We start from the raw sequence: 56,269 nt of genomic DNA, 5'->3' as shown, positions 1-56,269 counted from the left end.
GAACTGGCCGGCCTCGGTGGCGTAGGCCACGGCGCTGGCGGGGCGCTCGTCGAGCAGCTCGCGGCAGAGCGCCAGTACCTCGGCGTTGTTGTCGTCGGCGAGCGCCGGCACCGTGGTGTTGAGCGCCTCAGTGACGATGCCGGCCTCAGGCGCGCGCTGCTTCATCTCGGCCTCGAGTTCGGCGGCGGTGGCATTGACGCGCCCCAGCAGCTCCTCGAAGCGGTCGCTCGGCAGGTGGCGGATCTCCCACTCGAACGAGCACTCCCGGGCCATGATGTTGATCGCCGTGCCGCCCTGGATCTTGCCCACGTGCAGGCTCGAGTGCACCACGTTGAAGGCCTCGTCGATGCGCCCCTCGGCCCTGAGCTCGGCCATCACGTCCTCGATGCGGGTGACCAGGCGCGCGGCGACGTGGATCGCCGAGACGCCCTGGTTGACCTGGCTGGAGTGGGAGGCGCGGCCGGTGACGGTAGTGCGCAGGTTGGTGGCGCCCTTGTGGGCCACCACCGGGTGCATCATGGTCGGCTCGCCGACGATCACCGCCGCCGGGCGTGGGTGATCGGCGAGCAGCGTCTCGATCATGCGCGGAGCGCCGATGCAGCCCACCTCCTCGTCGTAGGAGAGGGCCAGCCAGATCGGCGTGTCGAGCGGAAGGTCCGCCCAGCGAGGCACCTCGGCCAGCGCGCAGGCGATGAAGCCCTTCATGTCGCAGGTGCCGCGGCCGTAGAGGCGTCCGTCGCCCTTGTCGGTGAGCGTGAAGGGATCGCTGGACCAGGGCTGGCCGTCCACCGGCACCACGTCGGTGTGGCCGGAGAGCACCACGCCGCCCGCCACGTTGGGCCCGATGCGCGCCAGCAGGTTGGCCTTCTTGCCATCGTCGCTCTCGACGCGCCAGTGATCGACGCCGTGCTCGTCCAGGTAGCCCTCCACGAAGGTGATCAGGTCCAGGTTCGAGTCCCTAGAAACGGTGGCAAAGCCCACCAGGCGGTCCAGCAGCTCGGCGGCATTCATGGCGCGCTCCTCACAGTGTTCGTGGCCCCGAGCCTAACACGGCCGGTCGGGGCGGTTCGGCCTCTCGTCCTCAGGCGGAGGCCAGCCGGTAGCCCTCGGCGGTCAGGCGCTCGGCGAGGGCGGCGATGTGCGCCGGGCTCACCTCGCAGCAGCCGCCGACGATGGTCGCGCCCCGGGCGATCCAGCGGCAGGCGTGCTCGGCATATCCCGCGGGATCCAGATCCTCGCGGGTCTCCAATCCCTCCACCGTGCCGCCGGGGGCGAGGTCGGCCGCCGCCGTGAAGCCGTTGGCGTAGCCGCCGAGGGGCACGCCGAGGTCGGCCAGCGCGTCCATGGCGGTGGTGACCGCCTCGGGCACCGAGCAGTTGACCAGCACCGCCGCGGCGCCGGCCGCCACCACCGCCCGGGCGGCCTCGGCGAGTGGCTCGCCGGAGCGCAGGCGCGTGCCGTCGCCGTCGTCCACCGTGAAGGCGACCCACACCGGGGTGCCGTGCTCCACCGCCGCGCGGGTCGCGGCCAGCGCCTCGCGGGTCAGCGTCATGGTCTCGCAGATGAAGAGCTCGACCCCATCGGCCTGGGCCTCTACCAGCCGGCGATAGTCGCGCCGGCAGGTGGCGTCGTCCGGCACCACCTCGGGGTGGTAGCTCGCCACCAGCGGCGGCAGGCAGCCGGCGATGCGCACCGCCCGGCCGCTCTGTTCGCGGGCCTGGCGGGCGGCGTCCAGCGCGGCGGCATGGAGCGGCGCGAACAGCGCGGGGTCGCCGTCCCGGGCCAAGCGCTGCGGGGTCGCGCTGTAGTTGTTGGTGGTGATGATGCGGGCGCCGGCGTCGATGAAGTCGCGGTGCACCGCGGCGACGAGTTCCGGTTCGTCGAGCATCACCTGCGCGGACCACAGCGGGGTGGCGGGGTGGTCGCTGCGCCGCCTGAGCTCCTGTCCCATGCCCCCGTCCAGCAGCACTATGCGGTGTTCTTCGGCGCTCATCGGGTCACTGTCCTCTTTGGAATGGCCATGGCCTTTGAATTCCTGCTGTACTTTGACGTGCCACTGACCGTGAATGGTCAGCGTGTCGCTCTGATTAAGGATACGCGCCGAGACCGTTGGGCTCGATCCCGTCGAGCGACAGGCCGACGGTGTAGAAGCGGGTAACGGAAAACTCATGGATCTCGCTCGCCGCTCCGTCACGGCCCCAGCAGGCGCATCATGGAGGAGGGGAAGCACCGTCGGGCCAGTGCAAGCCGACAGGTTGGCCTTGGTGCGACCGTTACTGTCGACTCGCCAGACCTCGATGAAGGCGATCATGTTCAAGCTGGAGTCGCGGGCCACGGTGGGAGAGCTCACTGGCATCTTGAACAGGGAGGTGGTCATGAACTGGCGCCTGAGCAGGGAACACCCGTCGATCATGGGGCGGCCGCCTGTCAGAATGGTCTCGTGCTTGCTCTCTGTTGCATTCAACGACAATTCATCAGTAGGGATTTGTCACCTACCACGCTTGTGGCCTATTCTTGCCTACTGAATCGATTCAATGTGCCCCTAGAGGAATAATAAAATGGTGAATACATTCAGTAACTTTAAGAAAAACCTGTCCACCTCAGCGCTCGGGATAGGACTGGCGGTGAGTCTAGTGGCCACCGATGTGGCGGCTGCCGAATACAACTGGCGTTTCAGCAACCTTTACAGTCGCGGCACCGCCTTTGGGGAGCTGTACGAAAATCTGGGCGAAAACATCGAGGAACTCTCTGATGGTCGAATCGAGGTCCAGGTCCTCTACTCCGGTGAAGGGGTTGGTACCACCGGTCTGCTGGGGGCGGTCAAGTCTGGCTTGATCACCATGGGCGCCCCGTTCCAGTCGATGCACGCGGGTGAGCTGCCGGCTGGTGTGGTCGAGATTGGCCTGCCCGGCGGCACCGCTGACACCGACAAACTCCAGAGCCTCTTTAACGAAAAGGGTTGGGATGAAGTCCTGGAAGAGGCCTACGCCTCTCAGGGACTGGTATGGCTTGAGCCCTATATCCAGCCGCCGGTGTACATTTTGACCAAGGAGCCGATCGAATCAGTGGAAGATTTCGAGGGGCTCAAGATTCGCGCTCCCGGTGCCTATGGCAAGTTCCTGCGTAACCTTGGGGCTTCTCCGGTTTCCATGGCCTGGAGCGAGATTTACACCAGCCTGGCCACCGGTGTCATTGACGGCTCCATCGGCAGCAACATGATCGACCACCGTGACGGTAACCATGTTGAGGTCGCCAAGTACATGTATCCCTTGCCGCTGGCCGGCGCTCAGGTTCTGCCGATCGTCGTTAACCGCAATGAGTGGAACAAGCTGCCAGATGAGCTGAAGGATGCTGTCCGTGAGGCCACTGAGATCCACGCCGAAGAACAGCTGACCAAGTCCAAGCAGTGGGAAAGCGAGGCGCTGGAAGAAATGAAAGCCAATGGCCTGGAGTGGAGCCCGGAGCCGAGTGAAGCTGACAAGGAGGCTTGGGCCGAAGCTGGTTCAAAGCTTCGGGAAGAGTACGCTCAGCAGGGTGAATACAGCAAGCGCTTGATCGAGATCCTGAATGAGACCGGCTACTGATTAACGATGGGATGACAGGCACACAGCCTGTCATGTTATCGCTATTGAAAACAGACGGACTTTTACCAAGTTCTCCTGTCTTCAATTGTCGGTACTGGACTTGAGCCGATGGTGGCGTGCCGCTGCATGCCACCATTGGATTGGTGAGCATATCTTGGCTTGATCAGTCTCAGAAACGAGTCAGTCAAGATGAGGCGGAAAGTAGATCATGCTTTCCGCCTTTTAAATGATTTCAGGAGATCCCTTATGTTCCATGCTTTGCTGAGGGGGCTCTGCCACGGTATTGATTTTATTGTCATGCTGACCGGCAAAGCAGCTTCCTACATGATGCCGCTATTAGCCGGTATCGTTGCCTTTGAAGTATTCTCTCGCTATGTGCTCGGTAGCCCCACCATCTGGGCCTATGATCTGTCACTGTTTCTCTTTGGCTATATCACGGCGCTGGGTGGCGCTTATGCCCAGCAGAAACGGGCACACATCAACGTCGACATTCTCTACCTGAAGGTCTCACCCAAGGCCAAGAGTGTCTTCAATCTTCTCGGCTATGCCCTGGCCATCTTCTTCCTGATCATTATCGTGAAGGTCAGCACGGGCAAGCTGATGGAAGCCCTGGAGTTTGATTATCGCCGCCAAAGCGAGTGGGCGCCGCCCATGCATCATTTCTGGGTCATGATGATCATCGCCTGTGCGCTCTTTATTGCGCAGTTTTTCCGGGACGCATTGAACGATATTTATTACCTGGCGACGGGTACCCCGCTGCTGAAACAAAAAGAGGGGGTTCATCATGGACATTGAACTGCTGACCGGGGTGCTGTTGCTGTGCATTCTGATCTTCTTCGCTCTGGGTGCTGCTGTGGGCCTGGCGCTAGGTGGGATCGCCATGGCCATCGGTTACATGACTTGGGGCGATGGTATATTCAACGTCATTCCGACGACCCTGGAATCGACCTTTTTTAGTTTTATCCTGTTAGCGATTCCCTTGTATATCTACATGGGGCAATTGCTGACCAAGTCTGGAATTGGCGACGCCATGTTCAATGCTAGCCAATTGTTGATCGGCAAAGTACGCGGATCCCTGGCCATCAGCGTCATCGGAGTTTGTTCGATGATTGGTGCCATGGTCGGCATCATCGGTGCCGGCATAATGACCTCGGGCAGCATTGCACTGCGTCCCATGTTGGACCGTGGATATAATCGGCGACTGGCGCTGGGTGTCATCATGGCGGGCGGGGGTCTGGGTATTCTGATTCCTCCCAGCATACCCATGATCATGTTTGCCGCCGCGACTCAGAACTCGGTCGGACGCATGTTTCTGGGTGCCATGATGCCGGCCTTGTTGACGATCGTGTTGTTGATTACCTATGTGGTCGTCAGCTGCTGGCTCAATCCCTCGCGCGCCCCTAAGGATCAGGAGCATTCCGACGAGCCAGCACGCACTCCCCGGCAGAAGTTCGTCATCCTTCGCGATGGTCTATCCGCGCTACTGCTGATCTTTGTCGTGTTGGGGAGCATCATTTCCGGCATCGCCACGCCGACGGAGTCGGGCGCTATCGGCGTCGTGGGTGCTATTTTGTTAGCGATACTCTATAAGCGCTTCCGGCCAGCCATGTTCCAGTCCGCCGGACTCCAGACCGCCACTCTGGTCAGCGTGGCCATGTGGATCATCTTCGGTGCCTCGGTGTTCAGCAATTTCCATCTGCTGATGGGGGTGCAAAGTATGGTGGCCGATCTTGCCACCAGCTTGAACCTTCCGCCTATCATGATCATTATCCTTTTCCAGGTGATCATGTTGCTGCTGGGTTTCATCATCGACGAATTTATCATCGTTCTGATGTGCGCGCCGCTGTTTACGCCGATCGCCGTCTCCATGGGGTATGACCCTATCTGGTTTGGTGTACTGATGATTCTCAACATATTGATCGCTGTACAGACGCCGCCCTATGGTTTTGCATTGTTTTACCTGAAAGGGATCGCTCCACCCGATGTTGGAATGGGAGAAATCTACCGGTCAGTCACGCCATTTGTAGCAGTGAACCTGGTGGTGCTGATCCTGTGCATGATCTTCCCTGAAATCGTGCTCTGGCTGCCCAATACAGTAATGGGGTGAGGTGATGCCATGTTTAATCAGATCCTGATACCAGTCGATCTCACTCATCAAGAGCAGATCGCCCAGCTACGGGAAGCCGCCCGTTTGTTGATCGATGGCGCCGGCACCATCACCCTGCTCTATGTGGACCCGATTACGGTCCACAAGGAAGCTCTAATGATACAGTTGGGGGAAAGCCAGTACGTCGAGCATCAGCGGGAAACCCAGGCCCTGCTGCAGAGCCTCTCCGAGTCGTTGCAGCTCGAGAACGTGACCATGAATGTGGTCACACGCGAAGGCACCGCTCATGATCAGATACTCGAGTATGCGGTTGAGATCAGTGCCGATGCCATCCTGATGATGGCCAGCCGGCCAGGATTCAGCGACTACTTTATCGGTTCGACCGCCGAGCGCGTGGTACGTCATGCCGATTGCTCAGTATTCGTTATCCGCTAGGATGAAGCGATGACCATTGCTTGAGGTGTCACGAGGCGACCTGGTTCGTCTTCGCCGCGATGATCTCCTCTCGGGCCCGCTTCCCTCTCAGGGCAGGCGGGCTTTCTTTCTGAGGTCTTGGAGGGCTCCCTCTCGGCGCTCCATGGCCACCAGCAACGGCGCGATACCGATGCCGTCACGCCCCGACCTCCGGTATGACGAACGGACTCCACGGCGGTTAGCGCCGAAATTGCAATCTTGCTGCCACCAGGCATCATGAGGACATCACGCCCACACGCTTCTCCCGACAGCTCTTTATCTCAGGTCAGGATCCGATGACATCAGCGCTTAAGCCTCGCCATGGGCGACTCATCGAGCCGGATAGCCACGTGCAGGGCTTTCGCAAGGCGCGCGACGCGCGGCGTACCGAGCTGGCGGAGGACTACGTCGAGCTGATCTCGGACCTGATCGCCGATAGCGGCGAGGCCCGCCAGATCGATATCGCCCGCCGCCTCGGCGTCGCCCAGCCCACCGTGGCCAAGATGCTCAAGCGCCTGGCGGAGGAGGGGCTGATCGTCAAGCGGCCCTACCGGGGCATCTCCATGACCGAGGCCGGGGAGCGCCTCGCCGCCGAGAGCCGGCGGCGTCACCATCTCGTCGAGGCCTGCCTGCTCAAGCTGGGGGTCAGCGCCGAGACCGCGCGCCTCGATGCCGAGGGCATCGAGCACCACGTCAGCGGCGAGACCCTGGCCGCCCTCGAGCGCTTTCTCGACGAGAACTGAACGACCATGACCCGCGCCGGGCGGGCCCCGGACCACCCCGCGAGACGCCTGCCGGACGGCATGATAACGAGCCTGCCGACGGCACGCTGGGCGGGGGAGGCACTCCCGCGTTACCCTGTCGTATAGCAAAGGCTATACTTGTTCGATTACCGCACTCTGGCCACGTTGATGGGGAAGGGCATATGACACGCTGGAAGAGCACACTTGGCCTGCTGGCGCCGCTGGCGCTGAGCGGCCAGACGATGGCGGCCGAGCCGCCGGTGACCACCGTGACCACCATCGGCATGATCGCCGACGTGGCAAGCGAGGTGGGCGGCGAGTGCGCCGACGTCTCGGCGATCATGGGCCCCGGGGTCGATCCCCACCTCTACCAGGCCAGCGCCCGGGACGTGGCGACCCTGCAGCAGGCCGAGCAGATCTTCTATTCCGGCTACTCCCTGGAGGGTCAGCTCGGCAACGTGCTGGCACGCTTCTCCGAGATCACGCCCACCGTGGCGGTGGCGCCGTCCTCCATCGACACGGCGAGCCTGATCACCGTGCAGGACGTCTACGGCATCGACCCGCACCTGTGGATGGACGTCTCGCTGTGGGCGCAGATCATTCCCACCCTGGCCGACGCCTTCGTCGAGGCGCGCCCCGACTGCGAGGCCGACATCCGCGCCAACGCCGATGCCTATGCCACCCAGCTCGAGGCCCTGCACGGCTGGATCGAGGCGAGCGTCGCGACGATTCCCGAGGCGCAGCGCATCCTGGTTACCGCCCACGACGCCTTCAACTACTACGGCCGCGCCTACGGCATCGAGGTCGCCGGCATCCAGGGCATCAGTACCGAGACCGAGACCGGCGTCGCGGACATCCGCCGCATGACCCAGGTGGTGATCGAGCGCGAGGTGCCCGCCGTGTTCATCGAGAGCACCATCAACCCGCGCACCGTGCAGGCGGTGATCGATGCCGCCCGCGAGAAGGGCCACGAGGTCGAGATCGGCGGCCAGCTCTTCTCCGATGCCATGGGCGAGGCGGGCACCGCCGGCGGCACCTACATCGGCATGCTCCACGCCAACACCCGGCACATCGTCGAGGCGCTCGGCGGCGAGCTGGCCCCGCTGCCCGCGCCCCTCGAGGGCTGGGTCGAGCGCTGGAAGATCTCCGCTAACTGACCGCCCGAGGCCACCGTGCCGACGCCTCGCTACCGCTACTGACCGCCACCCTGGAACCGCCATCCCGCGGGAGAGCCCATGTCGACGACGCTTCACGAACCGGATCTGGCCCTGCACGTCGAGGACCTGACCGTCAGCTACCACAGCAAGCCGGTGCTGTGGGACATCGACTTCGACGTGCCGCCCGGGGTGATGGCGGCCATCGTCGGCCCCAACGGCGCCGGCAAGAGCACCCTGATCAAGAGCGTGCTGGGGCTGGTTCCCACGGTGGCCGGGCACGTCACCCTGCACGGCCGCCCCTACAAGGCGCAGCGCCGCCGGGTCGGCTACGTGCCGCAGCGCTCGAGCGTCGACTGGGACTTCCCCACCACCGCGCTGGACGTGGTCACCATGGGGCTCTACGGACGGCTGGGCTGGCTGCGCCGCCCCGGGCGTCGCGAGCGCGACGAGGCGATGGCGGCGTTGGAGCTCGTGGGCATGGCCGACTTCGCCAAGCGTCAGATCAGCCAGCTCTCCGGCGGCCAGCAGCAGCGGGTGTTCCTGGCCCGGGCACTGGTGCAGAAGGCCGACGTCTACTTCCTCGACGAGCCCATGGCCGGGGTCGACGCCACCACCGAGCGCGCCATCGTCGACATCCTTCGCCGCCTGCGCGACGAGGGCAAGACGGTGATCGTGGTGCACCATGACCTGCAGACGGTGCGCAGCTACTTCGACTGGCTGCTGATCCTCAACGTGCGGGTCATCGCCCAGGGGCCGGTCGCGAAGGTCTACACCGCCGAGCACCTGCGCCAGGCCTACGGCGGCCAGATCGCGCTGCTCGACCAGGGTACCTTCCTCTCCGAGGAGGCGGCCGCCGAGCCCGTGGAGCGGGCCGAATGAGCGTCGTCGAGCTGCTCTCCGACTACACCATCCAGAACGTCGTCGCCGGGGCGGCCCTGCTGGGGCTCGTCAGCGGGGTGCTCGGCACCTTCGCGGTGCTGCGCCGCCAGAGCCTGCTCGGCGACACCATGTCCCACGCCGCGCTGCCCGGGGTCTGCCTGGGCTTCATCATCGCCGGCACCCGGGAGATCGGCAGCATCCTGCTCGGGGCGCTGGCCACCGGCGCGCTGGCCGCCCTGGTGATGCTGATGCTGACCCGCATGACCCGGCTCAAGACCGACGCCGGCCTCGGCATCACCCTGAGCGTCTTCTTCGCCATGGGCGTGGTGCTGCTGACCCATATCCAGGGCATGAACAACGCCTCCCAGGGCGGACTCGACGCCTTCCTGTTCGGCCAGGCGGCGGCGACCCTGCGCTCCGACCTGTGGATCATGGGCGGCATCACCGCCGTGGCCCTGCTGCTGGTCGCGGCGCTGTGGAAGGAGTTCAAGCTGGTCTCCTTCGACCCCGAGTTCGCCACCTCCCTGGGCATGCCGGTGGCCTGGCTCGAGGTGCTGCTCACGGTGATGGTGGCGCTGGCCGTGGTGGTCGGGCTGCAGATGGTCGGGGTGGTGCTGATGGCGGCGATGATCATCGCCCCGGCGGTGGCCGCCCGCCAGTGGAGCCGTCGCCTCGAGGACATGGTGCTGCTCGCCGCGCTGATCGGCGTGGCCGGCGGCATCTTCGGCGCGCTGTTGAGCGCGCTCTCCCGCGGGCTCGCCACCGGGCCGCTGATCATCCTGAGCGTCTCCAGCGTGGTGCTGGTGTCGCTGACCCTGGCGCCGGAGCGCGGCTTCCTGTGGGAGGCGCTGCGCCGGGTGCGCGCGCGGCGCCGGCTGCGCTACCAGCAGGTGCTGACCACCCTCTACCGGCTCGCCGTGCACCACGACGATCCGGTCTACCGTTCGGAGCAGGGCATGCTCGACACCTACCACGGCCTGCGCACCCGCGCCGTGCTGAGCCAGCTCGAGCGCCGCGGCCTCGCCGAATGGCAGGCCTCGCCGACCGATGAGCCGGGCCCGGCCAGGCGCTGGGTGCTGACCCCGGCGGGCATCGCCGAGGCCGAGCGGGTGCTGGATGCCCTCGGCCGGGAGGACGCCTGATGCTCGCCGCCCTGCTCGACAACGTGGCCCTGCAGATCATGCTGGTGGGCGCCCTGGTGGGCATCGCCTCCACCCTGGTGGGCACCTTCCTGGTGCTGCGCGGCACCAGCATGCTGTCCGACGCCATCGGCCACTCCATCGTCTTCGGCATCGTCATCGTCTGGCTGATCACCCACCAGCAGAGCGGCCCGGTACAGATCCTCGGCGCAGCCCTGGCCGGCGTGCTCACGGTGTTTCTCACCGAGCTGCTGGTCAGCACCCGGCGGGTCAAGAAGGATGCTGCCATCGGCCTGGTCTTCCCGGTGCTGTTCTCGATCGGCGTGCTGCTGCTCAACCTCTACGCCCGGGACGTGCACATCGACACCCACACCGTGCTGCTCGGCGAGATCGGCTTCGTGTGGCTCGATACCGTGACCCTCGGCGACTACCGGGTGCCGCGCTCGCTGCTCTCCATGGGCGCCATGACGCTGCTCAATGCCGCCTTCGTTGTGCTGTTCTTCAAGGAGCTCAAGCTCGCCACCTTCGACGAGGCGCTGGCCAAGGCCCTCGGCCTGGCGCCGGGGCTGCTGTTCTACGCGCTGCTGCTGCTGACCAGCGGCACCGCCGTGGCGGCCTTCGACGCGGTGGGGGCGGTGCTCTTCGTCGCCTTCGTGATCGTGCCGCCCTCGACGGCCTACCTGCTCACCGACCGGCTGTGGCTGATGTTCCTCTACGGCATCGCCGTCTCCATCGCCTCCAGCGTCAGCGGCTACGCCCTGGCGGTGGCCTGGGACGTCTCGATCGGCGGCATGATGGCGGTGATGACCGGTTTCTTCCTGATGCTGGCCTTCCTCGCCGGGCCGCGCTACGGCGTGGTCGCCCAGCTGCTGCGCCGCCGCGGGCAGCGCCGCCACAACGAGATCCGCACCCTCGCCGTGCATCTCTACAACCACGAAGGGGAGCCGGAGCAGGGCGAGGAGAACGTCATCCGCGCCCTGCGTGACCACCTGCGCTGGGACGCCGCCAAGGCCGCCCGGGTGGTGCAGCGCAGCAGCGACCAGCGGCTGATCGTGCGCGAAGGCGAGGCCCTGCGCCTCACCTCCCAGGGCCGCGAGATGGCCCGGGAGATCCTCGACCCCAGCGGCCGCAGCTCCGCCTGAGGCCTTTCCTCGCGGGCTGACCTCACAGGGAAGCCCGCCCCCGTCTTACTCCTGCGATCTTGGCGTGCCTGGCCCTCAGGCCGCTCTGGCGTAAGCCCATTTGCGCGGAACCTTTCATACTGAGACGAGATAGCCGGCGGCGTACGCTGCAACGGGGCCTTCGAGCGTGACGTCCAACGCCGGCGATGTGGTTCCCCTTGTTAACCACCTGAGGAGTTGGCGATGGAAACCTTCGAAGGAAAAGGGTCCTGTCTCTGCGGCGCCGTGACATTCACCGCAAATAACGCCCGCAAGGGCATCGAGGCCTGCCATTGCGGGATGTGCAGGACCTGGGGAGGCGGGCCACTGATGGTCAGTCGCTGCGGGAGTGACGTCACGTTTGAAGGCGAGGAACACATCTCGGTTTACCCATCTTCAGAATGGGCAGAGCGTGGATTCTGTAACGTATGTGGTAGTCATCTGTTTTTCCGCCTGAAGGATACCCATATCCATTTCATTCCCGTGGGACTCTTCGAGCATCAGGCGGCCTTCACCTTCAGGCAGCAATGCTGTGTCGACAGGAAACCATCGTTCTATGCCTTCGCGAACAGGACAACCAACCTGACCGAGGCTCAGCTGCTGGGCAAGTGATGCCCATCAGGAAAAAATCACAATCGCATGTCGTCGTGCAGGTCGGGAGGGCGAACGCGCCCTGACGCTCCTGAAGGAGCGTCGAGTCCAGGCGTCTCGCCCCCTCGCGACTTTCGCATTGCTGGCCCTCAGGCCGCTTTGGTGTCAGGCTGACGGGTAACGAAATGTTGCAAAGCGTCAGCGATGGCCCGGCAATCGGGCCGACATGCAGGGATAAGCCCATGATCCTTAAGGAAAAGGATACCTCCCCGAACGGGGAGGGCCGTGGCGGCGACGAGCGCGCCTTCTACGGCCACAAGCAGGAGCAGGACGTCGCCTTCCAGCTGCGCCGCGAGTTCGGCGAGCACAAGCAGATCCACGTCATCAACGACCTGCGCCTCGAACACCGCGGCGAGCGGGCGCAGATCGATCACCTGATCCTCCACCCCTACGGCTTCATCATCGTCGAGTCCAAGAGCATCGTCGGCGAGGTCACGGTCAACGCCGCCGGCGAGTGGTCGCGCAGCTACCAGGGCAACTGGATGGGGATGCCGTCGCCGATCCGCCAGGGGGAGCTTCAACTGGACCTGCTCAAGGCGCTGCTGAGCGATAATGTCGAACATTTTCTCGGCAAGCTGTTGGGTATCCAGACACAAGTGGCCCATCGTGAGTGGCGCACGCTGTGCGCCATTTCCAGCACCGCCATCCTGCATCGCGACAAGATGCCAAAGGACGTAGCGAACAGGGTCGTGAAAACCGAGTTCGTGGCCAGCAAGGTGAAGGAGCTCGTGGGGAACTTGAAGGTAGGCTTTCTCAAGGGGCGGGCTGGGTTCTTCGCGGGAGAACTCGACAATATCGGCCGCTTTCTGCGCGAGCATAACGCTCAGGTGAGCATCGCCTCGGCGAGCAGCGATAGCCAAACCGCCACGCCAGAACCGGCCGCCCCCGTTGCCGAACCCGCGCCAAACTACTCGACTTCTCCGGTGCCGGATACCGCCCCATGCCAGACCGAGCCCGCCGCCCAGGCCCAAAGCTTGGTGACCTGCAAGCAGTGCGGCGAGGCTCATCATCTCACCGGCATGTACGGCCAGTACGGCTACTACGTGAGGTGCGGTCGCTGCAGCACCAACACTTCGATGAAGCAGCCTTGCCCCGCCTGCGGCTGGAAGAGCGTGCGAGTGTCCAAGGATGGCCAGGAGTACACCGGCAGTTGTCGGAAATGCGCGCAGCAGTTTCTAGTCTATCGACAGGCATAGGGGAGGGCGATGATATACAGCTATCGATCCAAAGCGGACAAGACGACAAAGGCATCGGACACGTTCATCGGTGTTATGCAGCATACATAATGATTGTTGTTATGCTGCCGAGCTATACTTAATTCCTAGGGGTTTAAATAGGATGAGAGGTGGTCAAATCCGAATTATAACATTGTTGGACGTGCAAATGAGTTCAAGTGAAATGTCGAGACACCCTGTCTAATACCTGTTGGGACTTATGAAAACAATACCGATTCAATTGGAGCGCCTGCGACGGCACTATGACGTAGCGGTTCGCAACTATGATCAGATTGCGCTGCTTGATCTGTCGCACACGTTAAGAATTTGGGTAGAACTTAAGGCGGCGCTTGTTAGTATTTCTCCCAAATTCTCTAATGCTCTCTCGTTTAAGACCGCTATTCCCGCAAAGAAAGTGCTTAAAGCAGCTCGAGGACACCGCTTTGTCTTCTCTTACATGCCTGGCGGCGTGATCACGTATGCGAGCCAAGGCCATCTGAGCTCGGGCCCAGAAATGGAGTCGAATAGTGGCGACTTTACCACTGGAATAGCAGTGAGGATGTCAGGAGATTCTAAAATTGAGTTAGGAAAATACTGCGTTATCTCGACGTCTTTTGAACAACCGCTTATTAAGGCTCTAGAGGCCGAGGCGGTTAGTCGCTGCACTTATGTTCAGTGGTTAGCTTCGGAAGCTGTGCGGGTCGCTTTTATCGACCAGAGTGGTGAACTGAAATCAGTTGCGATATCGCGAGAAATGATCGTCAAACGTGTTGCAAATACCCTTGATGGGTCACATCCGTCGGCTGCTGGCGGGGTTGATACAGACAATCAATTTGATGCTCCTGTGCATCACTTGCTGCAGTACAAAATGGGAGGTCTCTCGCTCCCGTATTTTATCCTTATGAAAATTGCTCAAGATATCCTAGATGTGGCGCCAAGGTTTTTGGGGCTGAACGATTCGGGAGAAAAGACCCAATAAACGTTTGCACCCGATGCTCCTGCCGCCGATTCCCGCCGGGATAGCCACGGTTGAACCTAACGTTAAATGGTAAATCATGGAAAGCAGAGTTCGCAGAAAATACGCTTCAATGATGTGGGAGTGTCGCTATCGGGTAGAGACACTGCGCGACTTCACGTCAGGAAGTACTCAATGCGCCTATCTTCAGACCACGATCGAATCCGAAGCTCTTCAATTGCGGAAATTGCTTGAGCTAATTGCATTCTCCTCGCTTGTGTCATACCAAGAGGCTTACCGCTCTGTGAGAAGCGATATCTCGAAGGATTGGCACGCAGTAAGGATATTACGAAAAATTGAGGGCATTAACCCTGCGTTCTATCCAGTCCCAATAGACGGCTTTAATAGGCGCGGCTGGAATAAAGTGCAAGGAGGATACCTCACGAGAAAGCAGTTCGAACGGTTGTACGATAAATGTGGAGCAATTCTTCACTCCCAAAATCCGTTTTCAAAAGGAAGGAGTTCATTGTCCTTCCACAAAAGAGTGCCTGAATATATAGGTAGGATTGAAGCTCTAATGTCTGAGCACTTGGTAGAACTCGCTGGCTCTCAAGAGCTAATTCATGTGATCGCTCCGATGATGGAAAATTCTCCAATTCAAGTCCGATATTTGGTGAGGGGAGCGAACCACGTTTAACAAATCGCTTAAGGCGGATGGCCCTGACGGTTCAACGCTTCGCTTCGCGTGATATCTAAGCTACATGAACGTCCGCTTCTGGCCGAAAGCTGACAGTTTGAAGTAAAAAACCGGCTCGCTGACGCAGTGCTCCTCTACATCAGCGAGCCGGTTTTCCAATCTCACTGACTGACCAGTTTCGCCCGACTCGTGCCATTACCCAGCGGCTCCACCTGGATCTGCACCGGGATGCGCTCGTGCATTTCCTGCACGTGGGAGATCACGCCGACCCGGCGGCCCAGGGCCTGCAGGCCGTCCAGCGCCTCCATGGCCAGGGCCAGGGATTGCGGGTCGAGGCTGCCGAAACCCTCGTCGATGAACAGCGATTCGATGGTGAGCTCACCTGAGGCCATGGAGGCGAGCCCCAGCGCCAGGGCCAGCGAGACCAGGAAGGTCTCGCCGCCGGAGAGCGAGTGCACCGAGCGGCGCTCGTCGCCCATGTCGACATCCACCACCAGCAGGCCCAGGGGGCTGCCGCCGCGCACCAGCCGGTAGCGGCGGGAGAGGCCGCTCAGGTGCGCGTTGGCGTGCTCCAGCAGCTGCTCGAGGTTGTAGGCCTGCGCGATGCGCCGGAAGGCCTTGCCGTCGGCGGAGCCGATCAGCTCGTTGATCTGGCCCCAGCGGCGGAACTCGGCCTGGGCGGCCTCCAGCTCGGTCTGGCCGGCCTTGCGCCGCTCGCGGCGGCGGTCGTCGTCGCTCAGAGCGAAGGCGGCCTCGTCGCGAGCCCGCTGGGCCTCCTCCAGGCGCGGGGTCAGCTCGGCCTCGGCTTCCTCCAGCGCCTCCCGGCGGCGGCGCAGTGCCTCGGCCACGGCGTCACCGAGCAGCGCCTCGTCGCGCTCCTCTTCCCGACTTGCTTCCTCCGTCTCCTCGATCAGGCCCTGGTCGCGGCGGTGGCGCAGCAGGGCGTCGCTTCGCTCGGTGAGGGTGGCGGCGGCGCGCTGGCGGGCCTGGTCGGCGGCCTCGATCTGCCGCTCCTCGTTGCGGGCCGCCTCGTCGGACTGGGCGAGCAGCCGGGTGAGGGTGGCGTCGGTCAGCTCGGGGTGCGCCGCACGCCAGTCGGTGAGCTCGCGGGCGAGGTTGTCGCGCTCCCGGCGCAGCCCCTCGAGCCGCTCGGCCTCGTGCTCGACCCGCTGGGCGAGGCGCTGCTGCTCCTGCTGGGCGGCATGCCAGCGTGCCTGGGCGGCGTCGCGGGCCTGGCGAGCCTGCTCCTGGCGGGCGTCGAGGTGCTGCTGCCAGGCGTCCGGCGAGGCGTGATCGCCGAGCCGTGCGGCGAGCCCACGGGCCAGCCGCTCGCGCTCGTCGCGCAGCGGCGGCAGCCGCTCGTCCAGCTCGGCCAGCGCCGTGTCGGCGTGCCGCTTCTCGGCCTCCAGGCGCGCCAGGGCGACATGGCCCTCCTGCAGCGCCTGCTCCAGCGGGGCGAGCTCGGCCTCGGCCCGGGCTAGCTCGTCCAAGCGCTCTCGCGCCTCGCGGCGGCGGGTCTCGCTCGCCTCGCGCTCGGCCTCGAGCCATTCCTTCCGCTCGCTCGCATCATGGGCGGCGAGCTCCTGCTGGAGGGGGTGCTCCTCGAGTGCCTCGCGGGCGGCGTCGCGCTGCCGCTCGGCTGACTCACGATCCTGTCGGTGGCGGGCGAGGGCGGCCTCTACCGCGCGATACTCGCCGAAAAGCTCGTCGCGCCGCCGCTGGGCCGCGTCGCGCGCCTCGCGGGCCGTGTCGAGCTGGCGGGCTTCCTCCGCCTCCTGGGCCTCGAGCTGGGCGGCCTCCGGCGTGGCCGGCGGGTGCTGCCGCCAGGGGTGATCGTGGCCGCCGCACACGGGGCAGGGCTCACCCTCGACGAGGGCCTCGCGAAGTCGCGCCACGCTCTCGCTGCGCACGGCGCGGCTGCGATCGATCAGCACGCTGACGCTGTCGAGGTGCGCCTGGGCGCGGTCCAGGGCCTGGCGGGCGCTCTGGCCCTCGGTCAGCAAGTGGTTCTTGCGGGTCTCGTCGTCGCCTAGCCGGCGGGCGAGCTGGGCGAGCGCCTGCTCCGCGCGTCCGAACTCCTGCCAGCGGCTGGTGAGCTCGCCCAGCGCCAGGTGGCGCCGGGCCGCCTCGTCGTGAATCTGCTGGGCGGCCTGGCGAGCGTCGTCGAGGCGAGGGTGAGTGCCCACCAACCGCTCGAGGGTCGCCTGCCAGTCATCGCGCTGTCGCTGCCGTGACTGCTGGGCCTCGCTGGCCGTGCGGTGCTCCCGGCCCAGCCGCTCGGCCTCGGCCTGATGCCGGGTGCGGGCCGCCTCCAGGTCGGCGAGCTGCTTCTCGTGGGTGGCCAGGCGCTGGGCCTCCTCCCGGGCCTCGCGCAGGGCGGGCTCGGCCTCGCGGCGCGCCGCGGAGGCTTCGGCCAGGGCGTGCTCTCGGGCATCAAAGGCCTCGCGGGCCTCGGCCTGCTCGCGCTCGGCGTCGGTGAGCGCTCGCCTCGTCTCGGCGTGGTTCGCCTCCAGGGCAGCGATCTCGTCGGGCAGGGCGGCCCGGCGGGCCAGCGCATGGCGCTGCGGGGCGATCAGCCGGCGCCACTCGCGGTCGGCGCGCGCCTCGGCAAGCGCCTGCCAGTCGGCCTCGGCGCTCTGCTGTTGGGCCAGGCCCTGGCGATAGGCCTCGTGCAGCTTGGCATCGTCGTCGTGCCAGCGGCGCCGGGCTTGGAGCGATGTGGCCTGGCTCTGCAGGTCAGTGAGTGCTCGCTGGGTGGCCTCGGCCGCCTGCTCCAGTTCGGCCCGGGCCTCGGGCTCGGCGGGCCGGTCGTCGGCGAGCCTGGCCTCCAGGGCTTCGACGGCCTTCCTGGCGGAGTTCGCGCGCTGGTAGGCGGCCATGGAGATCGCTGAGTACTCGGCGGTACCGGTGAGGCGCTCGAGCAGGTCGCTGCGCTCGTTGTCGTCGGCCTGGAGGAAGGCGGCGAACTCGCTCTGGGCGAGCAGCACGGCGCGGGTGAACTGGTCGAAGGTGAGCCCCAGGCGCTCCGGCAGCAGGCGGTCGAACTCGCGCTTCTGGGTGGTCAGCAGGCGGTCGTCGTCGAGGTCGCGCAGCGACTGCTCGGCCTTCTGCAGCTTGCCGGCGACCTTCTCCCGGGCGCGGCGCACGGCCCAGCGGGCGCGGTAGCGGCGCCCGTCGCGGCCCACGAAGTCCACCTCGGCGTAGCCGCTCGCCGTACCGCGGCGCAGCAGGGTGCGCGGGTCGCTGGTGGTCAGGGTGGAGTCCGGGGTGTCGTCGACCTGGCTGTCGCGGGCCGGGGCCTGGCGAAGCCGCGGCGTGCCGCCGTAGAGCGCCAGGCAGAGCGCATCGAGCAGGGTGCTCTTGCCGGCGCCGGTGGGGCCGGTGATGGCGAAGAGCCCGGCCTCGTTCAGCGGGGCGGCGGTGAAGTCGAGCTCGAGCGGGCCGGGCAGCGAGGCCAGGTTCTCCAGGCGCAGGGCGAGGATTCTCATGAATTGAGCTCCCCCTCGGCGTCGAGGACGTCCTGGCAGAGCCGGTCGAAGTCGGCGAGTACGTCGGCCTCGGGCGGCTCGCCCCAGCGGTCGGCCCAGGTGCGCTCGAAGAGCTTGCGCGGGCCGAGGCTCTCCAGGTCGATGCGGGCGGGGGCGTCCTCGCCCTCGACCCGGGGCAGGCGACGCTCGAGGCGCAGCAGGCGCAGCGCCTTGCCCTCGAGGGCCGCCTCCACCCGGGCGCGCAGGTCGGGGATCGGCGCCTCGAGCGCGACGCGCACCTCCAGCCAGGGCCAGCGGTCTCTGGAGAGTTCGGGGTCGTCCTCGAGCGCCTCGAGCTCGGCCAGCACTTGCTCCAGCGGCGCCGGGCCGACGCGATGCATGGCCACCGGGCGCGGGACGGGAAGCGACTCGGTGGTGGCCAGCGCCTCACCGTCGAGCACCACCTCCACCACCTGGTGGGGATAGGCCACCTCGCTGAAGTCCAGCGGCAGGGGGCTGCCGCTGTAGCGGATGCGTGCCTCGCCGACCTGCTGGGCGCGGTGCAGGTGACCGAGCGCCACGTAGGCGATGTCGTCCGGGAAGAGGGCGGCGGAGATCGACTCCTCGCCGCCGATCACGATGGGCCGCTCGCTGGCCTCGGAGACGGCGGCGCCGTGCAGGTGGGCGTGGCTCATCGCTACCAGCGCCTGGCCGGGCTCGCGGCGGGCGCGGGCGGCCTCGATCAGCCGGGTGTGCACGCGGTTGATGCCGGCGACGTAGTCGTTGGGCGCGTCGTCGTCCTCGTCGGCGCGCACGCCGGCGCCGGTCACCTCGGCGGGGCGCAGGAAGGGCAGCGCCAGGCACCAGGCGCGGGTCGCGCCCTTGGCATCGGTGAGCGGCACCAGCAGCCGCTCGGCGTCGAGGTCGCCGTCGTCCTGCCAGTAGACCCGGCCGAGGGCGTGGGTGTTGAGCCTTCGCATCAGCGGGGCGGGCAGCTCGATGCGGTTGCCGCTGTCGTGGTTGCCGGCGATCAGCACGATCTGAAGGCCCGGCAGGCGCTGGTGGGCGTCGACGATGAAGTCGTAGAGCAGCGCCTGGGCGGCCAGCGACGGGTTGACCACGTCGAAGATGTCGCCGGCCACCAGCAGGGCGTCGGCGTTGCGCTCGACCAGGGTGTCGAGCAGCCAGGCGAGGAAGGCGCGGTGCTCGGTGTGGCGCTCCTGGCCGTGGAAGCTCTGGCCCAGGTGCCAGTCGGCGGTGTGGATCAGTCTCAAGGTCGGCTCCCCGGTGGTCCGTCACGCGGCAAAAGCCGTAGTCTAACCCGAGCGACGCCGACACTTCAGGGAGCCCCGATGCCCGATACCGCCTTGCACGACTGGAACCTCGTCCCGAAGGAGGCCATCGCCCTGCAGAAGCGCCTGGCGGGGCGCGTGGAGCGCGAGGATCGTCTTGACCCGGTGCGCCACCTCGCCGGCGTGGACATCGGCTTCGAACAGGACGGGGCGATCACCCGGGCGGCGGTGGTAGTGCTGGCCTGGCCGCCGGAGGCCGACGGCGCCTTCACGGTGGTGGAGCGGGTGGTGCATCGCGAGCCGACCCGCATGCCCTACGTGCCGGGGCTGCTCTCGTTTCGCGAGGTGCCGGCGGCGCTCGGCGCCTTCGAGAAGCTCACCATCCGGCCGCAGCTCGCCATGGTCGACGGCCAGGGCATCGCCCATCCGCGGCGGATCGGGGTCGCCAGCCACCTGGGGCTGTGGCTCGACCTGCCGACCATCGGCGTGGCCAAGACGCGGCTCTGCGGCCGCCACGACGAGCCCGGTTCCGCGCGGGGCGACTGGGTGCCGCTGGTGGACGGCCCGGATGACGAGACGATCGGCGCGGTGCTGCGCTCGCGGGCGAAGGTGAAGCCGATCTTCGTCTCGCCAGGGCATCGAGTGTCGCTGGCCACGGCGCTCGACTGGGTGATCCGCTGTCTCGGGCGTACCAAGCTGCCGGAGCCGACGCGGCTGGCCGATCGGCTCGCCTCGCGGCGTGACCAGCGGCACTAATCCTCGGAGTGTCAGAGCTATCGCAGAGAGTTCGATACCTCGATACCTTGGTAGCTCGGGGCTGACCTGGCGACAAGCCTACGAGCGGGGCCGGCCCTCCGGGGGCGCTGTAAACCCATCCCTGGGCGCTATCGACGCCATCCCTGGCGTAGGACCTCCTCTTCGGCTTGCCCCCAGCGCCCCTCGATTCCGGTGACTGTGATAGCCGTGGCGTCTGTCACCGCGGCTTGCCAACCGCGGCCGGGCGGCGGACCATGGCGGCCCCTTCTTTTGCCTGGATGAGCGCCAATGACCGCCTCTCGCCCCGATCCCCTCGCGGCTACCCGCGCCTGGGTGGAGACCTTCGTGGTCGCCCGTGACGTCTGCCCCTTCGCCGGTCGCGAGGTGGCCCGCGACAGCATTCGCACCGTGGCGGTGCCCGCCCGCGACCGCGAGGCGGCGCTGCTGGCGCTGTTCGACGAGTGCCGCCACCTGGAGGCGACCCCCGAGGTAGAGACGACCCTGCTGGTGCTCACCGAGGGGCTCGAGGACTTCGACGACTATCTCGACCTGCTGGAGATCGCCGAGGTGCTGCTGGCCGATCAGGGCTACGAGGGCACCTTCCAGCTGGCGAGCTTCCACCCGGACTACGTCTTCGCCGACGCCGAGCCGGACGATCCCGCCAACTTCACCAACCGCTCGCCCTGGCCGATGTGGCACCTGCTGCGCGAGGCGGGCCTGGAGCGGGCCCTCGAGCATCATCCCGATCCCGAGGGCATCCCCGCGCGCAACGTCGAGGCGATGCGCGAGCTGGGCCATGAGGCGCTTGCCTCGGCGCTGGCCAGGCTGCGTGGCTAGACGATATCGAGCGCTGTCTTGCGGCTCGGCGCCGGGAAGGCGGCGTCGAGGCGCGCGAGGCTAGTCTCGTCCAGCTCGACGCCCAGCGCGGCGGCGTTCTGCGCCACGTGGTCGAGGCCGGTGGCCTTGGGAATGGCGATCACGTCGCGGGCGGCGTCGCTGCCATGGCCGTGGGCGGGGCGGATCGCCCAGGCCAGCAGCAGCTGGGCCGGGGTGATGCCGAGCGCCGCGGCGATGTCCGTCACCTCCGGGTGAGCGAGCAGGTCGCGGCGCAGGCTGCCGGCCTGAGCCAGCGGGCAGTAGGCCATGGTGGGGATGCCGTGCTTGCGCTGCCAGGGCAGCAGCGAGTGCTCGATGCCCCGCGAGCCCAGGTGGTAGAGCACCTGGTTGACCGCGCAGGCGTCGCCGCCGGGCAGGCCGGTAAGCGTGGCCATCTCGTCGACGTCGAAGTTCGAGACCCCGAAGCGGCGGATCTTGCCCGCCTCGCGCAGCCGCTCGAAGGCCTCCAGGGTCTCCTCCAGCGGGATGCCGCCGGGCCAGTGCAGCAGGTAGAGGTCGAGGTGGTCGGTGCCAAGGCGCGCAAGGCTCGCCTCGCAGGCGGCGATGGCGCTGTCGCATCCGGCGTTCCAGGGGTAGACCTTGGAGACCAGGAAGGCCTGGTCGCGGCGTCCCTTGAGGGCCTCGCCCACCACCTCCTCGGCGCCGCCGTCGCCGTACATCTCGGCGGTGTCGATCAGGCGCAGGCCGCACTCCAGGCCGTGCTGCAGGGCGTGCACCTCGTCGCGGCGCGGGGCCAGCCCCTCGCCCATGAACCAGGTGCCCTGGCCGATGGCCGGCAGCGTGACGGCGGGCTCGTGGGCGGTCGCCGCGAGGGTGACGTAAGGCGTGCTCGACATGGGATCTCCTGTTCTTGGAAGTATTTTCCATTTATTCTGGTTGCACGCCGTCGACGATGCAATCGTGCGGTGTGGTCACGGGCGGCCCTGCGGGTCTATGGTGTAGTGGCTTGCCTGACCGAATCCCTGACAACGAGAAGGAGTCGACATGAGCATCAAGAAATCCGGTAGCGCCGTCTGGCAAGGCGGCCTCAAGGACGGCAAGGGGACGGTGTCCACCCAGAGCGGCGCGCTCCAGGACGTCCCCTACAGCTTCGCCAAGCGCTTCGAGAGCGAGGCCGGCTCCAACCCAGAGGAGCTGATCGGCGCCGCTCATGCGAGCTGCTACTCCATGGCCCTGTCGCTGATCCTGGGCGAGGCCGGCATGACCGCCGAGCGCATCGCCACCGAGGCCAAGGTCTCCCTGGAGGAGGTAGAGGGCGGTTTTGCCATCTCCGCCATCCACCTCGACACCGTTGCGAAGATCCCGGGCGCCGACGAGGCGGCCTTCCAGGATGCGGCCGACAAGGCCAAGGAAGGGTGCCCCGTCTCGAAGCTGTTCAACGCCGAGATCACCCTCGACGCCAAGCTCGAGAGCTGAGCTAAGGCTCAAGGGCTTATCGCCACGGCCGGTGTCAGCGGCGCGATGGCGAACACGGCACGGCAAGGGGCCGCCTTCGGGCGGCCCCTTTGCGTTTGGCATTGGAGCGCGTATCGGGTATCGGCCGGGCTCAGCCCCGGTGGCGGCGGGCGGCGTCCACCAGGGCGCGGATCAGACGCTGCTGGGGACGGTTGAAGATCAGCCACTCGGGGTGCCACTGCACGCCGATCAGGAAGTCGTGCTCGCGGGACTCGATGCCTTGCACCAGGCCGTCGCGGTCCCGGGCGACGATCTCGATGCCGCGGCCGGTCTTCTGCACCGCCTGGTGGTGGAGGCTGTTGATGCGACACCAGGTGACCTCGAGGATGCGGTAGAGCTGGCTGTCGGCGACGATGTCCACGGTCTTGCGCGGCAGCACGGTACGGCGGCGCTTGAGCCCCTCGTGGGTGGTGTAGATGTCCGGGTCGAGGGTGCCGCCCAGGTGCACGTTGATCAGCTGGGCGCCGCGGCAGATCCCGAGCGTCGGCGTGCCCTGGGGGATAAAGCGCTCCAGCAGCTCTAGCTCGAGCTCGTCGCGCTGGGGATCGACGCGCACGTCCAGGCGCACCTCGTCGTCGTAGAGGTGGGCCTGGATGTCGTCGCCGCCGCCGATGATCAGGCCGTCGAGGTGTTCGGGGACGGGGCGCGAGGGCGACAGGCGCTGCGGCCGGCCGCCGTGGCGCCACACGGCGAACCAGTCGAACCACCAGGCGATCCGGCTCTTGGCGTCGGAGGTGGTGATGCCGATCAGCGGGCGCGCCTGACTCATTGCCGAGACACCCAGCGACGCAGGCGGATCAGCCAGCGGCGGGGCGCCGAGGGCCGGTGGCGGGCCAGGAACTGGGCGCTGCGCTCGGCCAGGGTCTCCGGGGTGGCGGCCAGCCGCTCGACCTCGAGCCAGCGGTTCCACTCGGTCACCGCCCCCCAGCCAGGCTCCGAGAGCTGGGCATTGGGCAGGCGGTAGTGGAAGGTCGGCCGCGCCTTGACCAGCCGGTTCTGCAGCAGCTCATGGGGAAAGTCGGGCGCGAGATGGGCGAACAGCGGCAGCATGTCCAGCTCCCGGTTGCGGGTCGGATTGTCTTCCAGGTAGTCGGCGATCAGCGTCTCGAGGTCCGGGGCGTAGTCCGCGTCGAGGATCTTGAGGGCATAGGCCCGGGGGAAGGGGTTGGCATGGGGCAGCACCTCCCGGGTGATGTCGACGTGGATCTGCTCGCGCAGCCAGGCAGCGGTGAGCATGTAGGCGCGCAGATAGGCCAGCAGGCTCTCGACGTCGAGGCTCGGCACCTCGGGGTTCAGGTGCAGGCCGAAGCCGTAGAGCAGGCTCGCCTCGGTGCCCTTGGCGCCGTGTCGGCGCAGCGCCTCGAACAGCGCGTCGAGTTCCTCCAGCTCGTCCCAGGGCACCGGCGGGCAGACGATCTCGGTGGGCACCAGGCCCGTAACCATGTCGCCGATCAGCTCGCGGGTACGGGAGTGGAAGTCCCGGCGCATGCGCTCCCACTCGCTGTCGAGGGCGGCCTCGGCGTCCATCATCTCCTTGTCGGGGTGGGCGTACTGGGTGTCGAGCTCGATGCCGAACTCCCCCCAGCGGCCGCCGACGACCTTGAGCCGATGGGGGCTCAGCACCTCGATGTCACCGCCGAACAGCGACTGCACCAGCTCGGCCGTGCGCTGCGGGGGCAGGCCGGCGAACTCGATCTCCACCCCGATGCGCCGCGTCTCGCCGTCGGCATTGTGGGGTTCGGGTGGCGGTTGCGGCGTCATGTCGGCATCCTGTAGGGCATGTTGTCGGCAGCCTAACATACTGCCTCACGAATCACGGACGCGACGCCCGTCGCGTTCCCCTGCCAGTGGAGAGGGAATCTTGCCTGTAGCGCACCGGATGTACGTTGTCTTTCGCGGCCTGATGGTCTGGCTGCTGCTGTCGGTGCTGCTGCTCCCGGCGGTGTCGTCGGCCCAGGGCCTGCCGCTTTCCGGCCTGGCCAACAGCGGCGAGCAGGCGGGCACCCACGACCCCGAGGCCTTCCAGGCCTCCCTCGACGAGGTGATCGCCACCCTGGAGAACGACGCCCAGCGCCAGGCGCTGCTCGACAACCTGCGCCAGCTCCAGCAGGTCAACGACGCGGCCGCCGACCAGGGCGGGCTGACCCGTCCCCAGGGGCTGCTCGGGGCGCTGGCGGAGACCATCACCGCGCTCGGCGAGCAGGCCGACTCCGGCGACTCGCCGGTCGACGAGTGGCGCCGCCAGCTGCGACAGGGCTGGACCGATCTGGCCGACCTGGTGGTCCAGACCGGCAACGCCGAGCTGTTGCGCTTCGTCATCGAGTTCGCCGTGCTGCTGGCGATCTGGGCCGGGCTGCTGGTGATCCTGATCGCCCTGGGGCGCCAGCTGGCCCGGCGCCGCGGCTGGCCCCTGGACCTGCCCCGGGAGCCCCGCGGCGGGCTGCTGGTGATCCACTTCCTGCGCCGCATGCTGCCCTGGACGCTGGCCTTCCTGCTGGTGCTGGGCATCGCCCAGCTCGTGCCGCCGAGCGCCGGGCGCACCGCGACCCTGGTCACCGCCTACGTGGCGCTGTGCGGGCGCACCCTGTCGGTGGTGGTGGAGACGGTGATCTCGGTGTTCACCAGCGGCCACCGCTTCACCGCGGTGCAGATCCTGCAGCACCAGAGCCTGCGCACGCTGTTCGTCATCGGGGCGCTGATCGCGCTGGGCGACGCCTTCAACTCGGCGCGGCTCTCGGGGATCATCGGCACCGATCTGGCCGGGCTGATGTCGATCCTCTCCAACATGCTGGCGGCGCTGATCAGCGCGCGCTTCATCGTCCGCTTCAAGCGCCCCATCCAGCACCTGATCCGCAACCGCCCCTACGCCCTGCGCCGTGACCGGGGCACCATCGGCGAGGTGATCCGGCTGGTCGGCGGCCTGTGGCACGTGCCGGCCATGCTGCTGGTGGGCGGCTCGCTGCTGGCCATCTTCATCACTGTGGGCGACGTCGGCACGGCGCTGGCGCGCTCGATCATCTCGGCCTCCCTGCTGGTGCTGACCCTGGTGGTGACCGGCCTGATCCGTCGTCACGGGCAGCGCCGCTCCAAGCAGCGCCGACTGAGCGACTACCGCCGGCGCCTGGAGCGCTTCGGCTATGCGCTCGCCCACGTGCTGGCCTGGATCGCCTTCGCCGAGCTCTCGCTGCAGGTGTGGGGCGCCTCGCTGATCGGCATCGGCCAGCAGGGCGTGGCCAGCGTGCGCATCGGCCAGGCGCTGCTGGCGATCGGCTTCACCCTGTTGCTGGCCTGGCTGACCTGGATCTTCGCCGACACCGCCATCCAGCGCGCCCTGACCAGCCCGGCCCGCGCCCGCGGGCGGCGGGTCAACCTGGCCCGGGCCCAGACGATCACGCCGATGATCCGCAACATCATCTTCGCCACCATCGTGATCATCGCCGCCATCGTCGGCCTGGCCAATCTCGGCGTGAACGTCACGCCGCTGCTGGCCGGTGCCGGTGTGATCGGCCTGGCCATCGGCTTCGGCGCCCAGACCCTGGTCCAGGACCTGATCACCGGCATCTTCATCCTCATCGAGGATTCGCTGGCGGTGGACGACTTCGTCAAGATCAACGGCCACATGGGCACCGTCGAGGGGCTGACCCTGCGCACCGTGCGCCTGCGCGACCTGGACGGCATCGTGCACATCATCACCTTCAGCCGCATCGAGTCGATCCATAACATGTCGCGCCAGTTCGGCATCGCCTTGATGCGCATCCGCATCCCCTACGACATGAAGATCGACGACGCGACCACCCTGATCCAGGAGACGGCCCAGCAGCTGCGCCAGGACCCGATGATGCGCCACCACATCTGGTCGCCCCTGGAGATGCAGGGCATCGACAGCTTCCAGGACGGCTGCGCCATCCTGCGCATGCGCTTTCGCACCGCGCCGGAGATGCAGTGGGACGTGGCGCGCGCCTACAACCTGCTGCTCAAGCAGCGCATGGAGGCCCTGTCGGTCGATCTCGGCGTGCCGCGCCTCAGCGTCAACATGGAGGGCCAGGGCGGCGGTCGCCTGGACGGCACCGGCGAGGGCGCCGAGGGCCGCGACGCCAGCGGCCGCCGGCCCGGCGAGGCGGGGGCCGCCGACCCTGCCGGAGACACCAGCGCCCGGGGCGCCGCCCCGGATCCGGGGTAAGCGCGCGTGGCGACCCACGAGGTCTCGGTCGAGCGCCGCGACAGCCTGAACCTGCGTATCTCCCGGGTGCTGCGCGAGGAGAGTTCGCACCGGCTCGATGTCTATCTCTTCGTGCCGGCCGAGCTCGGCCTCAACGCCCATGTGCTCTCGGAGGAGGCGTTCTACCACGGCGCCATCCACGTCAAGCGCACCTACTACAGCGATCGCCACCGGCTGCCGCTGGTGATGAGCCGCCTCGCCGGCAAGCGCCTCGACGCCGACCAGTACCGCCTGGGGCTGAGCCTCTACGGCTACCAGTACGTGGTGGCGCTGGAGCGCTCGACCCAGACGCTGCTCGACCAGGCCCGTCGCACGCGCAAGGCCGAGAAGCGTACCGGCGACAAGGCCGAGACGCCCGAGGAGAGTGCCCGGTCCAACGCCGCGGAGGAGGAGGCGGCCCAGGCCGGGCGGCTCAGCGAGCAGCTCGAGGAGACCCTGGAGCTTGCCAGCGGCATCCTGCGCCGGCTGCGCCGCCAGGAGCCGAGCGACGAGAGCCTGCATCGCTACTACGCCAACATCGACAACTACCTCTCCTGGTTCACCGAGCAGCGGCTGCTGGAGCTGATCGCCCACCTGCCCCGGGGCAACGACTATCGGGAGATCCGCCAGCGCCTGCTGGGGGTCTGCCGGGAAGAGGACGCCCACCGCCAGGCGCGCGAGTACAACTCCGAGCGGGTCACCCGCGACCCGACCCGGATGTCCAACAAGATGCGCCTGCTGCGCCGGCTGATCGAGTATCCCGTGACCCTCAAGCAGCGCAGCCAGGAGCTCGGCGGCGGCGAGGAGAAGGCGGTGAAGGGCCTGGCCACGGCGGTGGTGATGGTCTTCGTCTCCCTGGGCCTGTTGGAGGCGCGGGCGGCGCTCGGTGACATCACGGCGCTGTTCGTGATGGTCCTGGCGGTGATCTACGCGCTGCGCGAGGTGTTCAAGGATGACCTGCGCATGACGCTGTGGCGCCTGCTGCGCCGCGGGCGGCCCAAGTGGCGTCGCCAGTACCTGGACGCCCACAGCAACGCCGTGCTGGGGCGCCAGCTCGAGTGGTTCGATTATCAGCGCTATGCGCGCCTCGACGAGGAGATCCGCCGGGTGCGCAAGCGCAACATGGCCCAGCGCGAGGAGGTGGTGATGCACTACCGCTCGAGCTCACGGATGTCGCCGACCCGCTTCCTCAGCGGCTACGACCGCACCCGCGAGACCCTGACCCTGGACCTCTCGCCGCTGGCGCGGCTGATGAGCAAGGGCAGCCACCACGTCTACCGGCTCGAGGAGAAGGGGCAGGTGGTGCGCGAGCCGGTGGAGAAGCGCCACCTCATCAACCTGGTGATCCGCGAGGTGGAGGGCAACGGCACGCCGCTGCTGCAGCGCTGGAAGATCGTCATGAGCCGCTCGAAGATCGTCGACGTGGAGCTGGTGCACGAGGAGGGGCCGGAGGACAGCACCTGATGCGTCGGGGCGAGCGAGCCGCGGCTCGGCGGCGGCTCGCTCGGACGAGGCGCCGTGGCTACCGGCTCAGGTGCTCGGGGGCGAGGTTCTCCGGGCCGAAGGAGTCCGGCAGCAGCGCCTCCATGCTGTAGTCGCGCAGCAGCCGGCCCTCGGCGTCGACGACCCGGATGCGGGTGTCGGGGGTGGCGAACTCGCGGATGCGCTGGCGGCAGTCGCCGCAGGGCGTGCAGAGGTGCGCCCCCGGGCCGATCACGTAGACCTCGCGCAGCTCGCGCTCGCCGGCGCTGACCAGGGCGGCGATGGCCGAGGCCTCGGCGCAGAGTCCCTTGTAGTGGGCGACCTCGACGTTGGCGCCGGCGTAGCGCCGGCCGCTCTCGCCGATCACCAGCGCGCCCACCGGATGGTGCGAGTAGGGCGCATAGGCGTGGCTGCGCACCGCGATCAGTTCGCCGACAATCTCCTGCGGAATGGCGTTGGGCGTCACGGGCTCGCTCATGCCGTCTCCTCCCGGGCCGCGTCGTCGCGCAGCACGCTGTCCAGCGCGATTTCCATCATCTCGTCGAAGGTGCTCTGGCGCTCGGCGCTCGAGAGCGAGTCTCCCTGGAGGATGTGGTCGGAGACCGTGCAGATGGTGGCGGCCCGGGCGCCGAACTCGGCGGCCACGCCATACAGGCCGGCGGCTTCCATCTCCACGCCGACGATGCCGTAGCGCTTGAGCAGCGCGGCGGTCTCGGGGCGCGGGTCGTAGAAGAGATCCGCCGAGAAGAGGTTCCCCACCTTCACCGGCACGCCGAGCGCCGCGGCCGCGTCCGCCGCGTGGCGGGTCAGCGCGAAGTCGGCGGTGGCGGCGAAGTCCATGCCGGCGAAGCGCGTGCGGTTGACGCCGGAATCGGTACAGGCGCCGAGGCCAATCACCACGTCGCGCACCGCCACGTCGTCGCGTACCGCGCCGCAGGAGCCGACCCGGATCAGCCGCTCCACGCCGTACTCGGTGATCAGCTCCTTGGCGTAGATCGACACCGACGGGATGCCCATGCCGTGGCCCATCACCGAGATCGGCCGGCTCTTGTAGCGCCCGGTGTAGCCGGACATGCTGCGCACCGTGTTCACCTCGCGCGCCTCCTCGAGGAAGGTCTCGGCGATGTAGCGGGCGCGCAGCGGGTCGCCGGGCATCAGCACGGTATCGGCGAAGTCGCCGCGCTCGGCGTTGATATGGGGCGTGGCCATCACAAGGCTCCTGTGTCAGCGGGGGAGAGGAAGCGCTCGCCGTCGTCCATGGGGGGCAGGCCCAGGTGCGTCGCCAGGCTCTGGCCGATGTCGGCGAAGCTCGCCCGGGCGCCCAGCGAGCCGGGTTTGAGCCCGGCGCCGAGCGCGAGCACCGGGACGTGCTCGCGGGTGTGGTCGGTGCCGGCCCAGGTGGGGTCGCAGCCGTGGTCGGCGGTGAGGATCAGCAGGTCGTCGTCCTCGAGCCTTTCCAGCAGCTCCGGCAGCCGGGCATCGAAGGCCTCCAGGGCGGCGGCGTAGCCCGCCACGTCGCGGCGGTGGCCGTAGAGCATGTCGAAGTCGACGAAGTTGGTCATGATCAGAGTGCGCTCGCCGGTCTCCCTCATCGCCGCCAGGGTGGCGTCCATCAGGGCGTCGTGGCCGCTCGCCTTGATCGTGCGCGTGATCCCGCAGTGGGCGTAGATGTCGGCGATCTTGCCGATGGCGACCACCGAGCCGCCGTCGTCGTGCAGCTTCTGCAGCACCGTGGGGGCCGGCGGCTCGACGCTGCAGTCGCGGCGGTTGGCGGTGCGGACGAAGCTCGTCGCGTCCTTTCCCGTGAACGGTCGCGCGATCACCCGTCCGATGTTGTAGGGCTCGAGCAGCCGCCGGGCGATCTCGCACACCTCGTAGAGGCGCGCCAGCCCGAAGGCCTCCTCGTGGGCGGCGATCTGGAACACCGAGTCCGCCGAGGTGTAGACGATGGGCTTGCCGCTCTCGACATGCGCCTCGCCGAGCCGGGCGATGACCTCGGTGCCCGAGGCGTGGCAGTCGCCGAGCACGCCGGGCAGCCCCGCCTCGGCGACCAGCGCCTCGAGCAGCTCAAGGGGAAAGCTCTGCTCGCGCTCCGGGAAGTAGCCCCAGTCGAAGCGCACCGGCACGCCGGCGAGCTCCCAGTGGCCGGAGGGGGTGTCCTTGCCCGAGGAGAGCTCCCGGGCATGGCCGTAGGCGCCGACCACCTCGCTCGGCACCGCGACGCCCTCGGCCCAGTGACCGGTGCTCTCGCGGTGGGCGTGGAAGAGCCCGAGCCGGGCGAGGTTCGGCAGCGCGAGCGGGCCCCGGCGGCCCGGGGCGTCGGGGCCCGGCGGCATGTCGGCCTCCCCGCGGGCGCAGGCGGCGGCGATATGGCCCAGGGTGTCGGCGCCGGCGTCGCCGAAGCGGGCGGCATCCGGCGTGGCGCCGATGCCGAAGGAGTCGAGGACCAGCACGATGGCGCGGCTCATGGCACCTCCCGACGGATCACGTCGTAAGTCAGCGGGGGCGGGACGACCCGCGCGTCGCCGAGGCGCATGGCCTCGCGCAGTCGTCGTCCGGCGGCTTCAGCATCGTCCACGCTGGCGGCATGGACCAGCGCCAGGGGACGGTCGGCGTCGACGGTCTCGCCCAGCGAGGCGATGCGCGAGAGACCGACGGCGGGGTCGATGGGCGCCCCCGGCGTGCGCCGCCCGCCGCCGAGCTCCACTACGCAGAGGCCCAGCGCCCGGGTATCGATGGCCTGCACGCGGCCGGGGCGCTCGGCGTAGACGGCGCGCACCACCGGGGCCTCCGGCAGGCGGGCGGCGGGGCGCTCCAGCAGGTCGCTCGGGCCGCCGAGGCCCGCCACCATGCGCGCGAAGCGCTCGGCGGCCGCCCCGGAGGCGAGGGTCGCGTCCAGGCGGGCGAAGGCGGCCTCCCGGGAGTCGGCGAGGCGGCCGGCCATCAGCAGCTCGGCGGCGAGCCGCCGCGTCACCTGCAGCAGCCGGCCGTGGCGCTTCTCGCCGCTCAGCAGACGGATCGCCTCGTGCACCTCGAGGGCATTGCCGGCGCGCGGCGCCAGAGGCTGGCTCATGTCGGTGATCAGCGCGGTGGTGCGTGTGCCGGCGCGACTCGCGACCTCGGCGATGGTCGTGGCGAGCTCACGGGCGGCGTCGGCGGTGGGCATGAAGGCGCCGCTGCCCACCTTGACGTCCATCACCAGCCCCTCGAGGCCGCAGGCGAGCTTCTTGCCGAGGATCGAGCTCACGATCAGCGGCAGCGACTCCACCGTGGCGGTGACGTCGCGCACCGCATAGAGGCGGCGATCGGCCGGGGCGAGGTCGGCGGTCTGGCCGATGATCGCCACGCCGACGTCCTTGACCAGGCGGCGGAAGGTGGCGGTGTCGGGGCTCACCGAGTAGCCGGGGATCGCCTCGAGCTTGTCCAGGGTGCCGCCGGTGTGACCGAGGCCCCGCCCGGAGACCATCGGCACATGGCCGCCGCAGGCGGCGATCCAGGGCCCGAGCACCAGCGAGACCAGGTCGCCTACGCCACCGGTGGAGTGCTTGTCGAGCACCGGGCCCGGGAGGTCGAGCCCGGACCAGTCGAGCACCTCGCCGGAGTCGCGGATCGCCTCGGTCAGCGCCACCGTCTCGTCGGCGTCCATGCCGTTGAGGAAGATCGCCATGGCGAGCGCCCCCACCTGGGCATCGGAGAGCCGGCCGTCGGTGATGCCGGCGACCAGCGCATCGATCGCCGCGCGGTCGAGCGCCTGGCCGTCGCGCTTGGCCCGGATCAGCTCCTGGGGGAGGGCGGGCGAGGGCAGGGCGGCCGCACTCATCAGGCGCCTCCGATCCGCCCGTTGTCGTCGGCGAGGGTCACCAGCAGGTCGTCGAGCAGGCTCGAGGCGCCGAAGCGGAAGTGGGCCGGGGTGATCCAGGCCGGGCCCATCAGCCTCGCGGCGAGCTGCAGGTAGGCCTGGGCCTCCTCGGCGGTGCGCACGCCGCCGGCCGCCTTGAAGCCGACGTCGCGGCCGCTGTCGCGGATCGCGGTCAGCATCACCTCGGCGGCCTCGAGGGTGGCGTTGATCGCCACCTTGCCGGTGGAGGTCTTGAGGAAGTCGGCGCCGCCCTCAAGGGCCAGCTCGCTGGCGCGACGGATCAGCGCCGGGTCCTTGAGCTCGCCGGTCTCGAGGATCACCTTGAGCACGGCGTCGCCGGCGGCCTGCTTGCAGAAGGCGACCAGCTCGCGGCCGGTCTCCTCGTCGCCGGCCAGCAGGGCGCGCCAGGGGAAGACGACGTCCACCTCGTCGGCGCCGGAGGCCGCGGCCTCGCGGGTCGCCCGGGCGGCGGCCATGATGTCGTCGCCGCCCGCGGGGAAGTTGGTGACCGTGGCCACCTTGACGGTGCCCTCGAGGCCGTGGGCCTTCAGCGCGCGACGCGCGGCGACGATGAAGTCCGGATAGACGCAGACCGCGGCCGGGGTGCCGGCGGGGGTCTTGGCGCGCTGGCAGAGGGCCTCGACGGTGGCGTCGGTGTCGTCGTCGTTGAGGCTGGTGAGGTCCATCAGCGCCAGGGCCTGGCGGGCGGCCTGTTGCAGTTCGGTCATGGGGACTCCGGTACGGCGAGAGAGTTCGCGTGGGTAAATGTGAGTTCGAGAGCGTCAGCGTGCCGTCGCCGCCCGCTGAAGCGCGGACGACGACGGCGCAGTCATACGGCGGCCAGGGCCAGGAAGAAGCCGGCCAGGGACGCCGACATCAGGTTCGAGAGGGTGCCGGCCAGCACCGCCTTGAGGCCGAAGCGGGCAATCTCGTGGCGGCGGCTCGGGGCGATGCTGCCCAGCCCCCCGAGCAGGATGGCGATCGAGGAGAGGTTGGCGAAGCCGCACAGCGCGAAGGAGAGCACCGCCATGGTGTGGGGCGTCATCAGCTGCCCGGTGGCGGCCACCACCTGCTCGCCGTCGAGGTAGGGCGCCAGGTTGATGTAGGCCACGAATTCGTTGACCACCAGCTTCTGGCCGATGAAGGAGCCGGCGAGCGTCGCCTCCTCCCAGGGCACGCCGAGCAGGAAGGCGAGCGGCGAGAAGAGCCAGCCGAGGATCAGCTCCAGGCTCAGCGACTCCATGCCGAACCAGCCGCCGATGCCGCCGAGCATGCCGTTGAGCAGGGCGATCAGGCCGATGAAGGCCAGCAGCATGGCGCCGACGTTGGCCGCCAGCATCAGGCCGGAGCTGGCGCCGGCCGCGGCGGCGTCCAGCACGTTGGTGGGATGGTCCTCCTCCTCCTCGAGGCGCTCCTCGGCGGCTGAGACGCTGTCCTCGGGCGTCTCGGTCTCGGGCATCAGCAGCTTGGCGAACAGCAGCCCGCCGGGGGCGGCCATGAAGGAGGCGGCGACCAGGTACTCCATGGGGATGCCGAGGGCGGCGTAGCCGGCCAGCACCGAGCCCGCCACCGAGGCGAGCCCGCCGCACATCACCGCGAACAGCTGCGACGGGGTCATGCGCTCGATGAAGGGGCGCACCACCAGCGGCGCCTCGGTCTGGCCGACGAAGATGTTGGCGGTGGCGGAGAGCGACTCGGTGCGCGAGGTGCCCAGCGCCTTCTGCAGGGCGCCGCCGAGGATGCGGATGATCCACTGCATGATGCCCAGGTAGTAGAGCACGGCGGTAAGCGAGGAGAAGAAGATGATCACCGGCAGCACCTTGAAGGCGAAGACGAAGCCCGAGGCCTCGACGTCGGCCAGGCCGCCGAACACGAAGTCGATGCCGTCGTTGGCGTAGAGCACCACCTGGCTGACGGCGTCGGAGACGGTGGCGAGCACCGCCTGGCCGACCGGCACGTAGAGCACGAAGGCGCCGATGCCGGCCTGGATGGCGAAGGCGCCCAGCACGGTGCGCAGGCGAATCGCGCGGCGGTCGGAGGAGAACAGCAGGGCGATGGCGACCAGGGTCACCATGCCGACCACGCTCATGAAGAGGGTCATGGGGCACCTATCCGATGGGGCGGCCTGGAGGGCAGGCGTGCGGGTGAATGTGACGCGTGAGTGTGTGGTGAAAACTATCACATTCAGTGTTATTTTTTTAACATTTTCAGCCGACGCGGACCGTTTCCGAGAGTGACGACGCCGCGCGGGACACCGGGCCCGAGGAGAGCCGCCACCGATGAACGAACGCAGTGCCCGGCGTCTCGCCCGGCTGAGTGAGGCCCTCGCCCAGGGCGGCAGCCTGAGGCTGCACGAGGCCGCGGTGCTGTGCGGCGTATCGCCGATGACCATCCGCCGCGACCTGGCCGCCTCCGAGGGCGAGCTGCAGCTGATGGGGGGGCATCTGGTGCGCCGCGACGACCCGCGCTATGCGCCGGTCTACGACCTGGTCGCCCAGCAGGATCGCCACGCCGCGGCCAAGCGCCGCCTCTGTCAGCGGGCGCTCGAGCGCATCGCGCCCGGCGACACCCTGTTCATCGACTGCGGCACGTCCCTGATGCCGCTCGCCGCGAGCCTGCCCCGCGACCAGTCGCTGACCGTGGTGACCTATGCCCTCAACGTGGCCGAGGCGGTGAGCGGGCTTGCCGGGGTGCGCCTGATCCTGCTGGGCGGGCTCTATCACGACTCGTCGCGCTCCTTCGCCGGCGACGAGGTGGACGCCGCCATCCGCCGCCTCGGCATCAACCAGGCCTTCCTCTCCGCCGCGGGCGTACACGAGCGACAGGGCCTGACCTGCTTCCACTTCCACGAGGTGGCGCCCAAGCAGGCGGCGATCGCCACCGCGGCGAGGCGCCTGCTGGTGGTGGACGAGAGCAAGCTCGGCGTCATCCGCCCGGTGCGCTTCGCCGGCCTCGACGACATCGACGAGATCCTCACCGATGGCGCGGGCGCCGAGCGCCTATCCGCGGGCGAGCCCGCCCGGCCCTGAGGGCGGGCGCAGAGGGCGCGGAAAGCTGTCCGGCATCAAGGCAGGTTGCTTAAAGGATTGCTAACTTGAAAGGCGACTCATCGCAAACAACAACCGCCTTTCGTCTGGAGAGCGCCCTATGCAAGCCGCAGATGTCATGACGACCAACGTGATCACCGTCACTCCCGAGAGCGAGGTCAGCGAGATCGCCAGCCTGCTGCTGGAACACGGCATCAGCGCCGTGCCGGTGGTCGATGCCGACGACCGGGTGCTCGGCATCGTGAGCGAAGGGGACCTGATGGCACGGATCGAGCCGGAGGAGGACAAGCGTCGCTCCTGGTGGCTCAGGATCTTCAGCGGCGGCGGCGACGCCGTGGATTACGTCAAGACCCACGGGCGCAAGGCGGGCCAGATCATGACCCCCAACCCCCTCACCGTGGGCGAGAACGAGCCGCTGCACCATATCGCCTCGCTGCTCGAGAAGCGTCGCATCAAGCGGGTGCCGGTGGTGCGCGACGGCAAGCTGGTGGGCATCGTCAGCCGCTCCAACCTGCTGCGCGGCTTCTCGGTGGGGCGCCAGCCAGCCGGCGGCGACGACGACCGCGCGATCCGCGACGCCATCCTCAAGGAGGTCGACGAGAACACCGGGGTGCTGGTCGACCGCCTCAACGTCATCGTCGCCGACGGCAAGGTGCAGCTGTGGGGGCTCGTCGAGAGCAAGGAGCAGCGCTGGGCCGTGCAGGTCGCCGCCGAGAACATCGACGGGGTCAAGGAGGTCGAGAACAACCTCGGCTTCGTTCCACGGGGCGTGGGGGCGGTCTGACCCCGCGCGAACCTCGCGCCCGCGCCTGAGGCGCGTCGCGCGAGGGTCAATAACGCCGAGGGGGCGGCCGAATGGCCGCCCCCTCTCTTTTCGATGCTCCTTCGGGTGCTGGGAGTGCCTAGCCGGCGCTCTTCACCTTGGCAAGCGCGGCTTCCAGGCTCTCTAGGGTGCGCTCCGGGTGGTGGAGCTTGTCGAGGCCGAACAGGCCGATGCGGAAGGTGCGGAAGTCCTCGCCCTCGTCGCACATCAGCGGCACCCCGGCGGCCACCTGGACGCCCGCCTCGAGGAACTTGGCGACGATCGCCTCGTCATCGGTGTAGCTGACCACCACGCCCGGCGCCTCGAAGCCCGGGGCGGCGACGCTTTGGAAGCCGTGCTTGGCGAGCATGTCGCGGACCAGCCGGCCGACCTCGCGCTGCTCCTCGCAGACCCGGTCGAAGCCGTACTGCCGCGTCTCGTTCATCACGTCGCGCAGCTGGCGCAGGCCGTCGGTGGGCAGGGTGGCGTGGTAGGCGTGCCCGCCGCCCTCGTAGGTCTCCATGATCGAGAGCCACTTCTTCAGGTCGCAGGCGAAGCTGGTGCTGGTGGTCTCCTCGATGATCTCGCGCGCCTGGCGGGAGAGCATCACCATGCCGCAGCAGGGGCTGCCGCTCCAGCCCTTCTGGGGGGCGCTGACCAGCACGTCGACGCCGACGTCCTGCATGTCGACCCAGAGGGTGCCGGAGGCGATGCAGTCGAGTACCAGCAGGCCGCCCTCGTCGTGGATGGCGTCGGCGATCTTCTGCAGGTAGTCGTCCGGCAGCAGCATCCCCGAGGAGGTCTCGACGTGGGGCGCGAAGACGATGTCCGGCTGCTGCTCGCGGATCGCCTCGACCACGTCCTCGATGGGCGGCGGCGCGAAGGGCGAGGTCGCATCGTCCTCGTCCACCCGGCGGGCCTTGAGCACGTTGACGTCGGAGGGGATTTTGCCCATCGACAGGATCTGGCTCCAGCGGTAGCTGAACCAGCCGTTGCGGATCACCAGGCAGCGACGGTCCTTGGCGAACTGGCGCGCCACGGCCTCCATGGCGAAGGTGCCGCTACCGGGCACGATGACCGTCGAGTGCGCGTGGTAGACCTCCTTCAGCGTGGCGGACACGTCGCGCATCACGCCCTGGAAGCTCTTCGACATGTGGTTCAGCGCGCGATCGGTATAGACCACCGAGTACTCGAGCAGTCCATCCGGGTCGACATCGGGTAGCAGTCCGGCCATTGCGGTCTCCCTGTTGTGGTGCGGGCCATTGCGTATGCCCCAGAGCATATTCGCAATCACGCCGGCAGGCCAGTCGCCCCCGTCCGGCGGGCGGCGGCTCAGCGCTCGCCGGCGGCGGCCTGGGCGGCGTCCGAAAGCGCCTCGCGATTGATGGCGGCGATCTGCTCGGCGGCGCGCTGCAGGGCCGGCAGGCACTCCAGTGCCTTCTCCCGGGTCATGCGCATGATCGGCGCCTGGATCGCCAGGCCGGTGTTGGAGAGGCCGTCGGGATTGGGCGCCAGCACCGCGATGCACAGCAGTCCCGGCAGGAACTCCTCGTCATCGAAGGCGTAGCCCTGGCCTTTCACGGTCTCGATCTCGGCCTCGAGGGCCTCGGGATCGGTGAGGGTGTTGCGCGTGAAGCCTTCCAGCGTCAGCTCGTTGAGCAGCCGCCGACGCTGGGCGGGCGCCATCTGGGCGAGGAAGAGCTTGCCGCTGGCCGAGCAGTGCACCGGCACCCGGGAGCCGGGGTGCAGGTAGAAGCGCAGCGGTGCCGAGGTCTCCACGCGATCGAGATAGAGCACCTCGCCGCCAGAGAGCGCGGTGATGTTGCAGCTCTCGCCGACCTCGTCGACCAGCTTGCGCAGCACCGCATGGCGGGCTCCGTGCACGGTGTCGTTGAGCAGCAGCGACTCGGCCAGCCGGCGCAGGCGACTGCCCTTGCTGTAGTGGCGGCCGTCGGCCTCGCGCTGCAGCATGCCCGAGGTCTCGAGCTGCTGGAGCATGCGGTGCAGGGTGGGCTTGGGCAGGCCGGTCTCGTCGACCATGCCCTGCAGCGTGAAGAACTGGTCCTTCCCCGCGATCACCTCCAGCAGGGCCAGGAGGCGCTGGGCCGGCGTATCGCCCTCGAGGCGGGTCATCTCGGATTTGGTCGTCATATCGGCTCTCCCTTTGGTCCCAAGGTAATTTGTTCCTGAAAAGAAATCAATTTGTACCGTTTTATGGAATTTTGTTGACGGGCCGCCGGCGGAGCGCTACGTTTTGATCAGGTTCCAGATATCGGAACCTTTGGTATCAAAAAACAAAGTCCCGGTATCAACACAACAACGAGATGGCGCCAACGCCAGATCCGACACCCAGCGCTCCCATGGAGGTTCCCATGAGCACCGACAACACCGCAGACACCCGCCAGGTCGTGACAGGCAAGCAGAAGATGACCCCCTCGGAGGCCTTCGTGGAGACCCTGGTCGCCAACGGGGTGACCGACATGTTCGGCATCATGGGCTCGGCCTTCATGGACGCCATGGACATCTTCGCCCCGGCCGGCATCCGCCTGATCCCGGTGGTCCACGAGCAGGGCGCGGCGCACATGGCCGACGGCTATGCCCGGGTCTCCGGCCGCCACGGCACGGTGATCGGCCAGAACGGCCCCGGCATCTCCAACTGCGTGACCGGCATCGCCGCGGCCTACTGGGCGCACAGCCCGGTGGTCATCGTCACCCCCGAGGCGGGCACCAACGGCATCGGCCTGGGCGGCTTCCAGGAGTGCAAGCAGCTGCCGATGTTCCAGGAGTTCACCAAGTACCAGGGCCACGTGACCCATCCGGCGCGCATGGCCGAGTACACCGGTCGCTGCTTCGACCGCGCCATGTCCGAGATGGGCCCGACTCAGCTCAATATCCCGCGCGACTACTTCTATGGCGAGATCGAGTGCGAGATCCCCGAGCCCGCGCGCCTCGACCGCGGCCCGGGCGGCACCAGGACCCTCAACGAGGCGGCGGAGCTGCTGGCCAACGCCAAGTTCCCGGTGATCGTCTCCGGCGGCGGCGTGGTGATGGCCGACGGCGTCGAGGCCTGCCAGGCGCTCGCCGAGCGGCTGGGCGCGCCGGTGGTCAACAGCTACCAGCACAACGACTCCTTCCCGGCCAGCCACCCGCTGTGGTGCGGCCCGCTGGGCTACCAGGGCTCCAAGGCCGGCATGAAGCTGATCAGTCAGGCCGACGTGGTGGTGGCGCTGGGCACCCGCCTGGGGCCGTTCGGCACCCTGCCGCAGCACGGCCTGGACTACTGGCCGAAGGACGCCAAGATCATCCAGATCGACGCCGACCACAAGATGCTCGGCCTGGTGAAGAAGATCGCCGTGGGCATCTGCGGCGATGCCAAGGAAGCCGCCGAGGCGATCACCGAGCGCCTGGCCGGCCGTGAGCTGGCGTGCGACGCCACCAAGGGTGAGCGGGCCGACCAGATTGCCAGCGAGAAGGCCGCCTGGGAGCGCGAGCTCGACGAGTGGACCCACGAGAAGGACCCGTTCAGCCTCGACGCCATCGACGAGGCCAAGGGCGAGACGCCGTTCTCCGGCGGCGAGTACCTGCACCCGCGCCAGGTGCTGCGCGAGCTCGAGAAGGCCATGCCCGAGGACGTGATGGTCTCCACCGACATCGGCAACATCAACGCCGTGGCGCACAGCTACCTGCGCTTCGACAAGCCGCGCAGCTTCTTCGCGCCGATGAGCTTCGGCAACTGCGGCTACGCGCTGCCGACCATCATGGGCGCCAAGGTGGCCGCGCCGGAGCGTCCGGCGATCGCCTACGCCGGCGACGGCGCCTGGGGCATGAGCCTGATGGAGACCATGACCGCGGTGCGTCACAACATCCCGGTGACCGCGGTGGTGTTCCACAACCGCCAGTGGGGCGCCGAGAAGAAGAACCAGGTCGAGTTCTACAACCGTCGCTTCGTGGCCGGCGAGCTCGACAACGAGAGCTTCGCCGAGATCGGCCGGGCGATGGGCGCCGAGGGCATCACCGTGGACCGCCTCGAGGACGTGGGGCCGGCGCTGAAGAAGGCGGTGGACCTGCAGATGAACGAGGGCAAGACCTGCATCATCGAGATCATGTGCACCCGGGAGCTGGGCGACCCCTTCCGCCGCGACGCGCTGAAGAAGCCGGTGCGCCTGCTCGAGAAGTACCAGGACTACGTCTGATCGAAGGTGCTGCAAGGGTTCCCCCGGCGCTGCCGGGGGCTTTTTTGTCTGACGACTGCCGCGCCGTGCGGCAGGCATGAGAGGCCATCGCATGAAAGCCTTGAATCAGATTCTCGAGCGCGCGCGCCGCGATCCCCGGCGCATCGTGCTCTGCGAGGGCGAGGACGAGCGCATCCTGCACGCCGCCGCCAAGGCGGCGGAGCAGGGCATCGCCCGGATCCTCCTGGTGGGACGCCGGGCGGGCATTGCCGAGGCCGCCGAGCGCCACGGGGTCGACCTGGCGGCGGTCGAGGTGATCGACCCGGCCGACTCGCCCCTGACCGACGAGCTGGAGCGGGCGCTGCTCGCGCTGCGCGAGAAGAAGGGCATGACCCCGGAGCAGGCTGCCACGGCGATACGCGACCCGCTCTGCTTCGCCAACATGCTGGTCCGTAAGGGGCACGCCGACGGCACCGTGGCGGGCGCGGTGAACACCACCGCCGACGTGGTGCGAAGCGCCATCCAGCTGCTGGGGCTGGCCCCGGGCAGCAAGCTTGTCTCGAGCTTCTTTCTGATGATGCTCTGCAAGCCCTTCCACAGTCTCAAGGGCGGCATGATCTTCTCCGACTGCGGCCTGGTCATCGACCCCGACGCTGGGGAGCTCGCCCAGATCGCCATGGCCGCCGCCGACAGCGCCCAGGCGCTGCTGAACGAGGATCCCCGGGTGGCCATGCTGTCGTTCTCGACCAGCGGCAGCGCCCGGCACGGCAACGTCGAGAAGGTCGTGCAGGCCGCCCGCGAGGTGAAGGCCGCCCGGCCGGCGCTCGCCATCGATGAGGACGTACAGCTCGACGCCGCCATCGTGGCCGAGATCGCCGAGCGCAAGCTGCCCGACTCGAAGGTCAAGGGCAACGCCAACGTGCTGATCTTTCCGGACCTCGAGGCCGGCAACATCGGCTACAAGCTGGCCGAACGGATCGGCGGCGCTGAGGCCATCGGCCCGCTGCTGCAGGGCCTGGCCAAGCCGGCCAACGACCTCTCCCGGGGCTGCAGCGTCGATGACGTCTTTCATGTGATCGCGGTGACCACGGTGCAGGCCCAGAGCCTGTCGGCCGCCGCCGAGGCGTGATGGCCATCGCCGGGCGGCTCCCCGGGTCCTGACGATGGAGCCCGCGGCGCAGCGGATCTTGGCGCTTGCGGCGGGCTCTTTAGCGTCCCCGAGCCGTCGGTCATCGATCACTGCTATTCCCCGCCGTGCTCCGCCGGGCTGATGCCTCGGCTGGCCATGCTGACCCTGGTCGGGCTGGGCGCGGCGATCCTGCTGAAGGGCGTCTTTTGCTGGCTCGGGGCTAGCATTCCCGGCGCGTCGCTGGCATCTTGTGCCGCTTTTTTTCAGGGCACAGACGCGACCCGTGACGTCTCCCGCCGCGAGGGAACGCCGTCAGGGCTGGCCGGGCCGTGGCCCGGCACACGGTGTCGTCGTCTTGCCGCTCGTCATCATGCGCAGGCATGCGCGTGGCCGCGTTCCATATCCCCGAGCGACTCGCGTCAGGAGGGGAGCCACACAGGATCGACCGCACCATGAGCCTCGAGGTACTCCTCTCCTTCATCGCTATTGCCGCCATTGCCGGCTACTTCCAGACGGTCACCGGCTTCGGGCTGGGGATGATCGTGATGGGCGCGACCAGCGGGCTGGACGTCGCGCCCGTGGCCTCTGTCGCCGCGGTGGTCAGCCTGATGATGCTGGCCAACAGCGCGGTGGCTCTGCCGGGCAAGCTGAAGCATCTCGACATGGCGGTGATCGGGGCCACCGTGCTCGGCATCGTGCCGGCTACCGTGATCGGGGTGCTGCTGCTCGACGTGATGAGCGGCAGCGCCGAGAGCGTGCTGCGCATCGCCCTGGGCCTGCTGGTCTGCTATGGCGGGCTCAGCCTGGTGCTGCGCCCCCGCCAGCGCGAGACCCTCTCCTCGCGGGGCAGCTTCTTCGCAAGCGGCGTGCTGTCGGGGCTCTGCGGCGGGCTCTTTGGTATCGCCGGGCCGCCGGTGATCTATCAGTGCTATCGCCAGCCGCTGCCGCCGGTGGCGATCCGCAACATGCTGATCCTGATGTTCGCCTGTACCTCGGGCATGCGCACCCTGTTCGTCGCCGCCCAGGGCGGGCTCAATCTCGAGATCTTCGTGCTCACCGCCTGGGCGATTCCCGTGGTGGCGCTGGTCACCTATATCGGGCGGCGCTGGCCGCCCCGGCTCTCGCCGCTGGCCATGCGCCGCATCGCCTTCGTCACGCTGATGGTGATCGGCGGCGGGCTGATCGCCTCCGAGCTGATGTAACCGGCCCGCTGGCTCGCGCCGGCGGGGCAGGGCGTCACCGGGGCGATTCGGCGCCGTCGCAGAGCCGCCAGGCGCCCTCCTCGAGGGGCAGCAGGGCGGCGATGGCCGCGGTGGCCACCACGTGGGTGGTCTCCTGCACGGGGTCGTGGACGTTGAGCCCGCCGTGCACCACGTTCACCTCGGCGCGGCCCCGGGGCAGCTCGGCCGCCACCACCGCGGCGTCGACCTTCTCGGGCTCCTGCACGCCGATGGTCACCTGGACCCGCATCTCGCGATGGTCGATGCCCAGCGACTTGAACAGCACGATGGAGGAGTGGTGCAGGGCGTCGTGCACGGCGCGGCAGGCCGCCTTGGTGTAGTCCTCGCCGTAGAGGTCGTTGCCGGTGCCCATTTCCAGGATGATGCGACGCTCAGTCATGATCGGGCTCCATGTCGAAGGAGACGACGATGGCGGCGTTGGCGATCACGCTGGTGCCGCTGCCGTCGGGTTTGTCCACGTCCAGCCCCCCCTTGACCAGGCGCACCGACGGCTGGCCGTAGGGGAAGATGCGAAGCAGGGCCGCCGGGTCGACGGCGGCGGGGTCCTGCACCCCGATCTCGACGTCGATCAGCATGGCCTCCTTGGGGAAGCCGAAGGCGTCGGCGACGTTGAGCGAGTTGTGCCACAGGGCATCGCGGATCGCCCGGGCGGCGGCCTCGGTGTAGTCGCGGCTGCGGATCGAGGTGCCCATGCCGAACTGGGTCACCATGCGGGTCTTGGCCATGCGCTCTCTCCGTCGTCAGTCGCTGTCGTGGTGGCGGATCACGAAGTGCTTGGTGGTCCTCTCGATCACCTCCCACTCGCCGCGGAAGCCGTCGGGAATCAGGAAGGCGTCGCCGGTGCGGTAGGTCTGGGCGCTGCCGTCCTCGGCGATCAGCCGCACATGGCCCTCGAGGATATAGCAGAACTCGTCGCGATCGGTGAAGGCGTGCCACCTGCCGGGGGTGCTGGTCCAGGTGCCGGCGATCAGCCGGCCGTCGGGGCTCTGGAAGTTGAGCGTGGCGTCGTGGTGCGGGTCGCCCTCGATCACGCGGTCCGGCAGGTCGGCCAGGCGCCGATGGGTTTGCGTCTCGGGATCGTGGCCGATGTCGATGACCTTGACGGGCATGGGGCTCTCCTCTGGAAAGTCGGGCGTCGAGGATCAGCGCCGGTGGCGGCCGCCGATCAGCTCGACGATCTCGTCGAACAGGTGGGTGTCCAGCGCCTGGGCCATGTCGGTGGCCAGGCAGCGGCGGTAGAAGGGGCTCAGGTCCAGGCCCACGCCGAGGCCCAGCACCTCCACCTGGCCCTCGCGGGTGCGCCGGGCGACGACTTCCTTGAGGTGGTTGTCCAGGTAGTAGGGGTCGTTGGCCAGGTTGGTGGCGCTGTCCGCCGGGCAGCCGTCGGAGATCACGATCAGGATGCGGCGGTGCTCGGGGCGGGCGAGCAGGCGCTCGCAGGCCCAGTCCACCGCCTCGCCGTCGATCCCCTCGCGAAACAGATCGGGCTTGAGCAGCGCGGCGATGTCGGTGCGCGCGCGCCGCCAGCTGCGCTCGGCGTCCTTGAACACCATGTGGCACACCTCGTTGAGGCGCCCCGGGCCGCGGGGCCGGCCGCCGCTCATCCACGCCTGGTAGGCGCGGCCGCCGTTCCAGGCGCCGGTGGTGAAGCCGAGCAGCTCGGTGCCCGCCCCGATCATCTCCAGGGCGCGGATCAGGCTCTCGGCCATCATCGTCACCGGCATGATGTGGTGCTTCATCGAGCCGGAGCAGTCGATCAGCAGGCTGACGGCGCAGTCGGTGCCGAGCTTCACCTGGTCGCGATAGAAGAGGCGGCGCTCGGTGGGCGAGCTGACCAGCTGGGCGAGGCGCCGCCCGTCGATGCGGCCCTCCTCCTCGCCGAAGGCGCGGCCGTCGACGCGCGGCTCCCAGAGCACGCTGCCCAGCCGACGGGCAAGGCGGGGCAGGTTGATGGGCAGCTCGGCGGTGGCCTGGTCGAGCTTCTCGCGGTTCTCGCGCAGCAGGGCGCGGCGCACCAGGCTGCCGGCGGCGACCTCGCGGTCGAAGCGGGTGGTGAAGACCCGATAGGCCTGGGCGGCGTCCTCGAAGGTCTTGCTGTGCCCGGTGGTGGCGGCGGCGACCCCATCCTCGTCGCCCTCGCCGTCCTCGAGCTCGAGCAGCAGGGCGAAGGCGTCGCTGGCCGCTTCCGCCGGCTCCTCGTCCTCGTCGTCGCCGGCCCGTTCCCGTTCGGTGCGCACCCGTTCGCCGACGATCCGGGCGATGGCCAGGGCGTGCTCGGCGTAGGCCGCCTGGTCGTGGCGCTGGCGGCGCAGGCCGTGGAGCGCCGTGCCGAGCGCGCGCACCAGGGAGGCGCGGGTGCCCTCGATATAGTCCTCGGTCTCCTCGAGCACCGGTTTGGCATTCAGCCGCGACCAGCACATCTGCGCCACGGTGTAGAGCAGCAGGCCGATGCTGCCCTCGGTGAGCCCGGAGCGGTAGAAGGCCCGCGACCAGCTCTCGAAGCGGTGCACCAGGTTGTCGGCCATGCCCGGCATGTCGTCGGGGACCCGCGTCTCCACGCGCAGCTGCTCGAGCAGCTCGAAGACCAGCCGCTCGACTGGGTCTTCGGGGCAGCGCGCGCGGTGCAGGGCCGCATCGGAGTGCAGCAGGCGCAGGGCCATGCCGTCGGCGGCGGCCCGGCAGTCGGCGAAGTCGTCCTGGGCGGGGTCGACGCGCAGGTGGGGTGCCAGGGTCGGCAGACGCGCCTCGCCCCGGTAGAGGCGCCGGCCGCGGTAGTGCAGGTCGGCCTGGCCGGTCAGGGCGCGCAGGCTGGCCGCGCACAGCTCCTCGATCCGCTGCTGGCGGCGCGCCTGCTGCTGGGCGCTTTGGGTCATGAGGCGGTCGCCTCCCGCATCCACGACTCGTCGAGCTCCTGGCCGAAGCAGCGCTGGTAGTACTCGGCGACCAGGGGGCGCTCGGCTTCGTCGCACTTGTTGAGGAAGGAGAGCCGGAAGGCCAGCGCCGGGTTGCGGAAGATCTCGCAGTTCTCGGCCCAGGTGATCACCGTGCGCGGCGACATCAGGGTGGAGAGGTCGCCGGCGGCGAAGCCCTGGCGCGTCAGGTTGGCCACCGCCACCATCGCGGCGATCAGCGCGCGGCCCTTCTCGGTGTCCTTGGTGGGCACCCGGCCGAGCACGATGGCCGCCTCCTCCTCGCGGGGCAGGTAGTCGAGCTTGGCGACGATGTTCCAGCGATCCATCTGGGCGTGGTTGAGCACCTGGGTGCCCTGGTAGAGCCCGCTGAGGTTGCCCAGTCCCACGGTGTTGGCGGTGGCGAACAGCCGGAAGTAGGGGTGGGGGTGGATGACCCGGTTCTGGTCGAGCAGGGTGAAGTGGCCGTCGCGCTCGAGGATGCGCTGGATGACGAACATCACGTCCGGGCGGCCAGCGTCGTACTCGTCGAAGATCAGCGCCACCGGCCGCTGCAGCGACCAGGGCACGATGCCCTCCTGGAACTCGGTGACCTGCACCCCATCGCGGATCACGATGGCGTCCTTGCCGACGAGGTCGAGGCGGCTGATGTGGCCGTCCAGGTTGACCCGCATGCAGGGCCAGTTGAGGCGTGCCGCCACCTGCTCGATATGGGTCGACTTGCCGGTGCCGTGCAGCCCCTGAACCATCACCCGGCGGTTGCGGGTGAAGCCGGCCAGGATCGCCAGGGTGACGTCGGGGTTGAAGCGATAGGCCTCGTCGATCTCGGGCACGTACTCGTCGCGCCAGCTGAAGGCGGGGACCTCGAGATCGCTGTCGATGCCGAAGAGCTCGCGCACCGACACCTGGATGTCGGGCTGGGCGTTCATGGGGTCTGTCATCACCGTCTCCTCGGCCCGGGGGACCGTTGACCTTGGGCGTCCCTGATCGAAACCGCTGGCAGGGGACGTCGCTGCCGGAGCGTGCGGTGAGCATAGATCAGTTTCGCAAAAAGAATCAAATCGTATCGTTTTATGGAATTTACCCTTGACGAGGGTGGGCCGGCTGCCTAGAGTCTGTCCGTATTCCGGAAGTCGGAATAAATCATCTCATATAAAACAACCCGGATGACGGGCTCGGAGGACACCCCATGAGCACCCAAGACACCACAGATACCCGCCAGGTCGTGACAGGCAAGCAGAAGATGACCCCCTCGGAGGCCTTCGTGGAGACCCTGGTCGCCAACGGGGTGACCGACATGTTCGGCATCATGGGCTCGGCCTTCATGGACGCCATGGACATCTTCGCCCCGGCCGGCATCCGCCTGATCCCGGTGGTCCACGAGCAGGGCGCGGCGCACATGGCCGACGGCTATGCCCGGGTCTCCGGCCGCCACGGCACGGTGATCGGCCAGAACGGCCCCGGCATCTCCAACTGCGTGACCGGCATCGCCGCGGCCTACTGGGCGCACAGCCCGGTGGTCATCGTCACCCCCGAGGCGGGCACCAACGGCATCGGCCTGGGCGGCTTCCAGGAGTGCAAGCAGCTGCCGATGTTCCAGGAGTTCACCAAGTACCAGGGCCACGTGACCCATCCGGCGCGCATGGCCGAGTACACCGGTCGCTGCTTCGACCGCGCCATGTCCGAGATGGGCCCGACTCAGCTCAATATCCCGCGCGACTACTTCTATGGCGAGATCGAGTGCGAGATCCCCGAGCCCGCGCGCCTCGACCGCGGCCCGGGCGGCACCAGGACCCTCAACGAGGCGGCGGAGCTGCTGGCCAACGCCAAGTTCCCGGTGATCGTCTCCGGCGGCGGCGTGGTGATGGCCGACGGCGTCGAGGCCTGCCAGGCGCTCGCCGAGCGGCTGGGCGCGCCGGTGGTCAACAGCTACCAGCACAACGACTCCTTCCCGGCCAGCCACCCGCTGTGGTGCGGCCCGCTGGGCTACCAGGGCTCCAAGGCCGGCATGAAGCTGATCAGTCAGGCCGACGTGGTGGTGGCGCTGGGCACCCGCCTGGGGCCGTTCGGCACCCTGCCGCAGCACGGCCTGGACTACTGGCCGAAGGACGCCAAGATCATCCAGATCGACGCCGACCACAAGATGCTCGGCCTGGTGAAGAAGATCGCCGTGGGCATCTGCGGCGATGCCAAGGAAGCCGCCGAGGCGATCACCGAGCGCCTGGCCGGCCGTGAGCTGGCGTGCGACGCCACCAAGGGTGAGCGGGCCGACCAGATTGCCAGCGAGAAGGCCGCCTGGGAGCGCGAGCTCGACGAGTGGACCCACGAGAAGGACCCGTTCAGCCTCGACGCCATCGACGAGGCCAAGGGCGAGACGCCGTTCTCCGGCGGCGAGTACCTGCACCCGCGCCAGGTGCTGCGCGAGCTCGAGAAGGCCATGCCCGAGGACGTGATGGTCTCCACCGACATCGGCAACATCAACGCCGTGGCGCACAGCTACCTGCGCTTCGACAAGCCGCGCAGCTTCTTCGCGCCGATGAGCTTCGGCAACTGCGGCTACGCGCTGCCGACCATCATGGGCGCCAAGGTGGCCGCGCCGGAGCGTCCGGCGATCGCCTACGCCGGCGACGGCGCCTGGGGCATGAGCCTGATGGAGACCATGACCGCGGTGCGTCACAACATCCCGGTGACCGCGGTGGTGTTCCACAACCGCCAGTGGGGCGCCGAGAAGAAGAACCAGGTCGAGTTCTACAACCGTCGCTTCGTGGCCGGCGAGCTCGACAACGAGAGCTTCGCCGAGATCGGCCGGGCGATGGGCGCCGAGGGCATCACCGTGGACCGCCTCGAGGACGTGGGGCCGGCGCTGAAGAAGGCGGTGGACCTGCAGATGAACGAGGGCAAGACCTGCATCATCGAGATCATGTGCACCCGGGAGCTGGGCGACCCCTTCCGCCGCGACGCGCTGAAGAAGCCGGTGCGCCTGCTCGAGAAGTATCAGGACTACGTCTGATCGGACGTACCACCGAACGTGCTGCAACGTATTCCCCCGGCCTCGCCGGGGGTTTTTTTGCCGCTCGAGCGGTGCTTGCGCCTCGCTGCTCATGGCGGGCGCTCTGGTCCAACCGCCGGGGCGTATCTGGCGCTAATGCCCCCTCGGCTTTGCCAGTAGGCTGGATTCGTTCGCGGCCGAGAGGCCGCCTCGATGCGTCAAAAGCATCTTTCACATAGCGCCAGACCCAACAACGACAACCCTCAGGAGCCCGACATGAGCCAACCGACTACCGAACTCCTCGAAGCCTTCAGCGATGCCCTGAACCGTCACGACATCGATGCCGTCATGAGCATGATGACCGACGACTGCGTCTTCCACGCCATCGCCGGCCCCGAGCTGCAGGGCAAGAGCTTCGTCGGCCAGGCCGAGGTGCGCCAGGGCCTCGAGAACGCCTGGAAGACCGCCCCCGATGCCAGCTGGACCGACGCCGAGCACCACGTGATCGGCGACAAGGGCTTCACCGAGTCCACCTATCAGGGCACCACCACCGACGGCGTGCGCTCCGAGGCGCGCATGATCGACGCCTTCACTTTCCGCGACGGCAAGATCGCCGTGAAGAACGCCTTCCGCAAGAACCGTCCCCCCGTCAACGCCTGATCGTCTCGGGTTCGAGCACGGCATCCACTGCGAGGAGTCCGATCATGGAGACAACAATGCCAAGAAGCGGGGTAGAGACCGAGGCCACCAAGACCTCGCCCTCCCAGCCATATGATCCGGCCTATGACCCCCTGAAGAGCGCCACCCCGGGGGCGGGTCGTGACTATGCGCCGACCTACTGGATCGGCACCGCCGGCGAGCCGCCGGCCGATGACGGGCCCATCACCCAGGACACGGATGCCGATGTGGTCATCATCGGCTCCGGCTTCACGGGACTCACCGCGGCGATCTTCCTGGCCCAGGAGTACGGCATCAAGGCCACCGTGCTCGAGGCCAATCGCACCAGCTGGGGCTGCTCGACCCGCAACGGCGGCCAGGCCCAGTGCGCCTCCGGGCGCCTCAAGCGCTCCCAGTGGATCCAGCGCTACGGCCTGGACACCGCCCTGAAGCTGCATCGCGAGTGCCTCGACGGCATGGCGACCTTCAAGGAGCTGATCAAGGACATCGACTGCGAACCTCAGCCGGGCGGTCACCTCTACGTGGCCCATCGCGACAAGGTGATGCCGACCCTCGAGAAGGAGGCGAAGCTGCTGCGCGAGACCTTCGACTACGACGCCCGGATCCTCGATGCCGACACGGTGAAGCGCGACTGGATCGGCGATCAGGAGGCGGCCGGCGCCATGCACGAGCCCGAGGGCATCGGCATCCATGCCGGCAAGCTGGCCTTCGGCTACCACCGCAAGGCCCGGGCGCTCGGGGTGAAGATCCATCCGGCGAGCCCGGTGCAGGGCTTCGAGACCCGCGGCGGCGTGCACTACTTGAAGACCCCGGGTGGGGTGGTAAAGGCGCGCGCGGTGGGCATCGCTACCGGCGGCTACACCTCCCAGAGCCTGCATCGCGAGCTCAAGAACCGCCTGCTGCCGATCCTCTCGAACTCCATCGTCACCCGTCGGCTGACCGACGACGAGATCGAGGCCTGCAGCCTGCGCACGCGCCAGGTGATCACCGATACCCGGATCCTGCGCCACTACTATCGCCTGCTGCCGGACAACCGGCTGCAGATCGGCAGCCGCAGCGCCATCACCGGCCGCGATGCGCCGCAGAAGAAGTACGAGTCGATGCTGATCGGCGACATGCATCGCAAGTTCCCGGCGCTTGAGGGCATCGACATCGACTACTCCTGGTGGGGCTGGGTGGACGTCAGCCACGACATGATGCCGCGCATCCACCAGCCCGATGCCAAGGAGACGGTCTACTACGCCCTGGGTTACGGCGGCAACGGCGTGATGTATTCGGCCCAGGCCGGGCGTCGCCTGGCGCAGTGGATCGCCGGGCACGGCCAGGAGCTGGACCTGCCGATCTTCACCTCCAAGCTGCCGTTCCCCAACCTGCGCGAGAAGGTCGAGTCCGAGGCCTTCGCCCCGTTCCGGCGCTTCGGCCAGCGCTTCCTCTACCGCTGGTACCACCTAAAGGATGAGGTGATCTGAGTCGCGTCCTGTCCATCGCGTGAAGCCGCCCTCGAGGCGGCTTTCTTGTGGGCGGCGGCCTCAGGAAGGCAATTTCATGACCGCGCGAGGAGGGCGCTCATCAGGAGGGGGGTGATACCGCCTGGGGAATCAGCGCCGCCAGCCGTTCGATGCCGGCCTCGATGCGCGCCTCGGGAATCGCCGAGAAGCCCAGCCGGAAGTACTCGAGGTGGGGGCCGTCGAAGAAGTGGATGTCGCCGCACTCGATCAGAATGCTCTGCTCGGCCGCCAGGCGGCGCAGCTCGTGGCAGTCGAGCCCCTCGGGCCCCTTCACCCAGAAGCACGAGCCCCCGTAGGTCGAGGGCACGAAGGCGTGGGGCATGTGCCGGGCCAGCGCCTCGTTCATGCGCTGCCAGCGGCTGTGGAACACCTGGTGGATCTGGCGCAGTAGGGCATCGTGATAGCCGCGATCCAGGAACAGCGCCACGGCGCGCTGGTTGTTGGTCGGCGGGTGGCGCAGCATCAACCGCCGCAGCGCCCGGGCCTCGCGGATCAGCGCCGGGGGGCCGACCATGTAGCCCAGCCGCAGGCCCGGCGCCAGGGTCTTGGAGAGGCTGCCCACGTAGATCACCCGGTTGTGGCGATCGAGGCTCTTCAGCGCCGGCGTGGGGTTTTCCAGGTAGTTGGTCTCGCTCTCGTAGTCGTCCTCGATGATCAGGAAGTTGTCGATCTCCGCCATGTCGAGCAGCGCTCGGCGCCGCTCCAGCGGCATGGTGACCGTGGTCGGCGCCTGGTGGCTCGGGGTCACGTAGACAAGCTGGCAGTCGGCGATGGCGGGGTCGAGGCGCATGCCCTGCTCATCGACGGGCAGCAGGTGGACATCGTCGGTGAAGGTACGGGCGATGTTGTAGACGTCCACGTAGCCGGGATTCTCCATCCCGAAGCGCCGGCCGGCCTTGAGCAGCAGCATGCAGGTGATCCAGAGCGCCTGCTGGGCACCGACCGTGACCAGGATCTCCTCGGGCTTGGCCCACACGCCGCGGCGCGGCAGCAGCCGCCTGTGGATCTGTTCGATCAGCAGCGGGTCGTCGTCGTTGAGGTGGTCCACCGACCAGCTGCGGATCGCCGGCACGCTCATCGAGTCGCGGCTGCACTCCCGCCAGTGCTGGGTCGGGAAGAGCTCGGGGTCGATCTGGCCGTAGAGGAATGGATAGTCGTAGCGATGCCAGTCGCTGGGCTTGTTGATGGTCTGCTGCCGGGAGGGGTGCATGGTCAAGAGCTCCTCCCAGGGCAGGCGCTCGGCGTCGATATCGTTCAGGCGCACCGGCTTCTCGGCCCGGCCCTCGAGGATCTCGGGATTGACGAAGTAGCCGCTGCGCTTGCGGGCGATCAGGTAGCCGTCATCGAGCAGCTGCTCGTAGGCCAGCATCACGGTGTTGCGGGCAACGTGCAGTTCCTTGGCCAGCTTGCGGCTCGAGGGCAGTGGCTCCTCCAGGGGCAGGTGGCCGTCGAGGATGGCGCGGGCGATCTGCTCGCGCAGCTGTTTCTGCAGGCTCTCCGGTAGGTCGGGGTCGAGATGGAAGAGAAGCTGGCTCATTAAAATTGTGTCTCGCCAAGGCGTTAGGAAAGGCTGCCGGAGATTATGCCATAGCGTTGAGGCATCGTGGCGGCGTTCCCGGGGCTGGGGGCACGGCGCGTCGGCGAGCGTGCTCTCGTCCGGCGGGCTGGACCAATCGATGCCGGAAGACTGGTTCTAGTGGCCCCCGGGGGGAGTGCGTAGAACGTGGTAGTCAGGATATGGCGAACAGCCCGTATCCCGATGACCGGCGATGGGCGAGATCGCGGAGTCGAGGCAGGCGCGGTGAGAATCACAACAAATCACCTCGAATCGCCGCCTCGATCCGCCCTCGATGGACACCCCGGCTCGCCGTCATCCAGGAACGCCTCGCCCCGCGCTGGCATCCTGCCTTTCCGACAATAACAAGCTGTGGAGATCACAATGCGTATCCAGAAACTACTCCTCCCCATGGCCGTATCCGCCGCGACCCTGGCACTGAGCGGTCAGGCCATGGCCGAGACCTGGAAGATGGCCCTGGGCGACGCCGCCGGCGGCACCCAGTACGAACTGGGCACGACCTTTGCCGATCTCGTCGAGGAGAAGACCGGGGGCGAGGTCACCATCGACCTGTTCCCCAACGGCCAGCTCGGCAGTGAGCAGGACACCGTCAACAACGCCAGCATGGGCCTGCTCGACCTCTCCGTACTGGCCATCAACAACATCACGCCGTTCTCGCCCACCGTGGGCGTGATGACCCTGCCCTACGTGATCCAGGGGCCCGAGGATGCCAGGACGCTGACCCAGGGTGAGATCGGCGAGGAGCTCACCCAGAACACCATCCGCGACGCCGGCGTGCGCATCCTGGGCTGGGCCTACTCCGGTTGCCGTCGCCTGACCAACTCCGCGCGTCCCGTGGCCTCGCCCGAGGATCTCGACGGCCTGGTGATCCGGGTACCCAAGAACGAGATCATGATCGCCGCCTACCAGTCCTGGGGCGTCAACCCCAACCCGCTGGCGTGGTCCGAGACCTTCACCGCCCTGCAGCAGGGCGTGGTCGACGGTCAGGACAACCCCTACATCACCATCGACGCGATGAAGTTCTATGAGGTCCAGGGCCACGTCACCGAGAGCTGCTACGTCTTCTCGATGGAGCCGCTGATCATCAGCGAAGGCAAGTTCCAGAGCCTCAGTCCCGAGATGCAGGAGCTGGTGCTGGAAGCCGGTCAGGAAGCCACCGACCACAGCTACGACTACCTGCTCGACACCGAGGCCTCCATCAAGGAGCGTCTGGTGGACGAGCACGGCATGCAGATCACCCAGCCTGCCAACGACGAGCAGCAGTGGATCGAGATGGCCACCGGCATCTGGCCCGACTTCTACGACAGCATCGGCGGCAAGGAGAAGCTCGACGAGGTGCTCGCCGCTCTGGGTCGCGCTCCCGCCCCGCAGCCGTAACCACGACCACCGCGGCATGCAGTGTCCCCCCCGCACCGGCCCAGGTCGGTGCGGGGAACTGCCCATCGGGAGCCTGATCGCAAGGGGCCAGTCTCATGAAATCGCTACTCTTCAAGATCATCGACAACCTGGAGAGCGTCCTCTGTCAGCTGCTCCTGGTGTCCTTCGTCTTACTGCTTTTTGCCCAGATCGTGCTCAGGAACCTCTTCAGCTACTCGCTGCCCTGGGGCGATGAGCTGGCGACCTACGCCTTCGTCTGGTTCGCCTACCTGGGGGCGGTCTATGCCACCAAGATGTCAGCGCACAACCGCGTCACCTTCCAGTTCAAGTTCTTTCCGCGCTGGGTCGAGACGTTCTGCTGCGTGCTCACCGACCTGATCTGGATCGGCTTCAATGCCGTCTTCATCTACCTGAGCTACGACTTCGTCTTCAACAAGATGAACCTCTTCTGGAAGTCCCAGACCCTGGGGATTCCGATGAAGTACTTCTACCTGATCCTCCCCATCGCCTTCGTCGCCATGACGCTGCGAATCCTTCAGAACAACTACCTGAAGTTCGTCAAGAAGGTGGACATCGTGGACCCCGAGTCCCAGGAGGTCGAGAAACTCAAGTACAACGATGACGCGGCGGGTGACGGCCCGACGCCGCGGGAGCACTGAGTATGGATGCCACGATTATCTACGTACTGTTCGGCACCTTCTTCCTGCTGCTGATCCTCGGGGCACCCATCACGGTGTCGCTGGGGGTGGCGGCCCTGACGACCTTCATCAGCCTGGGCGAGAATCCCATGGCGTTCGTGCAGATCGCCTTCACCTCGGTGGGTTCCTTCCCGCTGATGGCGCTGCCGGCCTTCATCCTGGCCGGGGCGCTGATGGAGGCCGCCGGCATCTCCAAGCGCCTGGTCGATATCGCCGAGGCCTTCGCCGGGCCCGTGACCGGCGGGCTCGCCGCGGCCACGGTGTTCGCCTGCATGTTCTTCGGCGCGATCTCCGGCTCCGGGCCTGCGACCACGGCGGCGGTGGGCATGCTGATGATCCCGGCCATGGCCAACCGTGGCTACGACCGCGGCTACGGCTCGGCCGTCACCGCCTCCTCGGGCGGGCTCGGGGTGGTGATTCCGCCCTCGATCCCGATGGTCATCTTCGGCATCTCCGGCATGGGCCTGCAGCCGCCGCCCGAGGCGGTCGCCGAGCACGGCGCTTTCCAGACGCTGTCGATTCCCAAGCTGTTCATCGCCGGCATCATGCCGGGGGTGGTGATCGCCGGCTGCCTGCTGACCATCAACTACTTCATCTCGAAGAAGCGCGGCTATCGCGGCCTCACCGACCACTGGTCCTGGCCGCAGATCCGCGGCACGCTGCGCAAGGGCGTGTGGTCGATGCTGGCGCCGATCATCATCCTCGGCGGCATCTACAGCGGGCTCTTCACGCCCACCGAGTCGGCCATCGTGGCGATCTTCTACACCCTGATCGTGGGGATCTTCCTGCACCGCGAGCTGGCCTGGAAGCCGGCCCTTCGCACGCTGCAGACCACCACCTGGATCACCGGCCGGGTGCTGCTGATCCTGTTCACCGCCACGGTATTCGGCCGGCTGCTCGTCGAGCAGCGGGTGCCGGCCATCATCGCCGAGGCGATGCTGGGATTCACCGACAGCATCTACCTGATCTGGGCGATGGTCATCTTCTTCCTGCTGTTCGTGGGGATGTTCATGGAGACCCTGGCGGCGATCATGATCCTCACCCCGGTGCTGCTGCCGATCATGTACATGCTGGGCATGGACCCGGTGCACGTGGGCATCGTGGTGGTCTGCGCCCTGGCCATCGGCTTCCAGACGCCGCCCCTCGGGGAGAACCTCTTCGTGGCCTCGGGGATCGGCGGCGCCTCGATCGAGGAGATCTCGCTGAAGGCGCTGCCCTTCGCCGCCGGCTCCATCGTGGCGCTGTTCATCATCGCCTACTTCCCGCAGATCTCGCTCTGGTTGCCCGGCGTGATGGGCTACTAGACGCTATCGGTCGCTGACATCGGCGCGGCGTCCCGGATGCCGCGCCGCAGGAGGAACCAACATGACGCATGGCATTCGACGCATCCTCTGCTGCGTGGGCCTTCGGGGCGACTGCGACCCGGTGCTGGCCCAGGCGGTGGATCTCGCCCAGGCCACCGGCGCCGAGCTGCACGTGCTGCACGCGGTCAAGTCGCTCTCCGACGACGTGCTCAACACCCTCAAGATCAACATCCAGGATCGCCAGACCCTCGAGACCCTGATGACGCAGCGCCTCGACCAGGCACGCGAGGAGCTCGAACGGCGCCTCGCGGCCTTCTGGGCCCGCCATCCCGAGCGTCGCGCGGCCTTCGGCGAGCGCGAGGTGACGCGCAGCGTGCTCGAGGGCTACCCCGCCTCGGTGATCAGTCACTACGCCACGCGCACCGGCAGCGACATGATCGTCATGGCGGCCAACAAGCGCAGCTTCGCGGCCGCCTATGCCGGCAAGGTCACCAAGGGGGTGATCAAGCGCGCCAAGGTGCCTGTCGTCGTCGTGCCACCGGGGACCTGACGCGGGTCTGCTGCCGACGTCACGCCGCAAGCTCATCGCGGTTGCTCGTCTGCCACGGCAGCATGCTGCATCAGGGAAGGCGCCGATCCTGAACGGGAGCGGCGCCTTTCTTTTCGGCGGTATATCATGCCGGCGGTGAGGTGA

Annotated in this window: 50 protein-coding genes (1 of these 50 running past the window's edge); 29 read left to right on the top strand and 21 right to left on the bottom strand. The window is 67.7% G+C overall.

Going from position 1 to position 56,269, the window contains the following annotated elements; translation table 11 throughout:
* Both argE and C9F13_RS04030 read right to left on the bottom strand, forming a co-directional pair.
* Nucleotides 1-1,011: the 5' portion of an acetylornithine deacetylase gene (argE, locus tag C9F13_RS04035; protein ID WP_108444915.1), read on the bottom strand. It extends 144 nt beyond the left edge of the window; the window shows 1,011 of its 1,155 coding nt (coding positions 1-1,011); it begins with the start codon at nt 1,009-1,011; its stop codon lies beyond the left edge, outside the window.
* Between the two features lie 70 nt (nt 1,012-1,081).
* The gene (locus C9F13_RS04030; RefSeq protein ID WP_108444914.1) at nt 1,082-1,993 is read right to left on the bottom strand and encodes a homocysteine S-methyltransferase family protein; all 912 of its coding nucleotides are present in this window, start codon (nt 1,991-1,993) and stop codon (nt 1,082-1,084) included.
* A gap of 565 nt (nt 1,994-2,558) precedes the next feature.
* Here C9F13_RS04030 and C9F13_RS04020 point away from each other — a divergent pair.
* From C9F13_RS04020 to C9F13_RS17445, 12 genes are all read left to right on the top strand, one after another.
* Nucleotides 2,559-3,584, top strand: coding sequence for a TRAP transporter substrate-binding protein (locus C9F13_RS04020; RefSeq protein WP_108444912.1), 1,026 nt, complete (start codon nt 2,559-2,561; stop codon nt 3,582-3,584).
* A 246-nt stretch (nt 3,585-3,830) separates the two neighbouring features.
* Nucleotides 3,831-4,379, top strand: coding sequence for a TRAP transporter small permease subunit (locus C9F13_RS04015; RefSeq protein WP_170121123.1), 549 nt, complete (start codon nt 3,831-3,833; stop codon nt 4,377-4,379).
* Entirely contained in the window at nt 4,369-5,691 is a 1,323-nt protein-coding gene (locus C9F13_RS04010; protein ID WP_108444911.1) for a TRAP transporter large permease, read from the top strand. The genes C9F13_RS04015 and C9F13_RS04010 overlap by 11 nt, the downstream gene beginning before the upstream one ends.
* Before the next feature lie 9 nt (nt 5,692-5,700).
* Nucleotides 5,701-6,126, top strand: a complete 426-nt coding sequence (locus tag C9F13_RS04005; protein ID WP_108444910.1) for a universal stress protein — start codon at nt 5,701-5,703, stop codon at nt 6,124-6,126.
* A 314-nt stretch (nt 6,127-6,440) separates the two neighbouring features.
* Complete coding sequence (gene mntR / locus C9F13_RS04000) at nt 6,441-6,887, top strand: manganese-binding transcriptional regulator MntR (protein ID WP_108444909.1); 447 nt, start codon at nt 6,441-6,443, stop codon at nt 6,885-6,887.
* A 182-nt stretch (nt 6,888-7,069) separates the two neighbouring features.
* The gene (locus C9F13_RS03995; RefSeq protein WP_108444908.1) at nt 7,070-8,044 is read left to right on the top strand and encodes a metal ABC transporter solute-binding protein, Zn/Mn family; all 975 of its coding nucleotides are present in this window, start codon (nt 7,070-7,072) and stop codon (nt 8,042-8,044) included.
* Between the two features lie 78 nt (nt 8,045-8,122).
* Nucleotides 8,123-8,923: a metal ABC transporter ATP-binding protein gene (locus C9F13_RS03990; protein ID WP_108444907.1), complete on the top strand. Its 801-nt coding sequence runs from the start codon at nt 8,123-8,125 to the stop codon at nt 8,921-8,923.
* Entirely contained in the window at nt 8,920-10,065 is a 1,146-nt protein-coding gene (locus C9F13_RS03985) for a metal ABC transporter permease (RefSeq protein ID WP_108444906.1), read from the top strand. The genes C9F13_RS03990 and C9F13_RS03985 overlap by 4 nt, the downstream gene beginning before the upstream one ends.
* Nucleotides 10,065-11,204, top strand: a complete 1,140-nt coding sequence (locus tag C9F13_RS03980) for a metal ABC transporter permease (protein ID WP_108444905.1) — start codon at nt 10,065-10,067, stop codon at nt 11,202-11,204. The genes C9F13_RS03985 and C9F13_RS03980 overlap by 1 nt, the downstream gene beginning before the upstream one ends.
* A gap of 222 nt (nt 11,205-11,426) precedes the next feature.
* Nucleotides 11,427-11,834: a GFA family protein gene (locus C9F13_RS03975; RefSeq protein WP_108444904.1), complete on the top strand. Its 408-nt coding sequence runs from the start codon at nt 11,427-11,429 to the stop codon at nt 11,832-11,834.
* A 221-nt stretch (nt 11,835-12,055) separates the two neighbouring features.
* On the top strand, nt 12,056-13,069 hold the full coding sequence (locus tag C9F13_RS03970) for a nuclease-related domain-containing protein (protein WP_108444903.1): 1,014 nt from the start codon (nt 12,056-12,058) through the stop codon (nt 13,067-13,069).
* Nucleotides 13,070-13,307: 238 nt separating this feature from the next.
* The gene (locus C9F13_RS17445; RefSeq protein ID WP_157955164.1) at nt 13,308-14,066 is read left to right on the top strand and encodes a hypothetical protein; all 759 of its coding nucleotides are present in this window, start codon (nt 13,308-13,310) and stop codon (nt 14,064-14,066) included.
* 834 nt (nt 14,067-14,900) lie between these two features.
* Here C9F13_RS17445 and C9F13_RS17760 read toward each other — a convergent pair.
* Together C9F13_RS17760 and C9F13_RS03955 are read right to left on the bottom strand one after the other, a co-directional pair.
* Nucleotides 14,901-18,227: an AAA family ATPase gene (locus C9F13_RS17760; RefSeq protein WP_108444901.1), complete on the bottom strand. Its 3,327-nt coding sequence runs from the start codon at nt 18,225-18,227 to the stop codon at nt 14,901-14,903.
* Entirely contained in the window at nt 18,224-19,480 is a 1,257-nt protein-coding gene (locus C9F13_RS03955; RefSeq protein ID WP_108444900.1) for an exonuclease SbcCD subunit D, read from the bottom strand. Before C9F13_RS03955 ends, C9F13_RS17760 begins: the two co-directional genes overlap by 4 nt.
* A 78-nt stretch (nt 19,481-19,558) precedes the next feature.
* Between C9F13_RS03955 and nfi the strand changes: the two genes are divergently transcribed.
* Complete coding sequence (gene nfi / locus C9F13_RS03950) at nt 19,559-20,254, top strand: deoxyribonuclease V (protein ID WP_108444899.1); 696 nt, start codon at nt 19,559-19,561, stop codon at nt 20,252-20,254.
* A gap of 288 nt (nt 20,255-20,542) precedes the next feature.
* Entirely contained in the window at nt 20,543-21,091 is a 549-nt protein-coding gene (locus tag C9F13_RS03945) for a DUF1415 domain-containing protein (RefSeq protein WP_108444898.1), read from the top strand.
* Here C9F13_RS03945 and C9F13_RS03940 read toward each other — a convergent pair.
* Entirely contained in the window at nt 21,088-21,987 is a 900-nt protein-coding gene (locus C9F13_RS03940; RefSeq protein WP_108444897.1) for an aldo/keto reductase, read from the bottom strand. The genes C9F13_RS03945 and C9F13_RS03940 overlap by 4 nt on opposite strands.
* Nucleotides 21,988-22,135: 148 nt before the next feature.
* Between C9F13_RS03940 and C9F13_RS03935 the strand changes: the two genes are divergently transcribed.
* On the top strand, nt 22,136-22,567 hold the full coding sequence (locus C9F13_RS03935; protein ID WP_211310894.1) for an OsmC family protein: 432 nt from the start codon (nt 22,136-22,138) through the stop codon (nt 22,565-22,567).
* Between the two features lie 130 nt (nt 22,568-22,697).
* On the opposite strand, the gene C9F13_RS03930 is transcribed toward C9F13_RS03935, so the two are convergent.
* Both C9F13_RS03930 and C9F13_RS03925 read right to left on the bottom strand, forming a co-directional pair.
* Entirely contained in the window at nt 22,698-23,375 is a 678-nt protein-coding gene (locus C9F13_RS03930; protein ID WP_108444896.1) for a gamma-glutamyl-gamma-aminobutyrate hydrolase family protein, read from the bottom strand.
* Complete coding sequence (locus tag C9F13_RS03925; protein ID WP_108444895.1) at nt 23,372-24,367, bottom strand: amidoligase family protein; 996 nt, start codon at nt 24,365-24,367, stop codon at nt 23,372-23,374. The genes C9F13_RS03930 and C9F13_RS03925 overlap by 4 nt, the downstream gene beginning before the upstream one ends.
* A gap of 142 nt (nt 24,368-24,509) precedes the next feature.
* Here C9F13_RS03925 and C9F13_RS03920 point away from each other — a divergent pair, with 142 nt between their 5' ends.
* Both C9F13_RS03920 and C9F13_RS03915 read left to right on the top strand, forming a co-directional pair.
* The gene (locus tag C9F13_RS03920) at nt 24,510-26,786 is read left to right on the top strand and encodes a mechanosensitive ion channel family protein (protein ID WP_108445345.1); all 2,277 of its coding nucleotides are present in this window, start codon (nt 24,510-24,512) and stop codon (nt 26,784-26,786) included.
* A gap of 6 nt (nt 26,787-26,792) precedes the next feature.
* A complete protein-coding gene (locus C9F13_RS03915; RefSeq protein ID WP_108444894.1) occupies nt 26,793-28,268 on the top strand; it encodes a hypothetical protein in 1,476 nt (491 codons plus the stop codon).
* A 58-nt stretch (nt 28,269-28,326) separates the two neighbouring features.
* Here C9F13_RS03915 and cdd read toward each other — a convergent pair whose 3' ends face one another.
* From cdd to C9F13_RS03885, 6 genes are all read right to left on the bottom strand, one after another.
* Entirely contained in the window at nt 28,327-28,764 is a 438-nt protein-coding gene (gene cdd / locus C9F13_RS03910; RefSeq protein WP_108444893.1) for a cytidine deaminase, read from the bottom strand.
* A complete protein-coding gene (deoD, locus tag C9F13_RS03905; RefSeq protein WP_108444892.1) occupies nt 28,761-29,495 on the bottom strand; it encodes a purine-nucleoside phosphorylase in 735 nt (244 codons plus the stop codon). The genes cdd and deoD overlap by 4 nt, the downstream gene beginning before the upstream one ends.
* On the bottom strand, nt 29,495-30,754 hold the full coding sequence (locus tag C9F13_RS03900; RefSeq protein ID WP_108444891.1) for a phosphopentomutase: 1,260 nt from the start codon (nt 30,752-30,754) through the stop codon (nt 29,495-29,497). Before C9F13_RS03900 ends, deoD begins: the two co-directional genes overlap by 1 nt.
* The gene (gene deoA, locus C9F13_RS03895; protein ID WP_108444890.1) at nt 30,751-32,106 is read right to left on the bottom strand and encodes a thymidine phosphorylase; all 1,356 of its coding nucleotides are present in this window, start codon (nt 32,104-32,106) and stop codon (nt 30,751-30,753) included. Before deoA ends, C9F13_RS03900 begins: the two co-directional genes overlap by 4 nt.
* Nucleotides 32,106-32,873, bottom strand: coding sequence for a deoxyribose-phosphate aldolase (deoC, locus tag C9F13_RS03890; protein WP_108444889.1), 768 nt, complete (start codon nt 32,871-32,873; stop codon nt 32,106-32,108). The genes deoA and deoC overlap by 1 nt, the downstream gene beginning before the upstream one ends.
* A gap of 101 nt (nt 32,874-32,974) precedes the next feature.
* The gene (locus C9F13_RS03885) at nt 32,975-34,246 is read right to left on the bottom strand and encodes a NupC/NupG family nucleoside CNT transporter (protein WP_108444888.1); all 1,272 of its coding nucleotides are present in this window, start codon (nt 34,244-34,246) and stop codon (nt 32,975-32,977) included.
* Nucleotides 34,247-34,424: 178 nt separating this feature from the next.
* Here C9F13_RS03885 and C9F13_RS03880 point away from each other — a divergent pair, with 178 nt between their 5' ends.
* Together C9F13_RS03880 and C9F13_RS03875 are read left to right on the top strand one after the other, a co-directional pair.
* Entirely contained in the window at nt 34,425-35,174 is a 750-nt protein-coding gene (locus C9F13_RS03880) for a DeoR/GlpR family DNA-binding transcription regulator (RefSeq protein ID WP_108444887.1), read from the top strand.
* A 118-nt stretch (nt 35,175-35,292) separates the two neighbouring features.
* Nucleotides 35,293-35,976: a CBS domain-containing protein gene (locus C9F13_RS03875; protein ID WP_108444886.1), complete on the top strand. Its 684-nt coding sequence runs from the start codon at nt 35,293-35,295 to the stop codon at nt 35,974-35,976.
* Nucleotides 35,977-36,094: 118 nt separating this feature from the next.
* On the opposite strand, the gene C9F13_RS03870 is transcribed toward C9F13_RS03875, so the two are convergent.
* Both C9F13_RS03870 and C9F13_RS03865 read right to left on the bottom strand, forming a co-directional pair.
* Nucleotides 36,095-37,228, bottom strand: coding sequence for an aminotransferase class V-fold PLP-dependent enzyme (locus C9F13_RS03870; protein WP_108444885.1), 1,134 nt, complete (start codon nt 37,226-37,228; stop codon nt 36,095-36,097).
* A 98-nt stretch (nt 37,229-37,326) separates the two neighbouring features.
* Nucleotides 37,327-38,145, bottom strand: a complete 819-nt coding sequence (locus C9F13_RS03865; protein ID WP_108444884.1) for an IclR family transcriptional regulator — start codon at nt 38,143-38,145, stop codon at nt 37,327-37,329.
* Nucleotides 38,146-38,366: 221 nt separating this feature from the next.
* Here C9F13_RS03865 and xsc (C9F13_RS03860) point away from each other — a divergent pair, with 221 nt between their 5' ends.
* The 3 genes from xsc (C9F13_RS03860) to C9F13_RS03850 all read left to right on the top strand — a co-directional run bounded on the left by xsc (C9F13_RS03860) (nt 38,367) and on the right by C9F13_RS03850 (nt 42,497).
* A complete protein-coding gene (gene xsc / locus C9F13_RS03860) occupies nt 38,367-40,187 on the top strand; it encodes a sulfoacetaldehyde acetyltransferase (RefSeq protein WP_245888699.1) in 1,821 nt (606 codons plus the stop codon).
* A gap of 91 nt (nt 40,188-40,278) precedes the next feature.
* Nucleotides 40,279-41,295: a phosphate acetyltransferase gene (gene pta, locus C9F13_RS03855; RefSeq protein ID WP_108444883.1), complete on the top strand. Its 1,017-nt coding sequence runs from the start codon at nt 40,279-40,281 to the stop codon at nt 41,293-41,295.
* Between the two features lie 452 nt (nt 41,296-41,747).
* Complete coding sequence (locus tag C9F13_RS03850) at nt 41,748-42,497, top strand: sulfite exporter TauE/SafE family protein (RefSeq protein ID WP_108444882.1); 750 nt, start codon at nt 41,748-41,750, stop codon at nt 42,495-42,497.
* Between the two features lie 34 nt (nt 42,498-42,531).
* On the opposite strand, the gene C9F13_RS03845 is transcribed toward C9F13_RS03850, so the two are convergent.
* Genes C9F13_RS03845 through C9F13_RS03825 form a run of 5 tightly spaced genes read right to left on the bottom strand, consistent with a single transcriptional unit; the run spans nt 42,532 to nt 46,386 of the window.
* Nucleotides 42,532-42,915, bottom strand: a complete 384-nt coding sequence (locus tag C9F13_RS03845; RefSeq protein ID WP_108444881.1) for a Lin0512 family protein — start codon at nt 42,913-42,915, stop codon at nt 42,532-42,534.
* Nucleotides 42,908-43,261: a Lin0512 family protein gene (locus tag C9F13_RS03840; RefSeq protein WP_108444880.1), complete on the bottom strand. Its 354-nt coding sequence runs from the start codon at nt 43,259-43,261 to the stop codon at nt 42,908-42,910. Before C9F13_RS03840 ends, C9F13_RS03845 begins: the two co-directional genes overlap by 8 nt.
* A 15-nt stretch (nt 43,262-43,276) precedes the next feature.
* The gene (locus tag C9F13_RS03835; RefSeq protein ID WP_108444879.1) at nt 43,277-43,645 is read right to left on the bottom strand and encodes a cupin domain-containing protein; all 369 of its coding nucleotides are present in this window, start codon (nt 43,643-43,645) and stop codon (nt 43,277-43,279) included.
* A 33-nt stretch (nt 43,646-43,678) separates the two neighbouring features.
* Complete coding sequence (locus tag C9F13_RS03830; protein WP_108445344.1) at nt 43,679-45,409, bottom strand: cobaltochelatase CobT-related protein; 1,731 nt, start codon at nt 45,407-45,409, stop codon at nt 43,679-43,681.
* Nucleotides 45,406-46,386 carry an AAA family ATPase gene (locus C9F13_RS03825; protein ID WP_108444878.1) on the bottom strand — a complete coding sequence of 327 codons (981 nt, stop codon included), beginning with the start codon at nt 46,384-46,386 and terminating at the stop codon, nt 45,406-45,408. The genes C9F13_RS03830 and C9F13_RS03825 overlap by 4 nt, the downstream gene beginning before the upstream one ends.
* A gap of 248 nt (nt 46,387-46,634) precedes the next feature.
* Here C9F13_RS03825 and xsc (C9F13_RS03820) point away from each other — a divergent pair, with 248 nt between their 5' ends.
* The 3 genes from xsc (C9F13_RS03820) to C9F13_RS03810 all read left to right on the top strand — a co-directional run bounded on the left by xsc (C9F13_RS03820) (nt 46,635) and on the right by C9F13_RS03810 (nt 50,581).
* A complete protein-coding gene (gene xsc / locus C9F13_RS03820; RefSeq protein ID WP_245888698.1) occupies nt 46,635-48,455 on the top strand; it encodes a sulfoacetaldehyde acetyltransferase in 1,821 nt (606 codons plus the stop codon).
* Between the two features lie 255 nt (nt 48,456-48,710).
* Nucleotides 48,711-49,094, top strand: coding sequence for a nuclear transport factor 2 family protein (locus C9F13_RS03815; RefSeq protein ID WP_108444877.1), 384 nt, complete (start codon nt 48,711-48,713; stop codon nt 49,092-49,094).
* 44 nt (nt 49,095-49,138) lie between these two features.
* Nucleotides 49,139-50,581: an NAD(P)/FAD-dependent oxidoreductase gene (locus C9F13_RS03810; protein WP_245888697.1), complete on the top strand. Its 1,443-nt coding sequence runs from the start codon at nt 49,139-49,141 to the stop codon at nt 50,579-50,581.
* A 100-nt stretch (nt 50,582-50,681) separates the two neighbouring features.
* On the opposite strand, the gene pdxR is transcribed toward C9F13_RS03810, so the two are convergent.
* A complete protein-coding gene (gene pdxR / locus C9F13_RS03805) occupies nt 50,682-52,157 on the bottom strand; it encodes a MocR-like pyridoxine biosynthesis transcription factor PdxR (RefSeq protein ID WP_108444875.1) in 1,476 nt (491 codons plus the stop codon).
* Between the two features lie 429 nt (nt 52,158-52,586).
* Here pdxR and C9F13_RS03800 point away from each other — a divergent pair, with 429 nt between their 5' ends.
* From C9F13_RS03800 to C9F13_RS03785, 4 genes are all read left to right on the top strand, one after another.
* The gene (locus tag C9F13_RS03800) at nt 52,587-53,573 is read left to right on the top strand and encodes a TRAP transporter substrate-binding protein (protein ID WP_211310893.1); all 987 of its coding nucleotides are present in this window, start codon (nt 52,587-52,589) and stop codon (nt 53,571-53,573) included.
* 95 nt (nt 53,574-53,668) lie between these two features.
* Nucleotides 53,669-54,232 carry a TRAP transporter small permease gene (locus C9F13_RS03795; protein ID WP_108444873.1) on the top strand — a complete coding sequence of 188 codons (564 nt, stop codon included), beginning with the start codon at nt 53,669-53,671 and terminating at the stop codon, nt 54,230-54,232.
* Nucleotides 54,233-54,234: 2 nt separating this feature from the next.
* Nucleotides 54,235-55,575 (top strand): TRAP transporter large permease, encoded by a 1,341-nt coding sequence (locus C9F13_RS03790; protein WP_108444872.1) that lies wholly within the window; start codon nt 54,235-54,237, stop codon nt 55,573-55,575.
* Between the two features lie 61 nt (nt 55,576-55,636).
* Complete coding sequence (locus C9F13_RS03785) at nt 55,637-56,125, top strand: universal stress protein (RefSeq protein WP_108444871.1); 489 nt, start codon at nt 55,637-55,639, stop codon at nt 56,123-56,125.
* Nucleotides 56,126-56,269: the final 144 nt, after the last annotated feature.

Source organism: Halomonas denitrificans, assembly GCF_003056305.1.
GTDB lineage: Bacteria > Pseudomonadota > Gammaproteobacteria > Pseudomonadales > Halomonadaceae > Halomonas > Halomonas denitrificans.
The sequence above is the reverse complement of the archived record's forward strand: the minus strand, read 5'-3'. Positions and strand labels throughout refer to the sequence as shown.

Coding starts and splice junctions, on each gene's coding strand:
- C9F13_RS04030 (WP_108444914.1), bottom strand. CDS start 1,993: ATGAGCGCCGAAGAACACCGCATAGTGCTGCTGGACGGGGGCATGGGA.
- C9F13_RS04020 (WP_108444912.1), top strand. CDS start 2,559: ATGGTGAATACATTCAGTAACTTTAAGAAAAACCTGTCCACCTCAGCG.
- C9F13_RS04015 (WP_170121123.1), top strand. CDS start 3,831: ATGTTCCATGCTTTGCTGAGGGGGCTCTGCCACGGTATTGATTTTATT.
- C9F13_RS04010 (WP_108444911.1), top strand. CDS start 4,369: ATGGACATTGAACTGCTGACCGGGGTGCTGTTGCTGTGCATTCTGATC.
- C9F13_RS04005 (WP_108444910.1), top strand. CDS start 5,701: ATGTTTAATCAGATCCTGATACCAGTCGATCTCACTCATCAAGAGCAG.
- mntR (WP_108444909.1), top strand. CDS start 6,441: ATGACATCAGCGCTTAAGCCTCGCCATGGGCGACTCATCGAGCCGGAT.
- C9F13_RS03995 (WP_108444908.1), top strand. CDS start 7,070: ATGACACGCTGGAAGAGCACACTTGGCCTGCTGGCGCCGCTGGCGCTG.
- C9F13_RS03990 (WP_108444907.1), top strand. CDS start 8,123: ATGTCGACGACGCTTCACGAACCGGATCTGGCCCTGCACGTCGAGGAC.
- C9F13_RS03985 (WP_108444906.1), top strand. CDS start 8,920: ATGAGCGTCGTCGAGCTGCTCTCCGACTACACCATCCAGAACGTCGTC.
- C9F13_RS03980 (WP_108444905.1), top strand. CDS start 10,065: ATGCTCGCCGCCCTGCTCGACAACGTGGCCCTGCAGATCATGCTGGTG.
- C9F13_RS03975 (WP_108444904.1), top strand. CDS start 11,427: ATGGAAACCTTCGAAGGAAAAGGGTCCTGTCTCTGCGGCGCCGTGACA.
- C9F13_RS03970 (WP_108444903.1), top strand. CDS start 12,056: ATGATCCTTAAGGAAAAGGATACCTCCCCGAACGGGGAGGGCCGTGGC.
- C9F13_RS17445 (WP_157955164.1), top strand. CDS start 13,308: ATGAAAACAATACCGATTCAATTGGAGCGCCTGCGACGGCACTATGAC.
- C9F13_RS17760 (WP_108444901.1), bottom strand. CDS start 18,227: ATGAGAATCCTCGCCCTGCGCCTGGAGAACCTGGCCTCGCTGCCCGGC.
- nfi (WP_108444899.1), top strand. CDS start 19,559: ATGCCCGATACCGCCTTGCACGACTGGAACCTCGTCCCGAAGGAGGCC.
- C9F13_RS03945 (WP_108444898.1), top strand. CDS start 20,543: ATGACCGCCTCTCGCCCCGATCCCCTCGCGGCTACCCGCGCCTGGGTG.
- C9F13_RS03940 (WP_108444897.1), bottom strand. CDS start 21,987: ATGTCGAGCACGCCTTACGTCACCCTCGCGGCGACCGCCCACGAGCCC.
- C9F13_RS03935 (WP_211310894.1), top strand. CDS start 22,136: ATGAGCATCAAGAAATCCGGTAGCGCCGTCTGGCAAGGCGGCCTCAAG.
- C9F13_RS03930 (WP_108444896.1), bottom strand. CDS start 23,375: ATGAGTCAGGCGCGCCCGCTGATCGGCATCACCACCTCCGACGCCAAG.
- C9F13_RS03925 (WP_108444895.1), bottom strand. CDS start 24,367: ATGACGCCGCAACCGCCACCCGAACCCCACAATGCCGACGGCGAGACG.
- C9F13_RS03920 (WP_108445345.1), top strand. CDS start 24,510: ATGGTCTGGCTGCTGCTGTCGGTGCTGCTGCTCCCGGCGGTGTCGTCG.
- cdd (WP_108444893.1), bottom strand. CDS start 28,764: ATGAGCGAGCCCGTGACGCCCAACGCCATTCCGCAGGAGATTGTCGGC.
- deoD (WP_108444892.1), bottom strand. CDS start 29,495: ATGGCCACGCCCCATATCAACGCCGAGCGCGGCGACTTCGCCGATACC.
- C9F13_RS03900 (WP_108444891.1), bottom strand. CDS start 30,754: ATGAGCCGCGCCATCGTGCTGGTCCTCGACTCCTTCGGCATCGGCGCC.
- deoA (WP_108444890.1), bottom strand. CDS start 32,106: ATGAGTGCGGCCGCCCTGCCCTCGCCCGCCCTCCCCCAGGAGCTGATC.
- deoC (WP_108444889.1), bottom strand. CDS start 32,873: ATGACCGAACTGCAACAGGCCGCCCGCCAGGCCCTGGCGCTGATGGAC.
- C9F13_RS03885 (WP_108444888.1), bottom strand. CDS start 34,246: ATGACCCTCTTCATGAGCGTGGTCGGCATGGTGACCCTGGTCGCCATC.
- C9F13_RS03880 (WP_108444887.1), top strand. CDS start 34,425: ATGAACGAACGCAGTGCCCGGCGTCTCGCCCGGCTGAGTGAGGCCCTC.
- C9F13_RS03875 (WP_108444886.1), top strand. CDS start 35,293: ATGCAAGCCGCAGATGTCATGACGACCAACGTGATCACCGTCACTCCC.
- C9F13_RS03870 (WP_108444885.1), bottom strand. CDS start 37,228: ATGGCCGGACTGCTACCCGATGTCGACCCGGATGGACTGCTCGAGTAC.
- C9F13_RS03865 (WP_108444884.1), bottom strand. CDS start 38,145: ATGACGACCAAATCCGAGATGACCCGCCTCGAGGGCGATACGCCGGCC.
- xsc (WP_245888699.1), top strand. CDS start 38,367: ATGAGCACCGACAACACCGCAGACACCCGCCAGGTCGTGACAGGCAAG.
- pta (WP_108444883.1), top strand. CDS start 40,279: ATGAAAGCCTTGAATCAGATTCTCGAGCGCGCGCGCCGCGATCCCCGG.
- C9F13_RS03850 (WP_108444882.1), top strand. CDS start 41,748: ATGAGCCTCGAGGTACTCCTCTCCTTCATCGCTATTGCCGCCATTGCC.
- C9F13_RS03845 (WP_108444881.1), bottom strand. CDS start 42,915: ATGACTGAGCGTCGCATCATCCTGGAAATGGGCACCGGCAACGACCTC.
- C9F13_RS03840 (WP_108444880.1), bottom strand. CDS start 43,261: ATGGCCAAGACCCGCATGGTGACCCAGTTCGGCATGGGCACCTCGATC.
- C9F13_RS03835 (WP_108444879.1), bottom strand. CDS start 43,645: ATGCCCGTCAAGGTCATCGACATCGGCCACGATCCCGAGACGCAAACC.
- C9F13_RS03830 (WP_108445344.1), bottom strand. CDS start 45,409: ATGACCCAAAGCGCCCAGCAGCAGGCGCGCCGCCAGCAGCGGATCGAG.
- C9F13_RS03825 (WP_108444878.1), bottom strand. CDS start 46,386: ATGACAGACCCCATGAACGCCCAGCCCGACATCCAGGTGTCGGTGCGC.
- xsc (WP_245888698.1), top strand. CDS start 46,635: ATGAGCACCCAAGACACCACAGATACCCGCCAGGTCGTGACAGGCAAG.
- C9F13_RS03815 (WP_108444877.1), top strand. CDS start 48,711: ATGAGCCAACCGACTACCGAACTCCTCGAAGCCTTCAGCGATGCCCTG.
- C9F13_RS03810 (WP_245888697.1), top strand. CDS start 49,139: ATGGAGACAACAATGCCAAGAAGCGGGGTAGAGACCGAGGCCACCAAG.
- pdxR (WP_108444875.1), bottom strand. CDS start 52,157: ATGAGCCAGCTTCTCTTCCATCTCGACCCCGACCTACCGGAGAGCCTG.
- C9F13_RS03800 (WP_211310893.1), top strand. CDS start 52,587: ATGGCCGTATCCGCCGCGACCCTGGCACTGAGCGGTCAGGCCATGGCC.
- C9F13_RS03795 (WP_108444873.1), top strand. CDS start 53,669: ATGAAATCGCTACTCTTCAAGATCATCGACAACCTGGAGAGCGTCCTC.
- C9F13_RS03790 (WP_108444872.1), top strand. CDS start 54,235: ATGGATGCCACGATTATCTACGTACTGTTCGGCACCTTCTTCCTGCTG.
- C9F13_RS03785 (WP_108444871.1), top strand. CDS start 55,637: ATGACGCATGGCATTCGACGCATCCTCTGCTGCGTGGGCCTTCGGGGC.